The organism is Sphingobacterium sp. UBA1498, from assembly GCF_002325125.1.
Taxonomy (GTDB): domain Bacteria; phylum Bacteroidota; class Bacteroidia; order Sphingobacteriales; family Sphingobacteriaceae; genus Sphingobacterium.
In genome coordinates this window covers 346,029-403,699 of record NZ_DCRG01000005.1, presented here as the reverse complement: position 1 = coordinate 403,699, position 57,671 = coordinate 346,029, and the positions used below count along the sequence as shown (strand labels likewise).

Annotated in this window: 49 protein-coding genes and 1 tRNA gene (2 of these 50 cut by a window edge); 30 read left to right on the top strand and 20 right to left on the bottom strand. The window is 40.3% G+C overall.

Annotation, left to right across the window (positions count from 1 at the left end; genetic code table 11):
* Positions 1 to 260, bottom strand: the start of a protein-coding gene (locus B3139_RS06615) for a YfiT family bacillithiol transferase (RefSeq protein ID WP_293881030.1). Its footprint begins 271 nt before the window's first position; only the first 260 of its 531 coding nucleotides appear in the window; the start codon lies at positions 258 to 260; its stop codon lies beyond the left edge, outside the window.
* A gap of 196 nt (positions 261 to 456) precedes the next feature.
* Here B3139_RS06615 and B3139_RS06610 point away from each other — a divergent pair, with 196 nt between their 5' ends.
* Positions 457 to 1,122, top strand: a complete 666-nt coding sequence (locus tag B3139_RS06610) for a DUF2625 domain-containing protein (RefSeq protein WP_293881028.1) — start codon at positions 457 to 459, stop codon at positions 1,120 to 1,122.
* A 185-nt stretch (positions 1,123 to 1,307) separates the two neighbouring features.
* On the opposite strand, the gene B3139_RS06605 is transcribed toward B3139_RS06610, so the two are convergent.
* Both B3139_RS06605 and B3139_RS06600 read right to left on the bottom strand, forming a co-directional pair.
* Positions 1,308 to 2,618, bottom strand: coding sequence for an NYN domain-containing protein (locus B3139_RS06605; protein ID WP_293881026.1), 1,311 nt, complete (start codon positions 2,616 to 2,618; stop codon positions 1,308 to 1,310).
* Positions 2,619 to 3,010: 392 nt separating this feature from the next.
* Positions 3,011 to 4,870, bottom strand: a complete 1,860-nt coding sequence (locus B3139_RS06600) for a CocE/NonD family hydrolase (RefSeq protein ID WP_293881024.1) — start codon at positions 4,868 to 4,870, stop codon at positions 3,011 to 3,013.
* A gap of 507 nt (positions 4,871 to 5,377) precedes the next feature.
* Here B3139_RS06600 and B3139_RS06595 point away from each other — a divergent pair.
* From B3139_RS06595 to B3139_RS06570, 6 genes are all read left to right on the top strand, one after another.
* Positions 5,378 to 6,706 (top strand): inositol-3-phosphate synthase, encoded by a 1,329-nt coding sequence (locus B3139_RS06595; RefSeq protein ID WP_046675789.1) that lies wholly within the window; start codon positions 5,378 to 5,380, stop codon positions 6,704 to 6,706.
* A 167-nt stretch (positions 6,707 to 6,873) separates the two neighbouring features.
* Positions 6,874 to 7,599 carry a nucleotidyltransferase family protein gene (locus B3139_RS06590; protein WP_293881020.1) on the top strand — a complete coding sequence of 242 codons (726 nt, stop codon included), beginning with the start codon at positions 6,874 to 6,876 and terminating at the stop codon, positions 7,597 to 7,599.
* A gap of 4 nt (positions 7,600 to 7,603) precedes the next feature.
* Positions 7,604 to 8,497 (top strand): hypothetical protein, encoded by an 894-nt coding sequence (locus B3139_RS06585; protein WP_293881018.1) that lies wholly within the window; start codon positions 7,604 to 7,606, stop codon positions 8,495 to 8,497.
* Entirely contained in the window at positions 8,478 to 9,431 is a 954-nt protein-coding gene (locus tag B3139_RS06580) for a CDP-alcohol phosphatidyltransferase family protein (protein WP_293881016.1), read from the top strand. Before B3139_RS06585 ends, B3139_RS06580 begins: the two co-directional genes overlap by 20 nt.
* Entirely contained in the window at positions 9,421 to 10,410 is a 990-nt protein-coding gene (locus B3139_RS06575) for a lysylphosphatidylglycerol synthase transmembrane domain-containing protein (protein ID WP_209575729.1), read from the top strand. Before B3139_RS06580 ends, B3139_RS06575 begins: the two co-directional genes overlap by 11 nt.
* A gap of 1 nt (position 10,411) precedes the next feature.
* Positions 10,412 to 11,119, top strand: coding sequence for an HAD family hydrolase (locus B3139_RS06570; protein WP_293881012.1), 708 nt, complete (start codon positions 10,412 to 10,414; stop codon positions 11,117 to 11,119).
* Here the strand turns inward: B3139_RS06570 and B3139_RS06565 are convergent.
* The 7 genes from B3139_RS06565 to B3139_RS06535 all read right to left on the bottom strand — a co-directional run bounded on the left by B3139_RS06565 (position 11,102) and on the right by B3139_RS06535 (position 17,698).
* Entirely contained in the window at positions 11,102 to 11,992 is an 891-nt protein-coding gene (locus B3139_RS06565) for a helix-turn-helix domain-containing protein (protein WP_293881010.1), read from the bottom strand. The genes B3139_RS06570 and B3139_RS06565 overlap by 18 nt on opposite strands.
* A gap of 2 nt (positions 11,993 to 11,994) precedes the next feature.
* Positions 11,995 to 12,675: a M15 family metallopeptidase gene (locus B3139_RS06560; protein ID WP_293881008.1), complete on the bottom strand. Its 681-nt coding sequence runs from the start codon at positions 12,673 to 12,675 to the stop codon at positions 11,995 to 11,997.
* Between the two features lie 118 nt (positions 12,676 to 12,793).
* Entirely contained in the window at positions 12,794 to 14,863 is a 2,070-nt protein-coding gene (gene ppk1, locus B3139_RS06555; protein ID WP_293881006.1) for a polyphosphate kinase 1, read from the bottom strand.
* 150 nt (positions 14,864 to 15,013) lie between these two features.
* On the bottom strand, positions 15,014 to 15,391 hold the full coding sequence (locus tag B3139_RS06550; RefSeq protein ID WP_209575719.1) for a hypothetical protein: 378 nt from the start codon (positions 15,389 to 15,391) through the stop codon (positions 15,014 to 15,016).
* A gap of 10 nt (positions 15,392 to 15,401) precedes the next feature.
* Positions 15,402 to 15,980, bottom strand: a complete 579-nt coding sequence (locus B3139_RS06545) for a DJ-1/PfpI family protein (protein ID WP_293881002.1) — start codon at positions 15,978 to 15,980, stop codon at positions 15,402 to 15,404.
* A 77-nt stretch (positions 15,981 to 16,057) separates the two neighbouring features.
* The gene (locus B3139_RS06540; protein WP_209575714.1) at positions 16,058 to 16,621 is read right to left on the bottom strand and encodes an NADPH-dependent FMN reductase; all 564 of its coding nucleotides are present in this window, start codon (positions 16,619 to 16,621) and stop codon (positions 16,058 to 16,060) included.
* Between the two features lie 129 nt (positions 16,622 to 16,750).
* The gene (locus B3139_RS06535; protein ID WP_293880999.1) at positions 16,751 to 17,698 is read right to left on the bottom strand and encodes a 1-aminocyclopropane-1-carboxylate deaminase/D-cysteine desulfhydrase; all 948 of its coding nucleotides are present in this window, start codon (positions 17,696 to 17,698) and stop codon (positions 16,751 to 16,753) included.
* A gap of 18 nt (positions 17,699 to 17,716) precedes the next feature.
* Here B3139_RS06535 and B3139_RS06530 point away from each other — a divergent pair, with 18 nt between their 5' ends.
* Together B3139_RS06530 and B3139_RS06525 are read left to right on the top strand one after the other, a co-directional pair.
* Positions 17,717 to 18,763, top strand: a complete 1,047-nt coding sequence (locus B3139_RS06530) for an RluA family pseudouridine synthase (RefSeq protein ID WP_293880997.1) — start codon at positions 17,717 to 17,719, stop codon at positions 18,761 to 18,763.
* A 19-nt stretch (positions 18,764 to 18,782) separates the two neighbouring features.
* Positions 18,783 to 19,649, top strand: a complete 867-nt coding sequence (locus B3139_RS06525; RefSeq protein ID WP_293880995.1) for an aminotransferase class IV — start codon at positions 18,783 to 18,785, stop codon at positions 19,647 to 19,649.
* A gap of 51 nt (positions 19,650 to 19,700) precedes the next feature.
* Here the strand turns inward: B3139_RS06525 and B3139_RS06520 are convergent, their stop codons facing one another.
* A complete protein-coding gene (locus B3139_RS06520) occupies positions 19,701 to 20,276 on the bottom strand; it encodes an NADPH-dependent FMN reductase (RefSeq protein WP_293880993.1) in 576 nt (191 codons plus the stop codon).
* Between the two features lie 217 nt (positions 20,277 to 20,493).
* Between B3139_RS06520 and B3139_RS06515 the strand changes: the two genes are divergently transcribed.
* Together B3139_RS06515 and B3139_RS06510 are read left to right on the top strand one after the other, a co-directional pair.
* Positions 20,494 to 21,006, top strand: a complete 513-nt coding sequence (locus tag B3139_RS06515) for a hypothetical protein (RefSeq protein ID WP_293880991.1) — start codon at positions 20,494 to 20,496, stop codon at positions 21,004 to 21,006.
* A 211-nt stretch (positions 21,007 to 21,217) separates the two neighbouring features.
* On the top strand, positions 21,218 to 22,168 hold the full coding sequence (locus tag B3139_RS06510; protein WP_293880989.1) for a polysaccharide deacetylase family protein: 951 nt from the start codon (positions 21,218 to 21,220) through the stop codon (positions 22,166 to 22,168).
* Between the two features lie 101 nt (positions 22,169 to 22,269).
* Here B3139_RS06510 and B3139_RS06505 read toward each other — a convergent pair whose 3' ends face one another.
* A complete protein-coding gene (locus B3139_RS06505; RefSeq protein ID WP_293880987.1) occupies positions 22,270 to 22,851 on the bottom strand; it encodes a PhnA domain-containing protein in 582 nt (193 codons plus the stop codon).
* A gap of 280 nt (positions 22,852 to 23,131) precedes the next feature.
* Between B3139_RS06505 and B3139_RS06500 the strand changes: the two genes are divergently transcribed.
* Complete coding sequence (locus B3139_RS06500) at positions 23,132 to 24,001, top strand: KPN_02809 family neutral zinc metallopeptidase (RefSeq protein ID WP_293880985.1); 870 nt, start codon at positions 23,132 to 23,134, stop codon at positions 23,999 to 24,001.
* Between the two features lie 104 nt (positions 24,002 to 24,105).
* Here the strand turns inward: B3139_RS06500 and B3139_RS06495 are convergent, their stop codons facing one another.
* Both B3139_RS06495 and fabG read right to left on the bottom strand, forming a co-directional pair.
* The gene (locus B3139_RS06495; protein ID WP_293880983.1) at positions 24,106 to 25,086 is read right to left on the bottom strand and encodes an acyl transferase; all 981 of its coding nucleotides are present in this window, start codon (positions 25,084 to 25,086) and stop codon (positions 24,106 to 24,108) included.
* Positions 25,087 to 25,354: 268 nt separating this feature from the next.
* Complete coding sequence (gene fabG / locus B3139_RS06490) at positions 25,355 to 26,098, bottom strand: 3-oxoacyl-[acyl-carrier-protein] reductase (RefSeq protein WP_209575697.1); 744 nt, start codon at positions 26,096 to 26,098, stop codon at positions 25,355 to 25,357.
* A 467-nt stretch (positions 26,099 to 26,565) separates the two neighbouring features.
* On the opposite strand from fabG, the gene B3139_RS06485 reads away from it, so the two are divergent.
* The 3 genes from B3139_RS06485 to B3139_RS06475 all read left to right on the top strand — a co-directional run bounded on the left by B3139_RS06485 (position 26,566) and on the right by B3139_RS06475 (position 29,963).
* Positions 26,566 to 28,065, top strand: a complete 1,500-nt coding sequence (locus B3139_RS06485) for a malate:quinone oxidoreductase (RefSeq protein WP_293880981.1) — start codon at positions 26,566 to 26,568, stop codon at positions 28,063 to 28,065.
* Positions 28,066 to 28,279: 214 nt separating this feature from the next.
* Complete coding sequence (gene pnuC / locus B3139_RS06480; RefSeq protein WP_293880979.1) at positions 28,280 to 28,897, top strand: nicotinamide riboside transporter PnuC; 618 nt, start codon at positions 28,280 to 28,282, stop codon at positions 28,895 to 28,897.
* On the top strand, positions 28,884 to 29,963 hold the full coding sequence (locus B3139_RS06475; RefSeq protein WP_293880977.1) for an acyl-CoA dehydrogenase: 1,080 nt from the start codon (positions 28,884 to 28,886) through the stop codon (positions 29,961 to 29,963). The genes pnuC and B3139_RS06475 overlap by 14 nt, the downstream gene beginning before the upstream one ends.
* Positions 29,964 to 30,388: 425 nt before the next feature.
* On the opposite strand, the gene B3139_RS06470 is transcribed toward B3139_RS06475, so the two are convergent.
* Positions 30,389 to 30,460, bottom strand: a tRNA-Arg gene (locus B3139_RS06470).
* A gap of 203 nt (positions 30,461 to 30,663) precedes the next feature.
* The gene (gene xerD, locus B3139_RS06465) at positions 30,664 to 31,566 is read right to left on the bottom strand and encodes a site-specific tyrosine recombinase XerD (protein ID WP_293880975.1); all 903 of its coding nucleotides are present in this window, start codon (positions 31,564 to 31,566) and stop codon (positions 30,664 to 30,666) included.
* 240 nt (positions 31,567 to 31,806) lie between these two features.
* Between xerD and B3139_RS06460 the strand changes: the two genes are divergently transcribed.
* Positions 31,807 to 34,662, top strand: a complete 2,856-nt coding sequence (locus B3139_RS06460) for a M16 family metallopeptidase (protein WP_293880973.1) — start codon at positions 31,807 to 31,809, stop codon at positions 34,660 to 34,662.
* Between the two features lie 66 nt (positions 34,663 to 34,728).
* Here the strand turns inward: B3139_RS06460 and B3139_RS06455 are convergent, their stop codons facing one another.
* A complete protein-coding gene (locus tag B3139_RS06455; protein ID WP_209575686.1) occupies positions 34,729 to 35,589 on the bottom strand; it encodes a sigma-70 family RNA polymerase sigma factor in 861 nt (286 codons plus the stop codon).
* A gap of 389 nt (positions 35,590 to 35,978) precedes the next feature.
* Between B3139_RS06455 and B3139_RS06450 the strand changes: the two genes are divergently transcribed.
* Complete coding sequence (locus B3139_RS06450; RefSeq protein ID WP_209575684.1) at positions 35,979 to 36,191, top strand: helix-turn-helix domain-containing protein; 213 nt, start codon at positions 35,979 to 35,981, stop codon at positions 36,189 to 36,191.
* 5 nt (positions 36,192 to 36,196) lie between these two features.
* Here B3139_RS06450 and fmt read toward each other — a convergent pair whose 3' ends face one another.
* On the bottom strand, positions 36,197 to 37,114 hold the full coding sequence (gene fmt, locus B3139_RS06445) for a methionyl-tRNA formyltransferase (RefSeq protein ID WP_293881285.1): 918 nt from the start codon (positions 37,112 to 37,114) through the stop codon (positions 36,197 to 36,199).
* 143 nt (positions 37,115 to 37,257) lie between these two features.
* Here fmt and B3139_RS06440 point away from each other — a divergent pair, with 143 nt between their 5' ends.
* The 12 genes from B3139_RS06440 to B3139_RS06385 all read left to right on the top strand — a co-directional run bounded on the left by B3139_RS06440 (position 37,258) and on the right by B3139_RS06385 (position 52,282).
* A complete protein-coding gene (locus B3139_RS06440; protein ID WP_293880968.1) occupies positions 37,258 to 38,475 on the top strand; it encodes an ABC transporter permease in 1,218 nt (405 codons plus the stop codon).
* Positions 38,476 to 38,590: 115 nt separating this feature from the next.
* Positions 38,591 to 40,714: a cation:proton antiporter gene (locus tag B3139_RS06435; protein ID WP_293880966.1), complete on the top strand. Its 2,124-nt coding sequence runs from the start codon at positions 38,591 to 38,593 to the stop codon at positions 40,712 to 40,714.
* Positions 40,715 to 40,740: 26 nt separating this feature from the next.
* Entirely contained in the window at positions 40,741 to 42,003 is a 1,263-nt protein-coding gene (gene icd / locus B3139_RS06430; RefSeq protein WP_293880964.1) for an NADP-dependent isocitrate dehydrogenase, read from the top strand.
* Between the two features lie 55 nt (positions 42,004 to 42,058).
* On the top strand, positions 42,059 to 42,316 hold the full coding sequence (locus B3139_RS06425) for a hypothetical protein (protein ID WP_293880962.1): 258 nt from the start codon (positions 42,059 to 42,061) through the stop codon (positions 42,314 to 42,316).
* A gap of 187 nt (positions 42,317 to 42,503) precedes the next feature.
* The gene (gene serC / locus B3139_RS06420; RefSeq protein WP_293880960.1) at positions 42,504 to 43,574 is read left to right on the top strand and encodes a 3-phosphoserine/phosphohydroxythreonine transaminase; all 1,071 of its coding nucleotides are present in this window, start codon (positions 42,504 to 42,506) and stop codon (positions 43,572 to 43,574) included.
* Between the two features lie 141 nt (positions 43,575 to 43,715).
* Positions 43,716 to 44,663, top strand: a complete 948-nt coding sequence (locus B3139_RS06415) for a D-2-hydroxyacid dehydrogenase (RefSeq protein ID WP_293880958.1) — start codon at positions 43,716 to 43,718, stop codon at positions 44,661 to 44,663.
* 124 nt (positions 44,664 to 44,787) lie between these two features.
* Positions 44,788 to 46,101, top strand: coding sequence for an aspartate kinase (locus B3139_RS06410; protein ID WP_209575668.1), 1,314 nt, complete (start codon positions 44,788 to 44,790; stop codon positions 46,099 to 46,101).
* A gap of 13 nt (positions 46,102 to 46,114) precedes the next feature.
* The gene (gene lysA, locus B3139_RS06405; protein WP_293880955.1) at positions 46,115 to 47,275 is read left to right on the top strand and encodes a diaminopimelate decarboxylase; all 1,161 of its coding nucleotides are present in this window, start codon (positions 46,115 to 46,117) and stop codon (positions 47,273 to 47,275) included.
* A gap of 140 nt (positions 47,276 to 47,415) precedes the next feature.
* Positions 47,416 to 48,168 (top strand): prolipoprotein diacylglyceryl transferase, encoded by a 753-nt coding sequence (locus B3139_RS06400; RefSeq protein ID WP_293880953.1) that lies wholly within the window; start codon positions 47,416 to 47,418, stop codon positions 48,166 to 48,168.
* A 5-nt stretch (positions 48,169 to 48,173) separates the two neighbouring features.
* Positions 48,174 to 48,413, top strand: coding sequence for a hypothetical protein (locus B3139_RS06395; protein ID WP_293880951.1), 240 nt, complete (start codon positions 48,174 to 48,176; stop codon positions 48,411 to 48,413).
* 11 nt (positions 48,414 to 48,424) lie between these two features.
* A complete protein-coding gene (locus B3139_RS06390; RefSeq protein WP_293880949.1) occupies positions 48,425 to 49,828 on the top strand; it encodes a radical SAM protein in 1,404 nt (467 codons plus the stop codon).
* 120 nt (positions 49,829 to 49,948) lie between these two features.
* Entirely contained in the window at positions 49,949 to 52,282 is a 2,334-nt protein-coding gene (locus B3139_RS06385) for a mechanosensitive ion channel family protein (RefSeq protein ID WP_293880947.1), read from the top strand.
* Positions 52,283 to 52,336: 54 nt separating this feature from the next.
* Here B3139_RS06385 and B3139_RS06380 read toward each other — a convergent pair whose 3' ends face one another.
* Positions 52,337 to 53,170 carry an AraC family transcriptional regulator gene (locus tag B3139_RS06380; RefSeq protein ID WP_293880945.1) on the bottom strand — a complete coding sequence of 278 codons (834 nt, stop codon included), beginning with the start codon at positions 53,168 to 53,170 and terminating at the stop codon, positions 52,337 to 52,339.
* A 107-nt stretch (positions 53,171 to 53,277) separates the two neighbouring features.
* On the opposite strand from B3139_RS06380, the gene B3139_RS06375 reads away from it, so the two are divergent.
* A complete protein-coding gene (locus tag B3139_RS06375) occupies positions 53,278 to 54,192 on the top strand; it encodes an AEC family transporter (protein WP_293880943.1) in 915 nt (304 codons plus the stop codon).
* A 60-nt stretch (positions 54,193 to 54,252) separates the two neighbouring features.
* On the opposite strand, the gene purL is transcribed toward B3139_RS06375, so the two are convergent.
* A protein-coding gene (gene purL / locus B3139_RS06370; protein WP_293880941.1) for a phosphoribosylformylglycinamidine synthase crosses the window boundary here: on the bottom strand, positions 54,253 to 57,671 show its 3' portion. 313 nt of this gene lie beyond the right edge of the window; only the last 3,419 of its 3,732 coding nucleotides appear in the window; its start codon lies off the right edge, out of view; its stop codon occupies positions 54,253 to 54,255.

Here is a 57,671-nt window from a genome sequence, read left to right as displayed (position 1 = left end):
TCTGTCAAGGCCAATTTGAATCGAATAAAGCTGTTCATATGGCTGTCGGCACAGTGATGAACAACCTGACGAATGGTCCACCCTTCGGGCCGGTAGCGTTTCTCCAGCATATCGTCCGTTAGGTCCCCGACTTCGGACTTTAATCTAGCCGGAAAATCTGTAATTGTTTTAATCCAGTCATTCAATAGCGTATGGTCGATAACATCTGATATGGCGAAGCGACCGATAGGGTATCTGAGTTTTTCTAATTCATGTTGCATAGCCTAAAATTAATTAAAATAAACGCTAGATTCCTAATATTTATAGCTATGGCTTAGTAAATATTTTCTGGTATTTGCACTTATGCTCGTGTAATTTGGATGCGATAAAGAATTGTGGTAATTTCGGCAAAATTGATTAGGACATGGAAGTTCCATTCGGGTGGTGGGCGATTGACCATGCAATAAAAAGCAAAAAATGAAAAGTCTAAAAGAATTGATAGATACAGGTAATTCTGGATGGAAGCTCGTGCAGAGTTGGATGAACGAAGCGACAAATTCATATGAAGTGCTTACCCGCGATCCAAAGAGAGCTGATGAAGAACTTCTGCGGGCGCAGATCACCACGAAATCTCCCATGGGAGCCATTATCCACCAGACTGGTGGCATTTTAATCGATGGAGGCTGGCTACGAATTTTAGGTTCAGGTTCGCCAAAACTGAACCGCGGAATAATGGAATGGAATAAAGGGAAGAGCTTTGTTAAGGAAGGTGAAAAAGGTGGCTTTTTACTCATAGCTGACGACGTTTTGGGTGGTTACTTTGCGATCAACGCAGGGGCTCTAGGCGATAGTATTGGACAGGTTTACTATTTTGCGCAAGATACTTTACAATGGGAAAGCTTGGAGTGTGGCTATTCGGACTTTATCTTTTGGGCATTAAAAGGGGATGTCGCACAGTTCTATGAAACGTTCAAATGGAAAGACTGGAACGACGATGTGAAATCCCTCAATGGTAATCAGGTATTTTCGTTTTACCCGTTTTTATGGACGGATGAAGCGCGGGACTTTCGAAAAGTGGACCGTAAGCCTGTGGCTATTGACGAGAACTACCACTTTACCATGGAATTTGCGGGCGGACGTTAATCCGTTACGTTGTGAATAGCAGGGATTAAGCCGTTTAATGCCATTGCGCTATCAATTCGAAAGCAGTCGAAGATCGTATTCCAGAAGATCGTATTCCATTTGTTGGGGCCCACTACAATTTAATTAGTCGATAAAACAAACCGTATTGTCTTATCGACTAAAAAATCTGCTTGAGTAACACCAATCTATATAGATTTGTTTTGAAGGCTAAAGCTTACTTCGTTCAGCCTAACAATTTGTATTTGGATCCCCTCAGCGAGAGCAAGTTGGGTTGCAGCTTCCTTTCCTAATTTAAGGACGTGAAAGCCTCTGCCCCGATAGGTGAAATTACATTCATATTCACCAGCGTTGATCATAATCCTTAATTTTTGGGATTTGGTTGGAAACAAAGGTTTAAATTCCTTTGTGATCCGGATCTGTGTCTTTTTAACATCATCCGCCGTGATCTTATTGCCTTCCGAGGGGAATAGCATACTGCTGGACAAATCGCCCGATGTTGGAGTAGTGACTTCTTTTTTCTGTTCCGGCGCCGCAGGACTTTGCACAGTCTCTTTTGGCGTTATTTCAGCAGGTATTTTATCCTGCCGTTTCCCAGGCCTTCCTTTTTTTCTACCGTTTTGATTCGCTGGTTTGTCTGTATGTTCCGTTGTAGTCGTACTGTTCGAAACTATTTTAGGTTCACTATCCAGCGGCGGTGTAGGCGTCACAGCGGACAAAGGACGCTTAATGATGTTACGGATATAATAGTGTTTTATACGCGATTTGTCCGTGTTCCTTTCCTCAATTTCAAAATCTTCCTTATACGCTTTGAAAAGGTGGGACATCTTGTCGTAACCGTAATTGCGCGCATCAAAGTCAGGCTTTCTTTTATTAAAAAGACTTCCAATCTCTCCCAAGAATGCCCAGCCATTTTCATCCGCTGTATCATCCACAGTGTCTTTCAAAAGTTCTAGGGTTTCCTCATCCAGTACTGCTATGCTTGTTACATTTTCAACAGGATTTGGTTTAGGCTGATTTTGCTGCTTTTTCTTCGCTACCGTTTCTTTCTTTTGATTTTTTTCAAATATTTCGACGTAGATGAATTTGTCACAGGAGGCGATGAAAGGCTTAGGAGTCTTTTTTTCACCAATACCGATAACAAGTTTACCCGACTCCCGTAAACGTGTGGCTAAACGGGTGAAGTCACTATCGCTTGAAACGATACAAAATCCGTCCACTCTGTCCGAGTGCAGAATATCCATGGCGTCAATAATTAAAGCCGAATCGGTCGAATTTTTGCCTTGTGTATAACTGTATTGTTGGATTGGAGTAATAGCATGGGTAAGAAGTTTGTCCTTCCATTTTTCAACGTAAGGATTGGTCCAGTCTCCGTAGATGCGCTTGATGGTTGGAATTCCATACCTTTTAACTTCATTCAAAATCTCTTCGATCTTTCGATAAGATACATTGTCCGCATCGATTAGTATTGCGATTTGCAAATCCCCATGTTCTGCCATATATTTCGATTATATTTTCACTATTAAAATTTCTTATTTATACATCTGAGGGCTTTCATCCCAATATATCCGTTAAAAATACAGTATTGTTAAACAACTTCTCTAATTTTTTGAGAATTAATTTAAGCACTATTCTTTTAGAACAGGCGATCAGCAAATTTTGTTTTGTAATAAGCGTTGTTGAAAAAGGGTTGATAGAACATTAGAGTAATAAAAAAAAGGTTTTCAAACGGGGAGAATGAAAACCTTAAATAACCAATTATAAACCTAAATTATGATGATACAAAGATAGTGTAAATGTTACACCTCTGCAAATCTTATTTCATTTTTTTTTAATTACCCTTGATACTTGTAGCTAAAGAGCTACGGATAAGCAGTGTTATTCTGAGTCATTAATCCTTCAGCCTATCAAATTCAATGTATGTTGCATTATTCACATCATGAAAGATCCGTTGGGTAGCTTTCTGAAAATCAGCTTTGGTAGCGGTATATGGTGGTAAGAATACCTGTGGATTTCGTTCTGCTAGGGGAAACCAGGAGTTTTGTACCTGAACCATTATCCGATGCCCTTTTTTGAAGGTATGGGCCACATCTGGCATTTCAAAATTGACCTTTTCGACCATTCCTGGCGTTAGTGCCTCTGCTTTTTCAAAACCGTTGCGATATTTTCCCGCCATAATTTCTCCGCGAACCATCATTTGGTATCCGGCCATTGTTTTTCCTTGATAGCTCGGTGCATCATTCGGATAAACATCAATCAGTTTAACGACATAGTCTGCATCTGTGCTCGTTGAGGACACTTTAAGATGGTTTTTGATGGGACCTACAATTGTAATATCCTCAGTCAATGGATCTGTTTGATACACCATTACGTCCGGACGGCTGGCTGCAAAACGTTGGTCGTCAACCATATATTCCCGTGTTCGGTTTTGAATTAAGCCACCTTGATGTGGAACGGGTTTATTGGGGTCAGTTACATATTCATCCCACGAATCTGTACGTTGCACTTTGTCAAATGCAAGTTTTCCCTGAGGTTGGAAGTAGAGTTTTTTTGTCTCTACATTTTTCGGAGGCCATTGTTCAAAATGTTTCCATTCGTTGGTGCCCGATACAAAAATAGTAGCTTCGGAAGGAGTGAAACTCCCTTCATCTTTCAGGTAATATTTGAAAAATGGTTGCTCAAATTGTTCCTGATACGTAATGCTGGTTTTTTTATCAAATTGAATATCGCCCAGAAAGCTGCCGTCTGATCGTACCCAGCCGCCATGATACCAAGGGCCAGCCACCAAAATCGAATTGTTTTTTTTACTTTTATCTTCAATCGATTGATAGGTCTTAAATGTTCCATAGGCATCTTCAGCATCGAAGAAGCCCCCGACAACCATCACTGCTGGTTTCACCTCCTTTAAAGCGTTGGTAATTACACGCGATTTCCAAAAATCGTCGTAATCGGGATGTTTAAACAGGTCATTCCAGAATTGAACAGAATCGCCAAAATATTTTTCTTTGAGTTCTCGCGCTGTTCCAGCTTCTAAAAAGAAGTTGTATTTATCAGCTTCTTTGATCTGAATTTTGCTTTTAAACTGATCTGGGGTAATGGGCTTGGGCCGCGGGACGCCAAAGGTTGACATAAAGGTAAACGCATCCTGCAAAAACAGTACGCCGTTATGATGGAAGTCATCGCCGATGTACCAATCTGTTACCGGAGCCTGGGGCGAGACTGCTTTTAAGCTTGGATGTGTTTTGACAAGCCCTACAGTAGAATAGAAGCCCGGGTAGGAGATTCCGTAAAGCCCCGCGTTACCATTGTAGTTTTTAAGATTCTTCCGCAACCATTCCAGTGCATCGTAGGTGTCTGTACTTTCATCAATTGCTTTTTTATCTTTGCTGTATGTAGTTGGACGTATATCCTCAAAATCGCCTTCACTCATCCACTTACCGCGCACATCCTGATAGACGAAAATATAACCGTCACGCATCATTGCCGGAAAGTTTCCTAGACTTTTCTTATATTCATTTTGCCCATAGGGAGAAACAGTATAAGGCGTTCTGTTGAGCAAAACTGGATACTTCTTGGATTTATCTTTTGGACTATAGATCGCAGTAAACAATTTTTTTCCATCTCTCATTGGTATTGTTACTTCAGTTTTTTCATAAAAATCTCTAACGTAAGCAGAGTCGGCAGCTGTTTGAGCATGTAAATGGCTGGCACATAAAAACGTTAAGGTGAGGTACGAAATCGTATTTTTCATTCAGATAATTATTTGTTCGGTGCTTACTCGGTGTAACCGTATTTCACACTCCATTTGTTACTAATAATGTTGTGGAATTATTGCGGGTATTAGATTTTAAAACTAAAGGTAGTGCTAGTAACGCCATTTTCCAATTTTATTGTCATATTTGTGAGAAATAGAAAAGGAAAAATTGACCATTTTTTTAGAAATAAAAACTTTTTTTGTTTTGAATTTGGATTAGATTTCGAATGTTGATATATTGAGTAGGATTAGTGGAAGGTTATTTTTCGATTGACACGTATAGCTAAAATCATTAAATCTCAGCGAGATGGTGTGATTTAATACGAATAATAATTGTTTTTCAGGTTATTTATTTCGGTTTCAAATCGCATTATTATCGATACTTTTCACGATTTTTATAAATATAATGCCAAGTGGTATGAATTATGTTTTTTTAAGCTAATTTTAAGAATTATTTTATCATAATACATCAATTAAATAACAATTTAAGTATATAGAATTAATATGGGACAACAAGTGAAAGATGCCAATGGGAAATTGGGTATTCTTATTCCGGGATTAGGTGCTGTGGCTACAACATTGATCGCTGGTGTGGCATCTATAAACAAAGGTTTTTCAAAACCAATCGGATCTGTTTCTCAATTGAGCAGAATTCGTCTGGGTAAACGCACTGAGAACAGAAATCCATTAATTAAAGATTTCGTCCCTTTAGCAAAATTGGAAGATGTAGTTTTTGGCGGATGGGACGTATATGAAGATAACGTATACGAGGCTGCGTCAAAAGCACAGGTATTGGAGCAAGGTCAATTGGATGCTGTTAAAGCTGAATTGGAGGCTATCCAACCAATGAAGGCTGTGTTTGATCGTAATTTTGTTAAAAATTTAGATGGAACACACATCAAATCTGAAAAAACTCGTCGTGAATTGGCAGATGCCGTACAACGAGATATTCGTGAATTTAAAGAGAAAAATGGATTAGACCGCGTCGTATTGGTATGGTGTGGCTCTACAGAACGTTATATTGAAACGAACGAAGCTTTTTCAACATTAGCTAAATTGGAAGAGGCTTTGGATAATGACGATCAGCGCATTCCGCCAAGCATGATTTATTGTTATGCGGCTTTAAAAGAAGGTGCTCCTTATGTCAATGGTGCACCAAATTTAACGTGTGATGTTCCGGCAATCGTTGAGCTAGCTCACGAAAACGGGGTAGCTATTGCAGGTAAAGACTTTAAAACAGGTCAAACATTAATGAAAACAATCGTAGCACCAGGTCTTCAGGCAAGAGCTTTAGGTGTTGAAGGTTGGTTCTCGACCAACATCTTGGGCAACCGCGATGGATTGGTATTAGATGACCCTGAAAATTTCAAAACAAAAGAAGTCTCTAAATTATCGGTATTGGAAGAAATTTTAGATGCGAAAAAGAATCCGGAGTTGTACGGTGACCTTTATCACAAAGTGCGCATCAATTATTATCCTCCTCATGGTGATAATAAAGAGTCTTGGGACAACATTGATATCTTCGGTTGGTTGGGCTACAAGATGCAGATTAAGATCAATTTCTTGTGCCGTGATTCAATTTTAGCAGCTCCAGTTGCGTTGGATTTAGCACTTTTTATCGATTTGGCTCAACGTGCAGGTATGTCAGGTATTCAAGAGTGGTTGTCATTTTACTTGAAATCGCCTCAAACGGCTCCAGGTTTACCTCCAGAACATGATATCTTCAAACAATTGATGAAATTGCAAAATACCTTGCGTCACATTATGGGTGAAGATTTAATCACGCACTTGGGATTGGATTATTACCAAGAGCTCGTAGATAGCATTCAATAAGCGACCTTAATAAGATGGGGGAAACAATTGTTAAAGACAGTTTTTCCCCTTTTTCTTCAACACCATTGATGCGGTTGAAGACTTGATATAACCCTCTGTAGGCTTTTGTGTTTATCAACGCTGAGCGAGTGACGGGGGTTTTGCTTTTTTTAATAAATGATTTTATTTTGCAATTAGAAGAGATGGAATTTGCTATCATAGCAGCGGGAGAAGGTTCTCGATTGCGAAAGGAGGGATTCAATTTACCGAAACCCTTGCTACCATTACATGGAGTTCCATTAATTGAACGATTGATTCGCATATTTGCCAAAGAAGGAGCACAAAAGGTTCATGTCATCATCAATAAACAATCTCCGGAATTGAAATTGTTTTTGGAAAAAACGACTTTTGAGTTACCTATTGTGCTGCTAGAGGAAGATACTGAAAGTTCCTTGCACAGTTTTGCTTTGCTTGTTAAAAACAATCCTGATTGGTCTTCCTGTTGTCTTACGACAACCGATACGGTCTTTAAGCCACATGAATTTCATGCCTATTTAGATGATTTTCATCACCATAAAAATGCAGATGCTTTTATGGCTGTTACCCCTTTTATTGATGACGAGAGCCCTTTGTATGTCAATACCAACCAACAACTTGAGGTGGAAGCTTTCTTAGATAGAGCGACACCAGAAACGAGATATGTTTCTGGCGGAATTTATTGTTTTCGTAAAGCCGCCATGGATTGTGCATTAAGTTCCGTTGCTGCTGGAAATTCGAGAATGCGTAATTTTCAGCGTGCGTTACTGGAAAATAGTTTGAAAGTTGAAGCATTTGTGTTTGAAAAAGTCGTCGACATTGATCATCTAAAAGATCGAGAAGTCGCAGAACAATTTTTGAGTGAGGAAGTTAGTTAGAAAAATGAGCGAGATGATTTCTATTTTAGGCGTAACTCGAAAAAATCGCTTTTCACCCAATCATGTGGGGAATGACGCCGCTATATTCAATGAAGTAATTTTAAAACTGAACGAAAAAGGTGCTTCAGTCGAAATTTGTAATGAAGATGAATTTTTGTCTTTGGCAACCATAAAGCAAGATAATATCTTAACGATGGGGAGAACAAAGACTTTAGTCAAAAAGTTGCAATCGCTTCAAAGCAAAGGTACCTATGTTTTGAATTCGGGTTTTGGAATTGAAAATTGCTATCGTAAGAATATGACACTTAAACTTTTGGAAGGCGGAGTTCCTTATCCCAAAAGCATTGTGATATCTACTGTAGCAGACATTCAATCTATTTTTGAGAAATTGAAAGGGAAGGGGGTGTGGATTAAGCGTGGCGATTTTCATGCTATTCATAAAGAAGATGTTACGTTTGCCAGTAGCCTGAAAGAAGCTCAACATATCTTGAATGAATATGCGCTCCGTGGAATTAAAGAAGCTGTAATTTCTGAACATCTTGCCGGAGACTTATTGAAGTTTTATGCTGTACGCGGAACAGCGTTCTTTTATTATTTCTACCCCTATGAACACAATCATCATAAATATGATTTGTACGAGCAAATTAATGATGAGGTGGTACATTTTCCTTTTGACCTAGCAAATTTAAAAGAAGTCGCTAATCGTGCGGCTGAAGTCCTTGATGTATATATCTACGGCGGCGATGTGATTATTGATGCCAATGGAGATTTCCATATTATAGATTTAAATGACTGGCCAAGTTTTGCGCCATGCCGGGCCGAGGCCGCAGAGGCTATTGCCCAAATGGTTTACCATAAATTTACTGAAAAGAACCACAATGCAGAAAGAACAAGTTAATGTAACCGAAGAAGCAAATTTGAGTGCATTCGAACAATCTTTAAAATCTAATGATACAGAAGAGCGAATTGACATCTGGTTTTATCGACCTATTGGTTATCGTATCGCAAAAGTATGTGCTAAAATAGGCATTACACCTAATGCGGTGACGATTATTAGTATCTTCTTTGGTGTTGCTGCGGGTATTTTATTCTATTACCCAGCGCTGTGGATTAATGTAATTGGTATGCTTTTACTGGTTTTTGCCAATTCTTTAGACAGTGCCGATGGACAGCTGGCAAGAATGACAGACAACAAAAGTCGTTTTGGCCGTATCTTGGATGGTTTTGCCGGTGATTTTTGGTTTGCTTCGATTCATATAGCAATCTGTTTACGCAGTATCAATGAGGGATGGTCACAATGGTTATGGGTCTTTTGTGTGCTTGCAGGTGTATCGCATATGATTCAGTCAGCAATGGCCGATTATTACCGCAATGTTCACCTGTATTTTATAAAAGGTAAAGCCGGAAGTGAGCTGGACAATACCCGTGATTTGAAAGCGGACTATGAAGCCTTATCCTGGCGTAAGAATTTCTTTAGCAAATTTGTGCTGAATGGCTATATGGGCTATACGCGAAACCAAGAAAAGCTTTCTCCCAAATTGCAAAAACTATTGCATATTGTGAAGAGTCGCTATAAAGATGAACTGCCACAACAATTGATGGTAGATTTTAGAGCGCGGAACAAGCCATTGATGAAATATACCAATATTGTACAGTTCAACACCCGGGTGATTTTCCTATTTGTTTGGTTGTTTATCGGTCAGCCTTGGATTTATTTTTTCTTTGATATGTTTGTCTTAAATCCAATATTAATCTATATGTGTAACCGGCAGGAGAAAGTAAGTGGTTATTTTGTGGATAAATTAACAAATGATCCAACCTATGGGGAGTAAGATCTACAAAGTACTCTTTATGCTGATTGGTATAGGTACACTTGCCTATATGATTCAGGCAATGGGCATTGATGAGATTTGGAACAACCTCGAAAATATAGGATGGTGGTTTTTGCCTGTACTTGGCAGTTGGGCGGTACTCTATTGGATGAATGCAATGGCATTTAAGGCAATTATTGAAGAGCCCGAATTACCTCAGACGGACGTGCCTTTTTGGAAGGTGTTACAACTGACGATATCTGGTTATGCAATCAATTATATCACGCCATTTGTCGCCTTAGGGGGAGAACCCTATCGTATTATTGAACTCAAAAAATATGTGGGAGGCTCGAAGGCTGGTTCTTCGGTACTGTTGTATGGCGTCATGCACATCTTGTCCCATATTTTATTTTGGGTAGCTTCTGTTTTCCTCATCCTTTGGTTTGTACCGGCCAGTACGATGGTGAATGTGGCCTGTGCTGCGATTTTTGTAATGGCTATTATTTGTACTTGGCTATTTACAAAATTTTATAAGAAGGGAATTACAGTTTCGCTTTTGAAAGCATTGTCTAAATTACCTTTGGTCGGTAAAAAAGTCAATCATTTGTTGGAAACGAAGTATGAAACCTTAAATGATGTGGATCAGCAGGTGAAAAACCTTTTTCAAAATCGCCGCGACCGTTTCTACAAAGCTCTTTTCTGGGAGTTTGTAGCACGGGTAGTGGGGTGTTTTGAGATTTATTTCATTGGTTTAGCACTAGATATCAATATTGATTTTGTTGATGCCATGATCATTAGCTCAGGTTCTTCATTATTTGCCAATCTGGTGTTTTTCTTCCCCATGCAATTGGGGACTCGGGAGGGCGGATTAGCCATGGCTGTGATGAGTATAGGATTGCCCGCTAAAGTCGGTATTTTTATGGGCGTTGTCACGCGAATTAGAGAAATTGTATGGATTATGATCGGCTTGGGTTGGATGAGTTTAGTAAAAAAGAAATAAAATGAATAAGTTTAACGTTAAGGGAATTATTTTTGATTATGGTGGAACCTTGGATACGAATGGTGGTCATTGGGGAGCCGTTATCTGGTCGGGTTATGAGAAATACGAGGTTCCTGTAAATTTGAACGCTTTTCAGGAAGCCTATAGTTACGCAGAACGTCAAATGGCTTTACAGCCGATTATTAAGCCGGACTTTGATTTTTTAGCGGTACTGAAGGCAAAGCTTAATGTACAATTTGAATACCTTATTGCTGCGGGATACGAACTGGATAAAACATTAGCTGATAAAATTGCATTTGATGGCTACTCCCTCGCGAAGAATACAGTTAATCAGGTGAAGCCGCTTCTAATTTCACTGCGTGAAAAATATCCAATTGTCATGGTTTCCAACTTTTATGGCAATCTGAAATCTGTCCTCGCCGATTTTGGTATCTTACCTTATTTTCAGTCCGTTGTGGAATCTGCCGTTGTCGGTGTACGCAAACCTGATCCTGCAATCTATGCATTAGGTGTCGACAAATTAGGACTTCCTGCCCAAGAAATTGTTGTCGTAGGTGATTCGTATAGCAAAGATATGGTTCCGGCTAAAGCCGTTGGATGTCAAACCTTATGGTTGAGAGGACAGACTTGGGGCGAAGATAAACTGCAGGATACTTCTGCTGCAGATCAGCAGTTTACAAGTATCTTCGATTTAATCGACTTTGTTTAAATAGAGGTTCTGACGAAATTCTTTAGGCGAGATACCAACATTTCGCTTAAAGAATTTACCGAAAAAAGACTGATCCGAGAAGTGTAATTTCATTGCAATTTCGCGCATCGGAAGCCCTTGGCAAAGTAAAGACTTTGCTTCTTCCACCAAGACATTCTGAATAAGTTCTATTGCTGATTTTCCAGTAAGCTCCTTGGTAATTACCGAAAGATGCTTCGCCGTGATACCGAGTTCCACGGCATAAAACTGAACCATGTGTTCTTTGTGAAATGACTTTTTGAGCAGCAGGTAAAAATTTGCCAGTATTTCTCGTTTCCGCGAAGGAATAGCAGGAGTATTTCGAAGGTTTTGGCTTCCTAATCGAGCGATTTCACAAAATAGTATTTCTGTTAAAGACTTTACAATCTGATTTTTGAATAGGTAGGTAGATGCTTGCCGATCATAATGAATAAACTGCTTGAATAAGTTAGACAGGTTGATCGCATCTTGATTCGATAGCGACCAGATATAACTATCGTTGATGGCCAGCGATTTTTTCGTTACCTCAAAAAAATCCTCCTGAAAGTCCAATTTGAAGCTGAAATCCAATGTAAAGAAAAGCAAATACACTTCACAGTCCCAAGATTTGGCGACCGAAGAGCTATTGACTCTCGATGATGGACTGGTTAACAATAGGTGATTTTGGGCCACCTGTATGCGTTCATTATTAATGATAAAAGAAGTTTCACCCTTTTTTATTAAACAGAGCGAATAGAGTTCACCCTTTTTTAGGATGTGCTGCTGCTCAGAGCTGAACACAGGCTTTGATTTGTTGCCTTTAAAATGAAAAACATAAAAGCCCTTATTTTCGAATGGTATTTCCTTCACAGACATGTTTACTTCACGATAAAATCAAAATAAGTTTTACGATAAGGTTCATTTTGCAACGTATAATGCCACCATTCTTTATCGTAAGCTTTAAACCCAAATTTAGCCATAGCTTCTTTTAGAATTTTTCTATTTTTTTTCTGTTGTGCCGTTAGATTTGCATATTGATGGTGTGACACGGCTCCGAAAAAATCGAACGGCCCGCCCATATCAATCTCTTTTTTATCTTTCAGGCGAATGATCGTAAGATCTACTGTACTGCCACGGCTATGGCCTGATTTGGAGGCAATAAACCCGAGCTTAAACAAATTCTTCTTATCAAGATGTGGATAAAACTCTCTTTTTGCAATGGTGTCGTCAGTTTTTAATGACCATGACTTGAAGTTGTCAACAGCGCGCTGTGGACGGTAGGCATCAAATATTTTCAAGCCCAAACCTTTTTTATTTAAATGGTTTTCGACCTGCTGCAGTGCGAAGGCTGCCCGCTTAGTTAAAATCGCAACAGGCTTCTCATAACCCCGTATTGGTCTTCCTGTAAAGTTGTGACTGCCGAAATAACGCATTTCCAAGCTAACATTAGGAATAATGTCCTTGACGTATACAAAATCTAATGGTATGCTTTTTTCCTGTGCACAGATGAATGAACTGAAAAAGCTTAAACCAAGGGCAAGACACAAGTTGATTTTCATGGAATGAAGATACAACTTGTGCCTGAATTAATATAATAAAACATTGATTCTCGTCCGTATGGAAAGCATCCGCCAATTTCAGTGTATTGATCCGTTTGCTGTTAGATAGAAAGCCCGCTTAATGATCAGCTAATTTTTTATTCAGGTAATTGTATATTTCAATTTGTGACCGGCATGGCGCCTTGTTATTCTCGACATAATGATTACTCAGCGAATTGTTTAGTATCCGTGCTTTGACATTATCATTAAGCTGAATTTGAAGCATTTCTTTTAAATCCTCCTTTATTTTTTTGCTTGTTATTTTTACGGCTGCTTCAATACGATGATCCAGGTTTCTTGTCATCCAGTCTGCTGACGAAATAAATAGCTGCTCCCGGCCAGCGTTGTAAAAATACATCACACGTGCATGTTCTAGATATTCGTCTACTATTGAAATGGCATTCATCTGCAGTTTAAAATTCTTCTGGTTTGTTGCGCAGTAGATTCCCCTGATAATTAGGTCTATTTTAACACCAGCCGTTGCCGCATCGTAGAGCTTTTTAATCATTTCCTTGTCGCTCAATGAATTTACCTTCACAATGAGGTATGCTTTTCGGCCTGCTTTGGCTTCTGTAATTTCTTGGTCGATGTAATGGAGCAGCTCTTTGCGCATATCCGTTGGGCATACCAAAAGGCTTTTACAATTTTTGATAATTTCAGCGGGGTTTGATTTAGGACGTCGAAGGTAATTGAAAATCTTATTGATATCGGCAATCACATCTCTGTTACTTGTTAAGAGGCAATAGTCTCCATATAATTTTGCTGTTTTTTCATTGATATTTCCTGTACTGACAAAACCATATTGGATTGTTTTCATGCCAGCACGTTTTTTTATCACACATAGTTTTGCATGTACTTTTTTATTTGGGATACCAGTCAATACTTTAATGCCCTCCAATTCGAGTTTTTCCTTCCAGTCCAAGTTATTTTCCTCATCAAATCTTGCACGGAGTTCGAGCATCACGGTGACTTCTTTTCCATTGCGGGCGGCATTGATCAAGGCATTTGCAATTTTTGAATTTGAAGCTAAGCGGTATGCTGTAATCTGGATGGTCTTCACATCCGGATCCATTGCTGCCTCACGAAGAAGGTCAATAATCGGTCTAAACTCATGATATGGAAAGGAGAGAAGCACATCCTTTTTTAATACAGTATCCGTTACCCGCTCGTAATTTTGAAAATTAGGATGCGGAAACGACGTTCTTTCCAGTGGTTGATTGTAGGATTTAAATACATTTGGAAAGTCCATAAAGTGTTTAAAGTTGTGTATTTTCTGCCCTGGAATGATGCTGTCTTTTTTGGATAGGTTAAGTTTTTTGATCAAGAATTCCACCAACTTGGTGTTCATTTCCTGGTCGAATATAAAGCGTGTGGGTTTACCTTTTCGCCTATTTTTTACCCCTTTGCTAATTTTTTCAACAAGGCTTGTATTGATGTCGTTGTCAATGTCAAATTCGGCGTCTTTCGTCACTTTAAAGACATGAGCATGGAATACATCGAAACCAAAATAGGAAAATATTAATGGGAGATTAAACTTGATCACATCCTCCAAAAGTATAATGTGCTTTTCATCCTTTGGCGACGGTAACTGTACGAAGCGCCCATTTGAACTTGTAGGAATCTCAATGAGAGCAAATTTCGTTTCATATTGCCATTCCTTTTTGCCCATCGCAATACCTAAATAAAGACTCTTGTCGCGAATATAGGGCATTGGTCGTACGTCATCTAATATTAAGGGGATAACGTTCGATTCGACATCATCCTGGTAATAGTCACTGACAAATTTTTGCTGTTCGACATTCAGTTCTTCGCTAGTTTTAATATAGACATGCTGTTTGGCCATATCTTTTTGAATACGATTCCAGGTACTGTCAAATTTCTTTTGCTGTTTGATTACCCTGATATTGAGTTCTTCGAGGATGAGCTGTGGGTCTTCATAAAATGACTGGTTGGCACTTTTGTCTTTCAGGTCGATAGCTCGCTTTAGTCCAGCGACACGTACACGGAAAAATTCATCAAGGTTATTTGAAAAAATACCTAAAAATTTGATTCTTAAGGGTAAAGGAACCGTCTCGTCCGCAGCTTCTTGGAGCACTCTTCCATTAAAGCTCAACCAACTAACATCTCTAGGAATAAATTTCTTCGCCATAACTAAATATACGTAAATTTAAAAAGCAAAACTATAGCTCTAGCGCGGATAATCGAACTTTTTTGTGTTAACGAATTATTAAGTTATTCCAAAAAAAATCCCCAAAGTTTTATACAAACTTTGGGGATGTGTCTTTCCGTTTGGCAAGGTCTAGTCCTTTTTTCCGTATTTCTTTGAGATTTGAATTGCTTTGAATTTTGTGGTGTCGAAATGCGGTGTATCGATCGATAGACTTGTTGGATAAGGAGCCGTTCGATCGAAGAAGTACACGGTTGTGATACTTCCATAATCATTAACAGGCATGAGCTCAAGACAACCTGTATAGTCTGCATTTAAAACGTCACCCACGGTCACGGCATAGATACGGATAATACCACCTTTATTTTGTTCATTTCTGACAAACGCAACTTCCTTAAAACCTCCCGGTAAGTCTTCAATACTTTTTTGATTGAAGCTATCTTTTAAAATAAATCCCAACAGCACCAAAATTGGTATGACCAAAAGCCATAACCTTTTATTCTTCTTCATTAAAATACCCTTAAATTGTAATTGTTATGCCTAATAATTTGTAAAACTCTTTCAAAATTGCCTGATGTCCTGGCCAGGCGGGAGAAGTGACCAAATTTCCATCCACGACTGCCTGATCCGCAGGAATATTTTTCCATGTGCCGCCAGCCAATTCGATATCCGGACCTACAGCAACATAGGCGGTAAGCGTACGTCCTTCAAGAACCTTTGCTGCCGTTAACACTTGAATGCCATGACATATTGCCGCGACAGGTTTATTGTGCTCAAAGAAGTGTCTTGTAATCTCCAAAACACGTTTGTTGAGTCGGATATATTCTGCCGATCGGCCACCAGCAATATATAGACCATCATAATCTTCAACATTTACCTCATCAAAATCCTTATTGATAGCGAAATTATGTCCGCGCAATTCTTTGTAGGTCTGGTCACCCGTAAAATCATGGACCGCTGTTGGCACCACATCACCGCTTTTTCGGTCTGGTGCAATTGCATCTACAGTTATTCCTATGGAACCCATTGCCTGAAATGGAACCATCGCTTCGTAATCTTCTACAAAGTCTCCTACCAGTAATAATATTTTTTTTGCCATATCAAAAACCTCTTTTAATAGGTTATCAATTTACATATTAAAAGAGGTTTTCACAATGATTATTTGTTAATCTTTTGTCAACCTTGTATCGCTAATTTTTCCGCAAGGATACGTTTTGTCTTTCTTACTTTAGCCTCTAATTGACTTCTTAAGGTTGGATCTATAATCCCTTTACCTTCTTCAAAATTTTTGTGAAATTCAGGAAGAGAGAAAGAATCTAAGATATCCGCACCATCCCAGGTAATTCGGTTGACAGCAGTGTTCAATACCGTTGCACCACCCATTGGACCAGGGGCCGTAGCCAACAAGAAAACAGGTTTGCCGTTGAATAATTTACGATTAGGAATACGCGAAACCCAGTCAACGATATTTTTGTAGGCTGAAGTATACGACCCATTGTGTTCTGCCAAAGAAATCAAAAGAAAATCTGCCGCATCCATTTTAGCAGCAAAGTCATAGGCCAATTGCGGAATGCCTAGCTCGGCTTCTTTATCGTAAGAATAGATAGGCATTTCAAAATGGTTTAGGTCCAGCAGCTCGATGGTGTCTTCTGCTTCTTTGTAGTATTTGGACGTACTTGTAACGAACATTTTGTTGATAGAATTTTTATTGCTTGTGCCTGCAAATGCTAATATTTTCATCGTTATATCATTAATTTAATCTTTATTCCTTTTATTTTCGATCTCTCTTATTTTAAAAGATGGTCAAACTTACAATATAATCGCTAAAAAAAAGTCAATCAAATGTCCTTGTGCGCTATGGAAGTGTATTTATTGATGTAGATCAATAAAATTGAACCGTTCATACATCCCAAGAATCCCTGTTAATCCGCCGGTATGAACCACAAGTATTTTGTCTGCTGGAGTGAAGTAATCATTTTTAATCAGATCATCTAGGGCATAGAGCAATTTGCCGGTATATGTAGGTTCGATCATTATCCCGGTATTTGTTACAAAATTTTGAACAAAAGATAGTAAGTCGGCAGTTGTTTTTGCATATCCTCCAAAATGATAATTGAGATGTAAAATAGGGGGAGCTATGTTGGGGTAAAGTTGATCAACTTCCTCTTGAATAAAGCCACCATTCTTTAAAACAGGTATACCATGCACACGTGTAAGAGCATCTCGTTTATCTATGGCGTTGGCTATTCCGGCCAATGTTGTTCCGGTGCCACAAGCAGTAAAGATATGCTGGTATTCTTGTCGGAGTTCATCGACCAGTTCGGCGCATCCCTTAGCGCCTAAAATACCATAGCCCCCTTCATGAATATAGAAAGTGGTTGGATCCTGACCGAAATATGTTTTGTACAGATTCTCTTTATTTCGGTAAGATTCGCGTTCGACATAAATCAGCTGCATGCCAAAGAGTCGACACATGGCTAAAACAGGGTTGTTGACTCCTTCTTCCCCTCTGACAAAAGCGGTTGTTCTAAACTTAAAGGTCGCTCCGGCGCAGGCTGTAGCTAAAAGATGATTGCTCCAGGCACCACCAAATGTAACAAGATGACTCTTCTGAAGCCGTATTGCTTCCGCTAGATTGTATTTTAATTTGCGCCATTTATTGCCTGAAATAAAAGGATGTATGAGGTCATCCCGCTTAAGCGTTACTTTTACATGCTTCTTCTCCCAAGCGGGGAGATACAATTCAGTTTCGGGACTGTGGATTTTGAACGGCAACATAACATTAAATGAAAACAAATTTAACGAAAATTGTTTCATTTGGTTTATTTTTGTAGCATGACAGAACAAATTGGATTGCAAGATCAGGAAGAACAAGAATTATTTGAACATCTACGGATAGAGGTGGACAAGGGGCAGGCCTTACTCCGCATTGATAAATATCTGATGAACAGAGTCGAAAATGCGACACGGAGTAAAATTCAGCATGCGATAGAAGCAGGTTCTGTCATGGTCAACGGTAAGGAAATCAAGGCGAGCTATAAAGTTAGACCCGATGATGTGATTACATTGGTGTTGCCTGATCCCCCGCGTGATAACGAAGTCTATCCAGAAAATATTCCTTTGGATATCAAATATGAAGATGATGACGTTCTGATTGTGAACAAAGAAGCTGGAATGGTTGTACACCCAGGATATAATAATTATACAGGAACTTTGGTGAATGCGCTCACTTATCATATTCAGCAGTTGCCACAGCTACCAGGAAATTCTGATCGTCCGGGATTAGTACACCGAATTGATAAAGATACTTCTGGGCTATTGGTTATCGCCAAAAATGAAAAGTCCATGGCCTTTTTGGCGAAACAGTTTTTCGACCACAGTATTACACGCAAGTATATCGCCATGGTATGGGGTGATTTAAAAGAAGATGGAACGATAACAGGTTATATTGGACGTCACCTAAAAGACAGACGCATCATGGCGATGTATGATAGTGAAGACAAGGGGCGTTGGTCGGTAACACACTATAAGGTTTTGGAACGCTTAGGTTATGTAACTTTAATCGAATGCCAGCTAGAAACGGGAAGAACACATCAGATCCGTACGCATATGCAGTCTATCGGGCATCCGCTGTTTAACGATGCAATGTATGGTGGAGACAAGATTTTAAAAGGTACCGTGTTTTCAAAGTATAAGCAGTTTGTCGATAACTGTTTTTCTTTGCTGCCTCGTCAAGCCCTTCATGCGCAAGTACTGGGATTTATTCATCCTGCTACAAAAGAAAATATGTACTTTGAAGTACCATACCCTGAAGATTTTCGTTTAGCTTTAGAAAAATGGCGTGGATACGCAGCAAATTCAATGGCTGTAGAAAATGGTTAAAATTTAGAACAGAATTAAGATGCCAACAAACTATATTAATTTCAATGGCAATGTAGTGCCGGAAAATCAGGAAATATTTAGCATTGAGAATAGAGGTTTTCGTTACGGGGATGGATTGTTCGAAACCATGCTCTATAAGGATGGTGATATCCGTTTTCTAAATTTTCATGTCGAACGCTTACAGAAAGGCATGGAATTGATTCATCTGGACGATGCAAATCTTTTCGACGAATTTTTTATTCGTTCGCGGTCCGAAGAATTAATCCGTAAAAATAATATGTTGGGGCAACAGGTCCGTATCCGATTGATCGTATTTAGATCAGGGGGCGGGCTGTATAGTCCGACAAGTAATAAGCCCGGCTTTGTTTTGCAGGTACAACGTCTAGAACCCAATCTGCGTGATAAGAAGGTGGGGCTGATCGTAGGCTTGTACAATGAATTTAAAAAACCGTATAGCGATCTGTCAAAAATTAAGTCTTTAAATGCGCAGATTTATGTTTTGGCCGGTATTTATAAAAAGAAAATGGCCTTTGACGATGTATTGATCCTAAATCAGGAGGGCTACTTATGTGAATCACTGACATCCAATATTTTTGTCTTTTATGAGAAAGTACTTTACACCCCTGCGCTGTCCGAAGGATGTATCGAGGGAGTTATGCGTAGGGTAGTGATGGACATGGCACAAGATGAGGGTATCGAGGTCGTTGAAGCCCAAATAAGCCCCGAAATTATGAAGCGGGCCGACGAGATTTTCTGTACCAATGCTGTACAGGGTGTGCAATGGGTGATGGGATATAAGCAAAAGCGTTATTTCAATAAAATATCCCGTATTCTGCAGGAAAAACTGCTAAACTGGAACTATGATATCAGTGATGAACAAGACTAGTACGATAGCGTCGTGGTGCCAAGAGCAGCGAGAATTAACAAAGGGCGGGAATTAATCCTGCCCTTTGTTAGTTATAAACTGCTCAGCCCATTGCTCAAATGCTTGTTTAAAGCTGTGTAGAAAATCCTTGGTTTCTCCGGATTCAATTTTGCCGTCAGATCCGATACTTGACTCAATATCACCAATATATGCTTCGGGTTGTTGCATTGTCAAGAGATTGACGAATACAAGGGATTGCCGGAGATGGTGATTGGCACCAAAACCGCCTAACGCCCCAATTGAAGAAGATATTACTGCAGCAGGTTTGCCATCCCAACTGTTCTTACCATAAGGTCTTGATCCTACATCAATTGCATTTTTCAACACAGCAGGAACTGAACGGTTATATTCTGCCGTGATAAAGAGCACTGCGTCCAATGCATTAATCTCCTCACGAAATCTTGTATAGCTAGCCGGCGGAGTGCCTTCATCATCGAAATCCTGATTATACAAAGGGAGATCGCCAATATCGATCAGGCTATAGCGAAATTTAGATTCCTCCTGATCAACGATATACTCTGCAATCTTTTTGTTAAACGAGTTTTTTCTTAAGCTACCAACCAATATACCTACGTTATATATGCTCATCGTATTTATTATTAAAGTTTCTATTATCTATTTATTTGAACAACATAGTATCCAATAATGTTTTTACTTTATTGCGAATAATACAGGTGTTCAACCTGTTAATAATGAGTTTTTTATCGATTGGTTAACAAAAATTAACATTTCGATATTAATCTTTTGCATACAGTTTGTTGTCGTATTGTAAAGAAGAAATTACAAACTAAGGGAGGAGTTACTTATGAAAAAATTGCTTTATGCAGCTGCTATCATTGCAGGCCTTTTTACGGCAAATGCTGCCCAGGCGCAAGTCAGTATTCGCGTCAACATCGGAAGTCAGCCTAATTGGGGCCCAGTAGGCTATGATTATGCCCGCTATTATTATATTCCAGAATATAATATGTATTACGATGTGCCCGCGAGATGTTATGTTTATTACGACAATGGCGGCTGGGTAAGGAGAGCTAACCTTCCTAGAAGATATAGACACTATGATTTTTATCGAGTACACAAGGTAGTTATCAACGACCGTACACCGTGGCATCATCACGACCGATATAGAAGTCGTTACGGGGGCTACCGCGGAAGACAGGTAGCCATTCGCGACAGCCATCATGGCGGTGGGTATTCATTTGCGAGCGAGCGCCGCAAAGTGAGCCGCGGACATTCATGGAATGAAGGCCATCGACACGATAGAGGACCTGGTCATCATGGACGCGGTAAGGGGCATGGACCTGGAAAGCACAGGCACTAATTTGTTACATTGAAATACAATCGTTCAATTAAATAAAAGGTCAATTGAAGTACAAAGAAGAATCTATAAGGCCATAGATTCTTCTTTTTTTACGCCCAAATAAATTAAGAAACATAATACCTGGATTCATAAAAATTATCTTAATTTTGCGCTACAATAAACCTACATGAGGCGCATGTAGTCTTCACGATAGGTTTTTGAAACAATAGTAATGCGTAAGTTAATTTTTGTAATGAGAAAAGGGATTCGTTTAGGTGCTGTATGGATAGGTTTGGGGATAGTTAGTTTAGGATTATATGCCTGTGATCAAGGAGGGAAGAGCAAGGTTCAAAATGGTGATACTACGGATGATTCCATCCCGGCCGTAAAAGATAGTTTAGTTACAGTGCAGGACTCGATCAGTAACGTGGATTCCTTACAAAAAGATACCATTGCTAAAACGGAAGAAGATAAGCCCTTTAAAAGCGCTAAAGATACAACCGTATTATTGACCGATACTGTTTCTCCGCGCTATATATATCTTACTTTTGACGATGGCCCTCTGAATGGAAGTCAGTATCTTGATTCCATTGCAACTGCAAAGGGTATTAAAATCAATACTTTTCTGATTGGACATCATGATAAAATGAGTAAAAAGATGCACAGCTATACCGAACGTTACAAGAATAATCCTTTAGTTGATTGTTATAACCATAGTTTTTGGCATGCGCATGACAAGTATACTGTATTTTATTCCAATCCGCAGGCTGCTTTTGAGGATTTTGAACATGCTGAGCAATCCTTGGGGCTCGAGCATAAAATCGTGCGATTGCCGGGAAGAAATATTTGGTATATCGGAGACCGTAAGAAAGTTGATTTGAAAACAGGGGGATCAACGGCCGAGTTACTGCATCAAAATGGTTATAAGGTCATTGGTTGGGATTGTGAATGGAAAATTAATGGTGTGACGGGAAAACCAGACTTGTCGGTAAATCAGTTATATACCCAAATGAAGAATCTACTTCGTAAAGGAACGTCGTATACGAAAAACAATGTGGTACTGTTGACACATGATAATATGTACCAGACTAAAAAAGGACAGCGACTTTTATCAGATTTAATCGATAGCCTAAAACAACATCCAAACTATCACTTTGAGTTTGTGCGGAATTATCCCAGATAGTGAGAATAGTTAAAACAAATAAAAAGGTATACAAGCGAAAGGCTTAAAAAGAGTGGGGTGACCGTCTCTTTTTAAGCCTTTCGCTTTTAAAGAGGCAATACTTAGTTTTGTTTACGGAGATATTTGGTTAAAATAACGATCGTCTGACCTTCAATCTTTCCTTCAATCTGCTCAATGTTGTTAGCTACCAATCTGATATTCTTTACAACTGTACCTAACGTGGCTTTAAGAGAAGAGCCTTTTACGTCGAGTGTTTTCGTTAATACAACTGTGTCACCTTCAAAGAGTCTTTGACCAATGCTATCTTCATGAAAAGAAACATAGCCATCATTTTCGTGGTCGCCGGTTTTTTTAGCTTCAGCCAACGTTTCATCGTCCAAATATAAAATATCCAATGCTTCCGATGCCCAGCCTTCATTTTTTAATCGGCTTAACATCCGCCAGCATACAATTTCTACAGCCGGATTTTCAGACCACATCGCATTTGGAAGAAACTTCCAGTCTTCGGGATTTAATTGTTCTGTCTTATTAAGCTGGTTGACTAATTTTTCTGAAATCAGTAAGGTATTGTCCAAATTTGCCGTTATTTCTGGAGGTAGTGTATAGGCAACTAAAGTCAATTCATTGCCCGTTAATTCACATTTTCCGCCAGCTCTCGCCTGTAATTGTTCTTCTAACTTCATATCTTTTTTTTGAAAGTCCAAACTTAACCAAATTTGTTTTGACACGCAATGACCAATATCACGACTTTACTAATTTAGCCGCTTCTATTGCTATTTTAATGCACTGCTTTGGATGATGAACATCTTTCAATACCCGTGAATTTATGGCGTTAAAAAATGTTGGACTGCAAATGCGCTACAATTTTTTTCTTAAAATAAAGCCTTTGTATGTAGAACATTGGTATTGATTTTGTATTAGTCCAGCTTTGGAAACGATTATTAACTATAATTTAGCGATACTATGAAATGGCAAGGAGGAAAACAAAGTGGTAATTTTGAAGACCGCAGGGGGATGTCGGGTGGTGGAAAAATAGCATTAGGTGGAATAGGGGGGATTATTGTTTTAGTCATAGGATTTCTGATGGGAGGAGATCCTACGCAACTTTTACAACAAGCCCAGAATATGGGGGCGCAGACCGAACAGTCGGGGCAGCCACGTGATCTAAATCCTGAAGAGAAAAGATTAACAGAGTTTTCATTGACTGTGCTCCAAAGCACCGAAGACGTCTGGGCAAAACTATTTAAAGAACAGATGCAGAAAAACTATACACCAACAACACTTGTGTTTTACGATGGTGGAACGCAAACGGACGGTTGCGGTATGGGACAGGCGTCTTATGGCCCTTTCTATTGTCCTGGTGATCAAAAAATTTATCTCGATTTGAGCTTTAGTAAAGAATTGTCAGATAAATTTGGAGCAAAAGGAGAATTTGCGATGGCTTATGTGATAGCGCATGAGGTTGGACATCATATCCAGCAACTGGTTGGACTGTTACCACAAACCAATGCAGCACGAGGAAAGCTCAGTGAACGAGAAAATAATAAAATCTCTGTCATGACCGAACTACAGGCGGATTTTTATGCAGGCGTATGGGCACATTATCTCAACGAGTATACCGATATAAAAATTGATTATAACGATATTATGGATGGTATGAAAGCTGCTGAAGCGGTCGGCGATGATAAGCTGCAAACAGAAGCACAGGGTTATGCTGTGCCAGAATCATTCACCCATGGGACATCTGCACAGCGTATGGCCTGGTTTAAAAAAGGATATGATTCTGGGGATATGCGATCGGGTAATACCTTTGAGGATCCTAGCCTGAAATAATCGTTGATTTCAATGAGAACACTTGATCACACCATGGTCAAGTGTTTTTTTAGTTCAGTACCGGTAATGCGCAACAATGCTACCATATACGCTTTTTCAAATCCCTATTGAACCAGCAAGTTGCAACCCCGTATATCACTTTGATCAAACCGACCCAATATTTCAAACGATCCATCCGCATGTACTTTCCCTAAATCTTGTGTTGCGATAAACGAACAGGAATAGCGATTCGCTAGATCGATAACATTAATTCCACCAGATTTATTCGAAGGAATCAAACTCAATGGATCATTGGTATCCCGGATCAGTATTTTCATCCATTTGGGTAGCTGAAAAATTCCTTGACCAGAGGAATAACCCTGAGATAGTAGTTCCGTCATCCCATATTCAGAATGAATTCCTACCACACCGAAAGCTTTTTCAAGAAGCTGATGGATTTCTTGTTTGACCATTTCCTTGCGCTTTCCTTTCATTCCTCCTGTTTCCATAATGATTAATTCTGGAAAATCGAAGGCATAGTGTTCGATAAAATCGAGAAGGGCATACGTCACTCCGAAGAGTATCGTCTTCGTTCCTTTATTTTTGAGCCGGACAAGTGTTTCGTATAGCTCTTGATGGTTATACAGAAAGTAATTGCTTTCAGGTTGATCACTTTGTTTCATAAGATCGTCAACCATATATATCAAAGAAGATCCACTTCTCTCGAGGTAAGAAGGGAGAAGTGCGAGTACGGCAATATTGCTCAAAGGGCCATAAAAATCTTCGAAGATCCGACGAAAGGTATGTTCATAAATATTCAGGTCGGCCACAAAATGTTTCGAGGTCAGCATTCCCGTCGTTCCGGAACTGGAAAAGACCATTTCAGCCTCCATTCCTTCGGTGATAACCTGTTGGGTTTTGAAAAATTCAATAGGTAGGAAAGGAATCTCGGTATAGTGTTCAATAAGGGCTTTATCCTTTCCCAAGATGCGGATATAGTCCCGATAAATTTTGCAATGCTGGCTTTGGAATTGGTAGGTCTCTAAACACTGCTGATTAAAATCATACTCGGTTTTAATCTCAAAAAAATCCTTCCAATTCGTCATAGCATTTAAAAATTTGATAGACAAAATTAACTAAAATTTGGAAACATTAACAGGTCTTATTGTTTCAGTTTTATCGGATGCGTAGTGAAGTTGAACGATAGCATAGCCGATAAGCAGGTGCAGGCAAGAATTCTTGGGGCTAAGCTGCAGCGCGCGTGTTCACTTGTGTACGATAGGTATGTACTGGAGCTGCTAGGAAAGCGCATGCCATACATATCGTGTAACAAGCTCAGATCCAATGTAAAAAAGCATCTGAGCTTGTTTATGTTTATAGCATACCGCCGTCAACAGGAAGAACCTGGCCGGTTACGTACGCCGATAAGTCGGATGCTAAATAAAGACAGGCATGAGCAACATCTTCCGGCTGTCCCGCGCGTTTCAACGGAATTCCTGCTTCCCATCCGGCAACAACTTTCGGATCCAATACATCCGTCATTTCCGTCCGTATAAAACCTGGAGCAACAACGTTAGCACGGATATTACGCGAACCTAATTCTTTTGCGACAGATTTTGTGAACCCGATAATACCTGCTTTTGAGGCAGCGTAATTCGCCTGACCAGCATTGCCCTGAACACCCACTACCGAAGACATATTAATAAATGAACCCTTGCGGTTTTTCATCATAATTTTTGAAGCTGCCTTGGTGACGTTAAACACCGACTTGAGGTTGACATTTAAGACATCGTCCCAATTTTCTTCAGTCATACGCATCAATAAGCCGTCTTTTGTGATACCCGCATTGTTTACAACAATATCCAGTCCACCGAAATCGGCAACAATGGAATTGATTAGTTGTTCCGCTTCTTCAAATTTTGAAGCATCAGAACGATAGCCGATTACTTTCGTACCGAAAGCCTGAAGCTCCTGCTCTAACGCCTGTCCTTTTTCGACAGAAGAAAGATATGTGAAAGCGACGTTAGCACCATGTTGTGCAAAAACTTCTGCAATTTTCCTTCCGATTCCTTTCGATGCTCCTGTTATTAAAGCAATTTTTCCTTCGAGTATTTTCATCTGTATAAGTTATTTATCTTTAATTATTTACGATACGACATAGATCCATCGTTCCGACTTCCTCCCGCGTTGCTCTTCCTACACATTATGGAGATCAATACGACACGGGCGCTTTCCTTCGGTCGCTATCCAGCTATGCCACAGCGATTCTTTTTTTTTATTTTTTATCCCTGTCGCTTCTAGACATTTTGCAAAAATGTTAAAACTATATTATAACACAAAATCTTTCGATAAATAACGGTCTAAATTAGCAGAACATTATGCCTTCAGCTGATGTTTACAAAAGCGTTGCTTGCTATTCTTTTAGCGAACGGATTTAGTGGTTAACAGTAAGCGTTTACTCACTTTATATAATTTTAATAAATCCATGGTATTTTTGAATAAGTGCTTCTAAAAAGTACAGTTTTTTGACAAAAGACTTGGACGTTTATCAAAAACTATATTAAATTTGCATCAATCACAAAAACATGAGCAAAAAATCAAATAAAGAAGTTGACGTTGTTCTAATCGGCGCCGGTATTATGAGTGCTACTTTGGGTACTCTAATCAATGAATTAAGCCCAGACGTTAATATTGAAATTCTTGAGCGTTTGGATGTTGTGGCTGCTGAAAGTTCAGACGCTTGGAATAATGCTGGCACGGGTCACTCTGCCTTATGCGAGTTAAATTATACGCCCGAACAGAAAGATGGTTCTGTAAAGATTGATAAAGCAGTGAAAATTGCTGAGCAATTTGAGGTATCTAAGCAGTTTTGGTCCTACCTTGTTGATAAAGGCATCATTACCCAGCCTGAAAATTTTATCCGTAGTATTCCACACCTGAGTGCGGTTTTTGGTGAAAAAGATGCTAAATTTCTAAAAACAAGATGGGAAACGTTAACCACCCAAAACTTGTTTAAGGGGATGGAGTATACCGAAGATGCTGAATTGCTGAAATCATGGATTCCATTGATGATGGAGGGGCGTGCTAAAAACGAAAAGATTGCTGCAACGAAAATGGATCTTGGTACAGATGTCAATTTTGGCTCATTGACACGTGATTTGATCGCTAATCTTGCAAATAAAGAAAATATATCCATTTCGCTAAACCATGAAGTCATTGACATCGAACGTGAAGATGATGGCCGTTGGGAAGTGGAGGTCAAAGATTTAAAAACAGGAGTAAAGAGAGAAATCAAAGCGAAATTTGTATTTATTGGTGCTGGTGGACACTCCTTGCTGTTGTTGGAAAAATCTGGAATACCCGAAGCAAAGGGGTATGGTGGCTTTCCGGTAGGAGGCCAATGGCTGCGTTGCGTGAATGAGGAGATTATTAATGCCCACCACGCCAAAGTGTACGGCAAAGCCTCTGTAGGTGCTCCACCAATGTCTGTGCCGCACTTAGATACGCGTTATATCGATGGCAAACAAGCTTTGTTATTTGGGCCTTATGCGGGTTTTTCAACAAAATTCCTCAAACAGGGGTCTTATTTCGATCTACCGGCTTCTATCAAGTTGTCGAATATCCGACCGATGCTATCTGCCGGACTTGATAATTTGCCCTTGACCAAGTATTTGATCACAGAAGTCATGAAATCTCCGAAAGATAAACTGGAATCATTGAAACAATTTATGCCCACAGCAAAATTGGAGGACTGGGTGATTGAGAAGGCGGGACAACGGGTTCAGGTGATCAAGAAAGATGAGAAGAGAGGTGGAATTTTGGAATTTGGAACAGAGGTCGTTTCTAGTTCAGATGGCTCTATTGCCGCATTATTGGGCGCTTCTCCTGGCGCTTCTACCTCTGTTGCTATCATGATCAGTTTGCTGAAGAAATGTTTCCCTGAGCGTGCTAAATCAGATGAATACCGCAAGAAGTTACGTGAGATGATACCATCACACGGTAAATCATTGAACGATGATGCACAGCTTTGTAAAGAAACACGTATACGCACACATAAGGCGCTGAAATTAATCGATATCGATTAATCAGTTCGACCGCCAATATACTTGAGGGGTGCTTCGAACGGCTTTGGCCGTTCTGGGCTGAGATTATACCCAATAAAAGCGATTGTTCCTCTTTGTACAATCGCTTTTATATACCTGATCCAGGTAATGCTGGCGTAGGGATTTAATTTCAATAAAAACAGCTTTTTTCCCCGAAGGTTTATTATAAGATCACAAGCAATAATAAACAATTCGAATGACTCCCGAATCCATTATCGACGCTTTTATAAAACAGATGCAGCAGGCCACAGTAGCGGAATGGCTAGGGGTTTCTTTCGGCATTCTGCAAGTCTGGTTTTCACGGCAAAATAAATCAATCCATTATATTTTTGGAATTATAGGCATACTGATATCCGTATATGTATTATTTCATGCAAAACTGTATGCTGAAATATTGTTGCACCTGTATTATTTAGTCATGAGCATCTACGGCTGGATGTATTGGAAATATAGCAGTGACGTCGCTACGCCGATAACGCATTGTGAAAAGAAAGATTGGTGGATAGTAAGCTTTATCTGCACCGCTGGTTTTCTGTTGTTCTATTTTGGATTGGTGCACTTAACAGACTCGGATGTTCCACTATGGGATTCTGCCGTTTCTTGTACCGCTTGGGCAGGAATGTGGTTGTTGGCAAAACGTAAAATAGAAAATTGGATACTGTTGAACATTAGCAATCTAATGGCTATTCCGTTATTGATCCATAAAGGATTGTTCCTTTATTCCGGACTGACTTTGTTTTTATTTGTGATGGCATTTAGTGGATATTTAAATTGGAGGAAAATCATACGTGAAGAGAGATATGCAACTCAATAGTGCGGATATTGCAATTCTGAAAGACAGTCAGGCAAAAGGTATTCAGCAGAAATCCTTGTCGTATGAACAGTTGGAGCTAATCTATCGCAGAAAATGGTTCAAAATCTGGATTCCCGTTGAATTGGGGGGATTAGGTTTAACGGTGCCCGAAGGTCTCAATGTATTGGCTGATTTAGCGTATTGGGACGGCGGGCTGGCCTGGACAGTTACATTATGTTCGGGAGCAAATCTTTTTGTGGGTTTTATTGACCCCGTTTTAGGTGATCAAATTTTTAAAACGGAACGCGTTTGTTTCGGTGGTAGCGGTCAGGCATCTGGCACAGCAACGCGCGATGGTGAACATTATCGACTCACAGGATTTTGGAAATACGCCACTGGAGCTCCCCATTTAACCCATTTTACGTTGAATGCAACGATTCAGGAAGAGGGCAAACCCGTATTGGATGACAAGGGAGATCCCCTTGTAAAATCATTTTTTGTCGATAGGGAACATGCGCTGGTTCATTATGACTGGGATACATTCGGATTAGAAGTGACAGCCTCGCACTCTTTTTCGCTGCAGGACGTTCCTGTTGATGGTAAACGGTGTTTCGAAATCAATGCGGCAAAAAGCACACGCAGTGATCTACGCTATCAATATCCCTTTATGCCTTTTGCTGAGTTGACCCTGCTGGCCAATTTTATCGGGATGTATAAGCGATTTCTGGATTTGATTGAAAAACTGTTTGTGTTAAAAAGTAAAGCGTCCAAATGGGAGCATGCAGCGAGTAAAGCTGCTTTCGGCATGCTCGATGAACTTCAACAAGATTTCATAATACAAAAGGATGCTATCCTGAATTTGGCTGATCATTCTTGGGATAACCTCAGTAATGGAATCGATAATGCCTTAATTTATGCGCAAATAGCGACGCAAAGCCGTGATTTTGTGTCTTCCATCTTAATGAATACCGCTAAACTCTATCCTCATGCAGGGATTTTGGGGGCGGCCGTTGACCAAGAGATCAATATCATCTTCCGAAATATTTTTACTGCTTCACAGCATAAGTTGTTGCAAAAAAGTATATAAATAAAAGCTTAGTTTAAAGAATTTTTTGTTACAAATACTGGGTTATCTACAGATTTTCCGCTGCTAATTTTTGATGTGCCAAAAGAAGACCAACTTGTAACCAACTCGACCCTTTTTGCAGTGCTTGCTCAGTGCTCGTTCAGTGCTTACTCAGTGGTGATTCAGTGACGAGTGAACAAGCACTGAATCACCACTGGTTAATAATTGTTCTAAAGCTGTGCTTAGGGGTAAATTGGTGTTAGGATATCTTCTTTCTAATTGGTATCTTAGCTATTTTTTGCCATGACATAGCCAACCGATTCGCACGCATTGCGGAATTTTTGCCGTTAAGGAATGCTGAGGAATATTAAAATGGCGAAGTCAACATGGCGCTGGATTAGGTATATTAAAAAAAGGAGACAATTTCTTTGAAATGTCTCCTTTTGTGTTCCCGGCGGGGGTCGAACCCACATCGTCAGAACCGGAATCTGAAATTCTATCCATTGAACTACGGGAACGTCCCGCAAAGATATACTATTTTCTAGATCTAACAAATATCTTTACGATAAAATTGAAACTTTTAGCAGGCAATTTTTAGCGATAATTAGCGCCGTTTTTTTGCTTCTAGATTTCAGCAGTTCCTCATTTTTTTAAGTCGGTGCTAATGATTTGTTTAGGCATACTTCGGATCGGAAAAAGGTGACAGTTGACAGCAGGTTGGTTATGACCGTGGGTGGTATTGCGTGATTACGGAATGCAGGTAATCCTTGTCAATATGCGTATATATTTCGGTAGTTGTGATACTTTCGTGTCCGAGCATATCCTGTACAGCGCGCAAATCGGCACCACCTTCCACCAAATGAGAGGCAAAACTATGGCGAAAGGTATGTGGGCTAATGTTTTTCTGTAAGCCTATTTTTAGGGCAAGTTCTTTGATGATCAAAAATATCATGACCCGGGATAATGCAGCTCCTCGTCTGTTGAGAAATACAATATCTTCATTTCCCGGTTTAATCTTGATGTGAGGCCTGATGGTTTCCAGGTAGATGCGGAGGTGTTTAATGGCGTGTTGACCAATTGGTATGAGGCGTTCTTTGCTTCCCTTGCCTTCAACTTTGATAAATTCTACATCTAAAAATAGATTGGATAGTTTGAGTGTGGTAAGTTCCGAAACACGGAGGCCACATCCATATAAGATTTCGATGATAGTTTTATTTCGTTGGCCCTCGGATGAAGAGAGATCGATTGCAGAAATCAATTGATCGACCTCCTGTATACTTAAAACACTGGGCAGCTTGCGCGCCAAGCGCGGTGCCTGAATAAGGTCTGTAGGATTGTTGCTGAATGCATGCTCAATGATCAAAAAGCTAAAAAAGGTTTTAAGTCCAGATATCAATCTCGACTGCGTGAACGGTGAAATATTGTATTGCTGCAGCCAAACCAAAAATTCCTGGATATTTTTTCTCGCTATGTTGTTTAAAACCAGATGATTGTCCTCACAATAAATCTGAAATTTGGATACGTCATTTAAGTAAGCGTCAATAGAATTTGCACTTAAGCCTCTTTCGAACTTTAAGAATTGTTCGAATTCTTTTTTGATGACGTTCCAGTTTTTAAAATCCATTTGCAGCAAAATTACAATTAACTGTCGTTCTTTTTGAAAGATATTCAGTATTTTTAGAATGATTTCTACCGGTCCGAACCAAATGCAGTAAAAGCAGCAGCAGTATGCTGTTCGATAAGGTGTTGGAGAATAATCGTAGTGATCTGTATTTTATGATTTATCGGAACATTCATCTCCAGTTCCGTTTACCCTAATAGCAAACAATTGATAAAAATAACTGAAAAAAAAGAAATTTTTTCTATGAAATTCATTAAACCATTAGCATTAGCTTTTCTGTTACCAGCTACCTTTTATGTAGCGGAAGCAACAATGCCAACCACGTTAACTGCGGAAGCGCGAGCGATTCTATCACAAGATAGTGTGGCTCTGAATCAGAAATTACCCTTCGACAATGAAGTGGTTACAGGTAAACTCAAAAATGGATTTACATACTTTATTCGTAAAAATAGCGAGCCGAAAGGTCGTGTTACGATGTATTTGGGTATGAAAGCAGGCTCTATTCTGGAAAATGAAAAGCAACTGGGCTTAGCCCATTTTTTGGAGCACATGAATTTCAATGGTCTGAAGCATTTTCCGAAAAACGAATTGGTCAATTATCTGCAAAAGGCCGGGGTTCGCTTCGGTTCGGATCTGAATGCCTACACCAGCTTTGACCAGACCGTTTACCAATTGCCAATTCCTTCTGATGACCCTGAACTTTTAAAGAATGGTTTGCAAGTCATGCGCGACTGGGCCCAAGATGCACTATTGGATGCTGAGGAGATCGATAAAGAACGCGGAGTTATCTTAGAAGAGAAGCGCGGCGGGAGAGGAGTGCAACAACGTCTCCAAGATCAATATTTTCCAATGTTGCTGAATGGTTCGCTTTATTCCAAACGCTTACCAATCGGTACGGAGGAGATACTTAAAACGTTTCCTTATTCGGAAATACGCCAGTTTCACCAAGACTGGTATCGGCCCGATTTGCAAGCTTTAATTATCGTAGGAGACATTGATCCTAAGGAAATGGAAGAACGGGTGAAGGTGTTGTTTGCCGATATGAAAATGCCCAAGAAAGCATTGGAGCGTAAAAAATACCGGGTAGACCTGCTAAACAAAAACCAGTTCTTAGCAATTTCAGATCCAGAGCTACCTTATACGGTGGCTCAGATTCTCATCAAAAGCGAAAAGGATAAAGTGGAAACCGTAGGAGATTACAGAAACGAACTTTTGAAAAGTGTTTTCAACAAGATGATCGCTGGTCGTTTTTCTGAATTGATGCAACAGCCGAATCCTCCTTTTATGCAAGCCGGTGGAAGTATTAGCGATTTTGTGGCCAACCTCAATACCTTTTCATTGTTGGTTGTGCCTAAGCCCGGGGAGCTCGAGTCGGGATTTAAAGCTATGTTAACCGAATTTGAGCGCATCCAAAAGTATGGTTTCACGCAAACGGAGCTGAACCGTGCTATTGCAGATATGAAAAAAGGTAATGAGATGTCTTTTATCGAACGCGATAAAAAGAAATCGGATAGCTATGTCAATCGTTATCTCAATTATTTTATCGATGGCGAACCTGCTTTAAGCAATGAAGATGCCTACCGTCTGACTAAGCAGCTGCTACCGACTTTAAAACTAACTGAGGTCAACGGCTTGGTAAAAAAATATTATACCGATCTGAACCGCGATGTATTGGTGATGGCGCCCGAGAAAGATAAAGCAACCTTGCCGACTGAATCTGCGGTAATGGGCTGGGTAAAAGCAGTTGAAGAGAGCCCCGTCACTGCTTATGATGATAAAGTTTCTGATCTTCCGCTACTCTCAAAAGAACCCGTGAAAGGCAAGATTGTATCGTCTAAAAATATTGATGCCGTTCAAGCAAAAGAATTGACACTAAGTAACGGCGTAAAAGTGATCCTTAAGCCTACGGATTTTAAAAACGATGAGATCCAGATCATGGCGTATAGCCCGGGGGGAACCTCGCTCTATAACGACGCAGATTACTTTTCGGCCGCCAATGCATCTTCTTTAATTGATGCCAGTGGTGTAGGACAAATGAGCAACATTGAGCTCACAAAGTACCTTTCAGGAAAGGATGTTTCCATCTCTCCATACATCTCCGAACGTTATGAGGGTATTTCAGGTCGTACAGATAAAGAAGGTTTAAAGAACGCTTTTGAATTGATTTATGGTTATTTTACTGAACCTCGTTTAGATCAGGATATTTTCCAGAGTACAATGACCAGAGCGAAAGGATCTTTGGAAAATAGATTAAGCAACCCCAATAATGTGTTTTCCGACAAAGTGAAAGAAGTATTGTACGGTAATAATGTCCGCCGTCAAAATCCGACGGTCGAAATGATCAGCAAAATCGATAGGGACCGTGCGTTGGCAATTTATAAAGAACGCTTTGCGGATGCCTCTGATTTTGTGTTTACCATCGTAGGGTCGTTTGACGAGAATCAGATTAAGCCTTATTTAGAAACGTATCTCGCTTCGCTACCGATTCAAAAAAGAGGCGAAAGTTATAGAGATCTAAATATTGTGGAGCCAAGCAAAGGCGAACGCGTAGTTGTTCACAAAGGCAAGGAAGAAAAGGCGAGCACACAATTGGCGTATTATGGAGACTATAGCTTTGGAGAGGCTGAAAATGTCAATATGGAAGCTTTAGAAAGTGTGTTGACGATCAAATTACTTGAACGACTTCGTGAAAAAGAAGGTGGTGTCTATGGTGTAGGGGCTCAGGCAAATTTCAATAAACTACCAAGACCCCGCTATGCTTTTTCTATTGGCTTTGGTTCAGCAGTTGATAAGACTGATGCCTTAATCGCTTCGGCATTGGATGAGGTAAAAAAGATTCAGGAACAAGGACCCGACAAAGTGGATCTGGAGAAATTTCTGGCAGAGCAACAGCGACAAAACGAGTTAAATCTTCGTGAAAATAGCTATTGGTTGAACTACATATCCAGTTCTTATCAGAATGATCTCGATCTTATGCGCTATACACGCAGGTTGGATAATTTGAAAAAGGTGACACCAAAGTCCGTACAGGATGTTGCAGGAAAATATTTGAAAAAGGATCGACTTTTTGAATTTATTTTGATGCCGGATTCAAAATAAGAGGTACATAAAAAATCCCAATCATTTCTGATTGGGATTGCCAAAATTTTTAATAAGTATCTCTTATTAACCCAAGTAGGATTTTAAGATTTTGCTTCTTGAAGTGTGTCTCAAACGTTGAAGAGCTTTGTCTTTGATCTGACGAACGCGCTCACGTGTCAAACTGAATTTCTCTCCGATTTCCTCTAACGACAGTTGGTGGTTGGAACCTAATCCAAAGAAAAGTACGATAATTTCACGTTCTCTTTCTGTTAATGTTGCCAATGATCGTTTGATTTCTTCGGATAGTGATTCATCGATCAAAGAACTGTCTGTGTCTGGATCATGGTTTTCCAGTACGTCCAAAAGTGTGTTTTCTTCACCTTGAACAAAGGGAGCATCCATAGATACGTGACGCCCAGAGTTACTTAGGGTATCCGAAACTTTGTCTACCGTAGTTTCAAGAATATCCGCTAATTCTTCTGGAGACGGCTCTCGTTCGTATTCTTGTTCTAGTTTTGAGAAAGCCTTACTGATTTTGCTCAATGAACCAACTTGATTCAATGGCAAACGTACGATACGTGATTGTTCAGCAATTGCTTGAAGAATAGATTGGCGAATCCACCAAACCGCATAAGAAATAAATTTAAAACCCTTTGTTTCGTCAAAACGTTTAGCTGCTTTAATTAAGCCCAAGTTACCTTCGTTGATTAAATCACCTAAGGTTAAACCTTGATTTTGATATTGTTTTGCTACTGATACGACGAAACGAAGGTTGGTTTTAGTCAATTTTTCCAAGGCAACTTGGTCACCTTCACGGATGCGCTGTGCTAATTCAACTTCTTCTTCTGCTGTAATTAAGTCTACTTTACCAATTTCGTGTAAGTATTTGTCCAAAGACTGTGACTCACGATTGGTAATAGATTGTGTAATTTTGAGCTGTCTCATTAATTTTTATTAATTCTCCTCTCTAAGAAATGTTTGCGAAAATACGAAAAATTTTTGAATTATTAATGGAAAATTGATTAACTAACCACTCATATCTAATGAGTTAGGTTTTTTTGACATGGAATTTAAAGCTATCAAAAACTATTCCATTTTAATGTTTTTTTTCTTATATTTACCACTAATCGTATTCAACTATTTGACTGCTAAAGCGCTAAAGGGTTTAATTTTTTTTCTTATTATTCGCAATCTAACGGTCTGATAGTTGATTCATGTTCCAATTCACATTTTCGAAATTTATTTTAAAATGATAATTTTATGATAAAACAAAACTGTGTGTGTTTTTGTTTTACTAATGACATTAATAAATTTTAAAGAATAAAAATTATATTATGCCAATCTTAATTCACTTGGATAGAATAATGAAAGAGAAAAAGATGTCACTCAATCAATTGAGTGACAAAGTCGGAATTACCTTGTCTAATCTTTCAATCATTAAGAACCAAAAAGCAAAGGCATTGCGATTAGACACCCTTGAAGCGATATGCAAAGCATTAGACTGTCAGCCTGGTGATCTGCTGCAATACGATGATGGTGGGGACTAGAAAGGCTAAAATCGATAGCCTTTTAGAAATTCCACTACATTCATTCTTTTTTTGCCTTCCAGCTGAAGGTCAGAGATAATAAGGTAGCCGTCCTGAGTCGCAATTTTTAAGAAACTTTTTTTATCGGTGGCAATTGTGCCCGGCATTGTACCAGTATGGACAGTTTCTTTTTTCGCATCATAGATTTTTAATACCTTTTCATTTAGCAGCGTAAATGCAGCAGGATAAGGGCTTAAGCCTCGGATAAAGTTGTAGACAGTTTCTGTTGGTTGATCCCAATTTATTTTACAGTCTTCTTTAAAAATTTTTGGCGCATGTTTTAAAGGCCCTTCTGTTACAACGACCTGTTGCGGCTGAGGCTGTAAAGTTCCTGCTTTTAATTGGTGGATCGTTTGAAGAAGCGTTTCTGCCCCCGCAACCATAAGCTTGTCATGAAGATCGCCCGCATTATCGGTATCTTTGATCGTCACTTTTTTTGACAATAATATATTGCCGGTATCGATTTCGTGTTGTAGCAAGAAGGTAGTTACTCCGGATTCTTTCTCCCCATTTATAATTGCATGGTTAATGGGCGCAGCTCCTCTATACTGGGGTAGCAGAGAGGCGTGAACATTGATTGTTCCAAATTTAGGCATATTCCACACAACCTCAGGAAGCATGCGAAAAGCAACTACAACCTGTAGGTCAGCTTGGTAGCTCCTCAGTTCGTTTAAAAAAGATTCCTCGCGCAGCTTGACCGGCTGGAGAACTGGAATGTGATGTTGTTTAGCAAATATTTTTACGGCCGACTCGTGTATTTTTTGTCCACGTCCAGCAGGTTTGTCCGGAACCGTTACTACAGCTACGACTTGTTCGCCAGATTGAATAAGTGCCTCAAGTGAAGCGACAGCAAAATCGGGAGTACCCATGAAAATAATACGCATCATATTTTTTTTTAAACTCTTTAAACAGGTGTCGTAATGGATCGTGGAATGACCTGCTACAAAACACCTAATTATTTGTCATTTCAGTTTTGAGACTAACAAATTTTTATAACTTTGCGAAGTTACATAAATATATTTAAAGCTTGAATTTTCCTTATTTTTTAGCAAATCGGATTGCATTTTCTGGCAAAAGAACGTTTTCAAAATTGATCGTTCGGGTAACTATTGGTGCTATTGCTCTTGCCATTGCAGCGATAATTATCTCCATTGCAGTATTGCGCGGATTCAAAGACGAAATTATAAGTAAGCAAAGAAGCTTTTTTGCAGATGTATTGGTCCTACGTTACGACCTCAATAAATCGTACGAGAATGCCGCGATTTCGCTTACGCCAAAGCTTCAAAAGTCAATACTGGCTATTCCTGAAGTAAGTTCGATCAGTTCTTTTGCAACCAAGGCAGGGATTATTAATGTAAACAATGAGGTTGAAGGCGTAGTGCTTAAAGGTATCGATTCATTGTATAATCAACAGCCCTTTCAGCGTATGTTGATTGAAGGGAATATGATAGACTTTAAATCGGACGATGCTGACAATCAGATTTTGGTATCCAAGTATCTTGCAGATCGATTATTGTTGAACGTTGGTGATGATTTTATCATGTATTTCGTCCAAGACCCAATCCGTAAACGTAAATTTGTCATAAAAGGAATTTTTAATACGGGTTCTGAAGAGTTAGATAAGGTTTATGTGATCGGATCGCTCCATGTTATTCGCAAACTAAGTAACCTCGACGATCATGAAGTGGGCGGTTATGAGATTAGAATTAAAGATTTTAGTCAGCTTGCTCAGACAACCAGTAAGGTGGAAGATCTATTGCCTATCGATATGCAGGCGATCAATATTAAGGATCAGGTGCCGGATATTTTTCAGTGGCTGGAATTGTTGGATATGAATACCAAGATCATTTTTATATTGATGACTGTGGTCGCTATCATTAATATGATCTCTGCACTGTTGATCACAATCCTTGAGCGCACATCGATGATCGGTATTTTAAAAGCACTGGGCTATCACAATGCTGGAATTCGTCGGGTCTTCATGTATAGTGCACTTTACCTGATCGGTCTTGGATTATTAATTGGTAATCTGATCGGTTTGGGCTTTTACTTTTTCCAGGACTTTACCCACTTTTTTAAATTGGACGAGAAAACCTATTACATCTCCTATGTCGCTGTTAAGCTGCAGTGGTCTGATGTGATTTTAGTCAATTTTGCCGTTGTATTTATTGGGATGATTTCATTGTTCATTCCTTCGATGTTAATTACCAAGATTAATCCAATTAAGGCAATTTCTTTTAAGTAGCACTGTTTTTAGACATCGCATTCTAAAAAAAATCGTATTTTTAGTGCTGTTAACTATTTTTCGAGCTGTATAGAAAAATAAGTAGTTATGTTTTACGGTTAGTATACAAGCACTTATGAATAAAACTTTTGAGCATATTTCCCACGCTTTCGAAGCGCCTTTACAAAATCCTGTACTTATATTTTCTCTGGTACTTTTTATTATACTTTTATCACCTATTGTACTACGTCCAATTAAGGTTCCGGGTATTATAGGATTGATTATATCGGGTGTGATTATTGGTCCGCATGGGTTAAATTGGCTGGAGAAAAATTCGGCTATTACACTATTTTCAACAATAGGTCTTCTCTATATCATGTTTATCGCCGGCCTCGAGTTAGATATGAATGAATTTAAAAAGACCAAGAACAAAAGTCTGCTTTTTGGCTTCCTGACATTCATTGTTCCGATCAGCATTGGCTATCCGGTTTGTCACTTATTACTCGGATATGGTGTATTGCCAAGCTTATTGATTTCGAGTATGTTCGCTACCCACACATTGGTTTCCTATCCCATTGTAAACAGTTATGGTATTTCGAAAATGGAAGCTGTTGCCATTACGATCGGTGGAACAATCCTGACGGATACGGCTGTGTTAATTATACTTGCTGTTATTACGGGAGTGTCTCAGGGCAATATTGGAAATGAGTTTTGGATAACGCTGGCAATTTCTTTCGCCATCTTCCTTTTTATCATGTTTGGTGTTATTCCGCGAATTGCAAAATGGTTTTTTGAACGTCTGGGGAGTGAAAAGACCTCCAATTATATTTTTGTTCTTTCTGTGGTGTTTTTTGCTGCTTTTTTAGCTGAAATTGCTGGTTTAGAGCCTATTATTGGAGCATTCGTGGCAGGTTTGGCCCTGAACAAACTGATTCCTCATTCCTCCGCTTTGATGAATCGGATTGAGTTTATTGGGAATGCAATTTTCATTCCGTTTTTCTTGATATCGGTAGGGATGATTGTCGATGTGAGTGTGATTCTGAAAGGTCCACAAGCGCTTATAATCGCGGGGACGCTCACCGTTGTGGCGATCGTCGGAAAATATGTGGCGGCCTGGTTGACACAGATTGTTTTCAAGTATAGCCGTGGTCAGCGCAATCTAATATTTGGGTTGAGTAGTGCGCATGCTGCGGCAACACTGGCTGTAATCATGGTTGGCCATAAGAATGGAATTATCGATGAAAACGTACTTAATGGAACGATCTTGTTGATTTTGGTTACCTGCATTGTCGCAACTGTGGTTACGGGGAATGCTTCACGTAAAGTGGTGATGGACGGAGAACAGGATGAAGAACATACGGATGTAGTGAAGGAAAAAGACGAAAACATTCTCATATCAATCGCTAATATGGATAATATGGAACCTATTCTTGATTTTTCAACCTACATTAAGAGTAAGAAGTGTTCGTATCCCGTCAGTATTGTTTCTGTTGTGAAAGATAACGAACAGGCACAATTGAACATGTCAAAGGCACGGAAAAATCTGGATAACATGGTGCGTTATGCCTCTGGCAGTGAGACAAGTGTTAATATCAGTGCAACAATAGACTTGAATATTGCCAGCGGAGTGGCGAGGTCTGCAAAAGAAGTTTCTGCCAATTGTATTGTTTTGGGCTGGCCGAGTGTAGCCAATTTTATGGATAAGTTTGTGGGGGAGAAAACGGAAAGTATTTTAAATCGAACGTCAGCGAATGTGATGTTATGTCATTTTAAAAAACCCTTTATCTCCAACAAGTCCATTATCGTTTTTGCTCCGCCCATGTGTGAGGCCGAATTTGGTTTTGAGTACTGGCTGGAAAAGGTTGTCAAGCTTGCTCAGGAGTTATCCATTCCGATCACGTTTGTTGTCGATGAGCGCTCTGCTGCCGCGATTGAAGAATATCTTGTTGAGTTGAAAAATTCTGTCCCCGTTACTTTTAAACATTATAATGCCTGGGACAATTTGCAGGGGCTTAAAGCGTTTAAAGAAGAAGGGGCGATGTTCATTTTCGTTTCTGCCAGAAATGGTGAAGTTTCCTATCGCGATTCATTGGATGGTGTAGCAAAGAAATTAGATCGGATTTATGCAAACGAAAATCTTGTTTTAGTGTTCCCTAGTAGGATTGAAAATGCACACATCGATGAGTATGAAGATGTAGAAGCTGCTCCAATCTTTAGAAAGATTAGCAAAGAAATCGGAAATATGTTTAATAAGGGATAGTAATTTGTCCGTTAAAATTGAAGGTTATGTCAAATAAGATTACAATGTCAAGCGAAGGCGTCTTACAGGTGCCAGATTTCCCAACAATTCCTTTTATTATCGGTGACGGAATAGGTCCTGACCTTTGGCATGCGGCCGTTCGTGTGTTTGATAAGGCGGTAGAAAAAGGGTATGGTGGACAGCGTAAAATAACATGGAAAGAGGTGTTGGCAGGCGAGAAGGCCTTCAAAGAAACGGGTGAATGGTTGCCAAGAGAAACGTTGAATATATTGAAAGAATATCTGGTTGGCATCAAAGGGCCGCTAACAACACCTGTTGGGGGAGGTATTCGTTCGTTAAATGTTGCATTGCGTAAGGATCTGGATCTGTATGTTTGTCAGCGTCCTACCAAATGGTTTAAAGGAGTTCCTTCGCCTGTTAAACATCCGGAATATGTGGATATGGTTATCTTTCGGGAAAATACGGAGGATATTTATGCGGGAATAGAATTTCAGGCGGGTACAGCTGAAGCCAATAAACTTCAAGATTTTTTGCACGATGAGCTTGATATCGACTATGGCTTTTCGGCGACTACAGGAGTCGGCGTTAAATTAGTCTCTGAGGAAGGTTCTAAGCGATTGGTTCGCGCTGCTATAGCACACGCTATTGATCACAGTTTACCTTCCGTGACGATCGTTCACAAAGGAAACATCATGAAATTTACCGAAGGGGCGTTTAAGTTATGGGGCTATGAGGTTGCTGAGAAGGAATTTGCCGATCATACGTATACCTGGGGGCAATGGGAGCGCACAAAAGCTGATAAGGGTGAGGAGGCTGCCAATCAAGAGCAGAAAGATGCGCTGGGATCGGGGAAAATTTTAATTAAAGATATCATCGCAGATAATTTTTTACAGCAAATTCTGCTCAATCCACGTGATTTTTCGGTGGTCGCTACATTAAATCTGAATGGTGATTATATTTCAGATGCTTTGGCGGCAATGGTTGGGGGGATAGGTATAGCACCCGGGGCGAATATTAATTTTAAAACTGGGCATGCCGTTTTTGAAGCAACCCATGGTACTGCGCCAAGATTTGCCAATACCGATACCATGAACCCCTCTTCTGTGATTTTGAGCGGTGTCATGTTATTTCAATACCTGGGCTGGAACGAGGCAGCGGACGCAATTGTAAAGGCTTTGGGTGAGACAATAATAGCCAAGACGGTGACGATAGATTTTTATAATTTGATGGACGATGCTACGTTAGTCAAAACAAGTGAATTTGCGGATCGGATGATTGAAAAAATGTAAGCATTTTATTTTTCGAGATATTAAGCAGAAATTAGAATAAAATTTCTGCTTTTTTATGGATTATAATCAACTGCCGGTTTTTGTAAGGGAATCGAATATTTTTACTGAAAGTGATAAAATTAAGTTAGCTCAGATCGAAAGTTTACCGACGCCTCAGGAGGTAGATGAGATTACGAGCCTCCCCGAAATTTACGAATTGTTAAATGCCTTTATTGGCGATCAATCCGCCCGTAATACTCATCTGCAGTTAAAAGCAAAGGAGTATTTGCAAGAGAATCAGTTAGATATGGCCTGGCGTGTACTGCTTATCTGATGTTTTTCGCATTAAATTTGGTATTTTTTGTGCGATCTTTTTATTGAAATCATTTGTAATTTTTTAAATTTTCAATAAAAAAACAGATTAGTTGAAAAATATATAATTTTATTTTAACTTTGGTTTTTAAAACAACAGATTGCTTAGCTAGGGTTAAACAAAAGCAATCAAACAAACTATAACATCAATGAAACATAATTTTGGAGCAGGTCCATGTATTCTGCCAAAGGAAGTATTTCAACAAGCCTCAGAAGCTGTAATTGATTTTAACAACACCGGTTTGTCAATTTTAGAGATCTCTCACCGTTCCAAAGAGTTTGAAGCAGTGATAGATGAAGCGACACAATTAGTAAGAGAGTTATTGGCAGTACCGCAGGGATATTCGATTCTTTTCCTTCAAGGCGGAGCTAGTTTGCAATTTGCGATGGCACCTTTGAATCTTTTACCTGAAGGAGGTAAAGCCGCATATTTGGATACTGGTGTGTGGGCGACAAAAGCATTAAAAGAAGCCAAAAAATTTGGTACAGTAGATGTTGTCGCTTCGTCCATCGATAAAAATTATTCCTACATTCCTAAAGGATATGTTATTCCTTCGGATGCAGCATATTTCCACTATACGGCCAATAATACTATTTATGGGACGGAAGTCTTTGAAAAGCCCGCCACGACTTTACCCGTGGTTGTGGATATGTCTTCAGATATTTTCTCACGGGAAATCAACGTTGCAGACTACGATTTGATCTATGCAGGAGCGCAAAAAAATATGGGGCCTGCTGGCGTTACGCTTGTTATTGTCAAAGATGATATGCTAGGTAAGTCAGGACGCGTTCTTCCATCGATGTTGGATTATCAATTGCATATAGCTGGTGGTTCAATGTATAATACACCGCCTGTATACTCCATCTTTGTTTCGATGTTGAACCTACGCTGGTTAAAAGCAAAAGGTGGTGTTCCTGTATTGGAACAAGAAAATATTATAAAGGCACGTGCTTTATACGATGAAATTGATCGTAATCCATTATTTAAAGGCACTGCTGCTGTAGAAGACCGCTCTCGTATGAATGTGACGTTTGTAATGGATACACCAGAGCTGGAAGCTGAATTTTTGGCTTTGGCAAAAGAACGCAATTTGATTGGAATCAAAGGTCACCGTTCGGTCGGTGGATTTAGAGCTTCCATCTACAATGCGTTACCACTAAGTAGTGTAAACGCACTGATTGATGCGATGAAGGAATTTGAAGACACCCATACTGCCTAAAGCTGTATGCATGTTGCTGAAGTTTAAATAGTGGCAAATAAACCATTAGTTTAGATGAAGAATTAACGAGGTCAAATCTTTTCACATGATAGGTCTTCGGATAAGTTGAATGTTACTGATACTTTTAAAAACGATATAAAGATGAAAATATTAGCAAATGACGGTATCGATCCACTAGGAAAAAAAATGTTGGAGGATGCTGGTCATACGGTAGATACCAATCATATCCCACAGGAGGAGCTTGCAGCAAGGCTACCTGCCTATGATGCAATCACGGTGCGTAGCGCAACCAAAGTTCGCAAAGCCCTGATTGATGGCTGCCCCAATTTGAAAGTGATTGGTCGTGGTGGGGTAGGTATGGATAATATTGATGTAGACTATGCCCGTTCAAAAGGGATTGCGGTTGTCAATACACCGGCGGCATCTTCATTATCGGTTGCTGAGCTGGTTTTTGCCCACTTATTGAATGGTGTACGTTTTTTATACGATGCCAACAGGAAAATGCCTGTTGAAGGCAATACAAAATTTGGTGCACTCAAAAAGGCGTACGGTGCTGGAACGGAGCTACGTGGCAAGACGATCGGTATTGTTGGTTTTGGCCGTATCGGTCGCGAAGTGGCTAAAATCGCTATTGGTTTGGGTATGGATGTTGTTTACACGGATTTATTCGAGGGACCAAAAGCGTTGACGGTAACACTTTCAGGTGGTATACACGTGGAGGTTCCGATTAAACAGGTTGACATGGAAAGCCTGTTGAAAGTTTCTGACTTCATCTCTTTGCATGTTCCATTCTTGGATAAACCGGCTATCGGAGCTGCTGAGTTCCCATTGTTGAAAGATGGTGTTGGGTTGGTCAATGCCTCAAGAGGTGGTGTTATTGATGAGCTGGAATTGGTCAAAGCATTGGATTCGGGTAAAGTTGCCTTTGCAGGTTTAGACGTGTTCGACAATGAGCCGACTCCACGCGAGGAAATCTTAACGCACCCAAAAATTTCATTGACGCCACATATCGGGGCGGCAACCAACGAAGCGCAAGAACGGATCGGCGAAGAATTGGCTGGCCTGTTGATCGAAAACTTGAAGAAGTAATTCTTCCGCATAACACAAAGATATGCGGCACAAAACTTTCATGATTTTGTGCCGCATTTTTTTTAATATAAATTCATGAATTGCCTATATTGGCACACAGAAATTTAATAATTGTAACTTCAGTATGAAAGTTTTAAAATTTGGTGGTACTTCCGTGGGGAGTGCAGCACGTATCAAAGGGTTGTTGGATATTGTAAACCCTGCTGAACGTCAGATCGTCGTGTTGTCCGCAGTTGCTGGAACGACAAATGCTTTGGTTGAAATAAGTCAAGCTTACACAGCAGGTAAGAAGGACGAAGCTAAAGATTTGGTCAAGAAGCATAAGGACAAGTACGAAGACCTTATTAAAGAACTTTTCAGCACTGAACAAGGATATAAAAATGGTAAAGAATTGATCGATTACCATTTTAATCTGATTTCTACCCTAGCCAATGAATTATTTACATCAATCGAAGAGAAAGTGATCTTGGCTCAAGGCGAGTTGATGTCTACTGCCTTATGGCATTTCTACCTCAATGAAATCGGTATTAAATCCGTGTTGCTGCCGGCCTTGGATTTTATGAAAATCGACGAGGACAATGAGCCTATGGTCGAGTATATTGGTGAAAAGCTGAGCCACATCCTGGCGCAAAGCCCAGCGAATACGTTATTTATCACACAGGGTTTTATTTGTAGAAACTCGTTCGGCGAAATCGATAATTTGCGCCGTGGTGGGTCGGATTATACCGCATCTTTGATCGGCGCTGCAATCCGTGCTGATGAGGTTCAGATCTGGACAGATATCGATGGTATGCACAACAATGATCCACGTGTCGTGAAAGGTACAACACCGATTGCACACCTGAGCTTTGATGAAGCTGCCGAGCTGGCTTATTTCGGTGCTAAGATTTTACACCCCCAATCGGTATTTCCTGCACAGAAATATAATGTTCCTGTCCGGTTGTTGAATACCATGGAACCGAATGCTAAGGGTACATTGATCAGTAAAGACGGTGCTCAAAAAGGGTGTATCCGTGCCATTGCCGCGAAGGATGGTATCACGGCAATCCATATCCATTCCTCGAGAATGCTCCTTGCTTATGGCTTTTTACGTCGCGTATTTGAAATATTCGAGCGTTACAAAACGCCAATCGATATGATTACGACTTCGGAAGTAGCCGTATCGTTGACCATAGACGATACCACAAACTTGACTGATATTATTAAAGAGGTGGAAGATTTTGGCTCTGTCACCGTGGATGGCGATCAGACCATTGTTTGTGTTGTCGGAGATTTTGGATTGAATAGCCACGGATATGCTGCTCGTGTACTGGATGCTGTTAAACACCTGCCTGTCCGTATGATTTCCTATGGGGGTTCAGACTTTAACGTGTCGATTCTATTGAATTCAGATCATAAAACTGAAGCATTACGTTCACTGCACAATCGTTTATTTTAAGTTTAGGTTTTATATGATAAATACAGATATCGCGGCGAAATTTGCGGAGAACGAAACGCCGTTTTATTATTATGATCTGAATGTGTTGAACAAGACTTTGGATGCTGCACATGTTGCATCCCACAAACGGGGATTTCACGTTCACTATGCATTAAAAGCCAATTTTAATGATCAGTTATTGAAAGCCATCCAATCGGTCGGCTTTGGAGCGGATTGTGTGAGTGGCAACGAGGTAAAGAAAGCCATTGAATGTGGCTTTGATTCTAAAAAAATTACCTTTGCCGGCGTTGGTAAATCCGATAAGGAAATCAATTATGCACTCGATCAAAATATCTTTGCATTTAATGTGGAATCTATCCAGGAGCTTGAAGTAATCAATGAACTTGCCTCCAACAAAGGTGTGAAGGCCAATGTTGCGTTGCGGATTAATCCTAACGTGGATGCGCACACCCATCATTATATTACCACGGGGCTTGATGAAAACAAATTTGGCGTACCCAATGCGGATTTGGAAAAATGTGCCGCAGTGCTTAAAAGATGCGAATTCATTGAATTGGTAGGCCTGCATTTCCATGTAGGTTCGCAGATTACGGATATGACGGTATTCAAAAGTCTATGTGTGAAGGTCAATGAATGGAAAAACTGGTTTGAGGAACGTGGTACACAAATTCGTGTGTTGAATGTTGGCGGTGGACTGGGGATTGATTATAAAAATCCTGACGGAAATGCAATTCCTGATTTTGAAGCTTATTTTGATATTTTCGATCGCTTCCTGGAGCGTACGCCACAGCAGGAAGTGCATTTTGAGTTGGGGAGAGCTTTGGTCGCGCAGTGTGGAAGCCTCGTTAGCCGCGTGCTATATGTCAAAAACGGTGTAAAGAAAAACTTTTTGGTATTGGATGCGGGAATGACGGAATTAATGCGTCCGGCTTTGTATCAGGCTTATCATAAAATAGAGAATATCAGTGCCGCAAATACGGCTGAGCCTGTGAACTATGACGTTGTTGGACCGATCTGTGAATCGTCCGATTGCTTTGGTAAGGAAGTTCCACTTCCTATTTCAAAACGTGGTGACTTGATCGCCATTCGATCGGCTGGAGCGTATGGAGAGGTGATGGCTTCGCGGTATAACTTACGGGAAGAAATTCGTTTTGTATATAACACGCAGTTATAAACTGCGGTAACAGAAAATTCATTTTAAAGCCAGTCCAAAATAAGGACTGGCTTTTTGGTGTCCATACTGTCGTGTGTGTGTGCAGCGTGCTATTTTGTTCATCATTTTATTGATTGTCTTTTGTATACTTGTTTATGCTAATGACCATCGAATTTCCAGTAACGATTGATCTGTTTGGAAAAACATTTCTCCTACATCCTTTTATGGAAGGGCTGGGCATGTTTATTGGCATGCGCTATTATCAGTTGCTCAAATGGAAGGATCAAGAAAGCCTGGGGCATAGCAATTCACTTCTTATTGTCATCGCAGCAGGAGTAGGGGCGCTCATCGGATCACATCTTATCGGCTCCCTGGAGCGTCCGGACGAATTGCTTAGCGCGAGCAATATATGGGCCTATATCTGGGTAAATAATACCATTATAGGGGGCTTAGCTGGCGGTTTGATTGCGGTTGAAGGGATGAAAAAGCTCATGGGGAAAAAAGAGAGCACGGGCGATCTGATGGTTTTCCCCCTGATTTTGGCCATCGCCATTGGTCGAGTTGGTTGCTTTTATACAGGAGTCTTCGAACAAACCTATGGTCTGCCTACCGAATGCCCATTTGGGATGTATCTCGGTGACGCTTATAAACGTCATCCGGTGGCGCTGTATGAAATTGCATTTCTCCTTCTTTTATTTACAGCGCTCCAATGCTTTAAAACACGCTACAATTATCATAAAGGGGTATTATTTCAGCTTTTTATGCTCAGTTATTTTAGCTTTCGTTTTGTGTTGGATTTTATAAAACCGCGGGCGATTATTCTTTTTGGCCTCAGTACCATACAAATTACGTGCATCGTGGTGATAATTTATTATATTTATTTATTAAATAGTGAACGTTTCATCAAAAAATAGGAACTATGTATTTGCTTGAAGGATCATTTGGGTCGGAAAGTACCGCAATGTTGGGACTGTTTCTACTTACCATAGGGGCTATTGTGATCGGTATTGCGCTCTTGGTGATTATTATCGGTTCGATTATCAAAGCAGGCAATAAGGAGTCAAAATTCAATGTTAACCCCTGGCTGAAAGTACTTTTGTGTGGAATTGGTGCGATGTTGGCAGGAGGACTTGCCTGTGGTCTGACTTTTATGAACTAGAAATTGTCTTTATGCCCGTTAGAAACTACACCTATTACGACTATACCATCAGTCTCTGTCCAACATGTCTTTCGCGTGTTGGCGCAAAAATCATTATTGAAAATGAGCAGGTGTTCATGACAAAAACCTGTCCCGAGCACGGATTTTTCAAAACGCTGATTGCTACCGATGTGGACTATTATAAAAACATTCGAAATTATAATAAGGCTTCGGAGACTCCTTTAAAATTCGATCATCAGGTTCACTATGGTTGTCCCTATGATTGTGGTCTATGCATCGATCATGAACAGCACAGTTGTCTCTCGATCATCGAGGTGACCGACCGGTGTAATTTGACCTGTCCAACCTGTTATGCAATGTCTTCGCCCCACTATGGGCGGCATCGGTCACTGCAAGAGATTGAGCTGATGTTGGATAAAATCGTCGAAAGTGAAGGTGAACCCGATGTCGTTCAGATCAGCGGCGGCGAACCAACCATTCACCCTGATTTTTTTAAGATTTTAGATATCGCAAAAACGAAACCCATCAAGCATCTGATGCTCAATACGAATGGGATCCGGATTGCCAATGATCCCGGTTTTGCGGAGCAACTCGCCACTTATGCGCCCGAATTTGAAATCTATCTCCAGTTTGATTCTTTTCGCCCATCGGTGCTCGAAAAGTTTCGGGGCAAGGATTTGACAGCTATTCGAAAAAAGGCTATTGACAAATTAAATGCTTTGAATTTGAGTACAACACTGGTGGTGGTGCTGGAGAGAGGGGCTAATGACGATGAAATTGGCGATATATTGGACTTTGCATTGAAGCAGCAATGCGTTAGGGGGGTAACTTTCCAGCCGGTGGAAATTGCGGGTAGAAATGCGACCGATGCGCACCATCATAAAATGACGCTTACTGAAGTACGCCAAGAAATACTGAATCAGTGTTCATTGTTGGATCCTCATGATATTATCCCTGTACCCTGTAATCCAGATGCGTTGGCTATGGGCTATATCTTGAAGATAGGAGATGAACGGATACCGTTAACCCGACATATTGATCCCGCTTTGCTGTTGAATAATCAATCCCGCAACACCATTGTCTATGAGCAGGACAAGGGGGTACAGATGCAGTTGCTGGATATTTTCAGTACGGGAATTTCCGTAGACCGCGTCAAACCAAAAGTTAATCAGCTGCTTTGCTGTCTGCCGGAGGTTTGTGCTCCCGACCTCGACTACGACAACCTTTTTCGCATCATCATCATGAATTTTATGGATGCTTACGACTTTGACGTTCGCGCTGTCAAAAAGTCCTGTGTGCATATTGTCAATAAAGATTTGAAGATAATTCCATTTGAAACAATGAATTTATTTTATCGTGATGATAAATTGAAGCGTCTGGAAGAACTTAAATTATCGGACGCTATTCGATTTTAGTGTTATATAAGCTATTTTTGTCGAAAAAAGGAACGCCGGTCCTTTTCTGGATTTTTTAGCTGGTTGGGGGGCTCTCGGCTTGTAGATCGGAGCGGAAAAAAGGGTAATAAAATAAGCAGTATGAAATTGGGGATTTTTAAGCATTTAGTTTTTGTTTTCAGCCTTTTGGCTTGCCAGTTGCAGGTCTCTGCGCAAGATTCAGTTCAAGTAAGGAGAATTTTGAGCATTGATCGGACGTCGCATGCCAACCTGAATAGACGGGCCAGTTCCGATTCAACCCGTGTCGGAAACGATTCTTTGCGGAATGACCTGAAGAAGGTTAATCTGACTTTTTTATCCAACATCCGCACATCGTCGCTAGCCGAATTTGTTGCGCAATTGAATGAAAAGTCCAACGCTTATTTGGGCACGAATGCGGGATCAGCGAAAGATAGTATTGCTGCAATAAAAAATAGTATTCAGGAAGAGAACCGACAGCTTAAGTCCATTAAAGGGAGTATCAGTAATTATTCAAACAGCCTCAACGCTACGCAAGATCAAATCAGAAACCTGATCAGCCAATACGATATCAATGCCAACAACCATAGCCGTGCATACCAGTACCTCGATAACGCGCAGGTTAAACTTGAGGCTAAGATGGACTCCCTAGAGCTGATCAATCGGACCATCGATGAACTGATCGTCAAGAATCAGCGGCATTTGGTTCGGTTAGACGACGTACATGCGTTAAAAAGCGATAGTAAGAAGGTAGATACCGTAGCAGGTAAGCGTTCAATCTGGAAAGCCAATACGACAGCAATTTCAAAGGATGTGCTACTGAATAATATCCGTACAAATTACAGTAACAATAAATCGATCGACAAATACGTCAATCGGACGGACTGGGCAAGCCGTATCCTGCTCATTATACTGGGCTTGGGATATTGCTATTGGATAGCACGGGTGTCCTATATTCTAAGACAACATGATCCTGAACATCAACTTGCTATTGACGCTATTGTCGGGAAGACAATCATTTTTCTACTGACTTTATTGCCTTTTGTAAACTTCTTTACGCCGAGTTTTATTTTGCAGGCTTCCCAGTTGATCATCATGTTGATCTTTATGTTTTTACTAAGACATCGTATGACGGGGGTGCAGCGTAAAATAGCCATTATTCTCATTGTATTCTATGTACTTGATATTTTTGTCAATATAATCGTAAGTGACGATCTCTTCCCGAGGATCATTTGCATTGTTTTTAATCTGATTGCCCTTGGGCTCGTCAGTTATACAAAACGACGCATAAAAAATGCGCAAAGTCCGGGATACATCAGCAATTTTATCTATGTCATTTTCGCTATTTTAAATATTACGGCAATAACATTGAATGTCATTGGTCATGTCGAGCACTCTCGGAGTTTCAGTATAGCGTGTGCCGTCGGTTTGGTGCAGTCGTTTACATTGCAATACTTCGCAGACATGATTAAGGCTGATGTGCGTAATCAGTTTAAAAAAGATCGCCTCACGTTGGGGTTCTGGATGCGGTTCAATGAGCAGCGCACATTGGGGATCATCACCCAGTTTCTTCGGGTCGTTTGTATACTTTTAGCAATCATCGTGCTGGCCAATAATCTGCAGTTTATTGAAACATTACTGGCCGTTAGTGAAGTCTTTTTTGGTAAAGTGCGCAGTATTGGTAGCATATCGTTCACACTGGGTAATCTTGTTGTGGCTATCTTACTGCTTTTGGTGGCGCAGTGGTTCCAAAAAAATATCAGTTTAATCGTACTTGGAGGCGAAGACGGCCAACTTAGCCAGGCCTATAATCAGAAGATGACGCTATTTCCGCTATTTCGGTTGGCAATTATTCTGATTGGTTTTTTTATGGCGGTTTCTGCATTGGGCATGAGTTTGGATAAACTGACCGTTGTGATTGGAGCGCTGAGTGTTGGTATCGGTCTGGGGTTGCAGAATATCATCAATAATTTTGTGTCAGGTATTATTTTGGTTTTCGACAAGCCGTTTCGGGTGGGGGATCAAATTGAGCTTGCCGATAAAAAAGGACGTGTTAAAGAAATCGGTATACGTGCCAGCGTTTTAAAAACGGGCGATGGGGCTGATGTTATTATTCCAAATGGTGATTTGCTTTCAGGAAGGGTTGTCAACTGGACGTTATCCCAAGAATACAGCAAGACAAGTTTTGTCCTCCACATCGATCGGAAAGCAGATTTGGATCAAGCTAAACAGTGGATTAAGGACGCGATGGAAAGTAGCGCCCATTTTATCAAAGATAGAGATAGCGGCATCAGTATACAGGATATCAGTGAAGAGATGATTTATCTGAGCGTGTCCGGCTGGGTAAACTTTGCGGCCAATACCTCAGCCTTTAAAAATGATGTATTACTTATATTATACAAAAAGTTTGAAGCAGAGGGTTTGAAGTTCTACAGTGTCATGCCGCCCAAAAGCTAATCCAATCCATTGATTTTCTATTGACGGATGTATTTAATCGTGTGCTGTATAGGCTTACAATTTAATCAGCTGCGTTCGGTAGTATAACGGACTGAATCCTTTGGCACGTTTGTAGAAATGTGAAAGATGGCTCTCGTCTGTAAATCCGAGTTCTGCAGCAATTTGCTTCAGTGTGTAAGCCTTGGATTTCAGTCGATTTTCGATGAGTTCGATCCGGTAGGTATTGATATATGACCTTAAGCTCGTGCCAAAGTTTTTCTTAAAATAGATACCAAAATAGGATGGAGCGATATTGAATTTCTGAGCCAGGATACTGACTTTGAGTTTTTCGGGTGAAAAGATATAGCGATGGATGTAGGCCGAAATTGATCGATCAATATATAATTCAGGCTGCTGGGGCAAACGCTGTGCCTCCGATATCTCTTTATAAAGCCCAAATATGGCAACGAGTTGGTCAAATAGCCAGTCAGCATGCTGATTGATGGCCATATCAGCATATAGTCGGACAGCTTCCAGCACATGGGAAAAAATCAGACGATAATTTTCGCCAATATTCAATTTGCGCTCCTTGAGGCCTTTATCGTTCATCAGCTCCATGATCCAGGAATAGAGCTTTTGGTTCCGTTTGTTCTGCAGGAAATAACCGTCTGTAAACAAAATAAATAAGAAATGTGTCTTTTTCTCAATTTTAAAATAATGCATGTCTGCTGGACTAATCAAGAAGATATCGCCACGTTCATAATTCAGTTCAAATTTGTTAATCACATGCGTTCCTCTACCCGAACGAATATAAACGAGCTCATAATAATTCTGCTGATGCGGTGGCAGGTGAAAGCTATCCTCAACAAATTCACTGATCCGTAGCGGTTCAAACTGTTTTTTACGCATTACTTTTCGGTTTGTACATCCCTAAATATACATAAAAATAATGTATTTATACATGTTTTTGCCTGTTGTACTATTGCACCTTTGTGTCGGATAAAACGGTATAAAACATGGTCAATTTTATAATGATTGCATTTTGCATCGCGGCCGGCATGTTGTTGCGGAGAACAAATTTAATTCATTCCGAAGCACATAAGGGCATCAATACCTGGATTCTTTATTTTGCACTGCCAGCAGTATCTTTTAAATATATTCCAAAGATCGTATGGTCTTCACAATTGCTGTTTCCTGTATTTTCGGCCATACTCGTTTGGGCAGGTAGCTGGTTATTTATGGAGGTATACTGTAAACGTAAAAATTATAAGCAACGTTCGCGCAGCAGTTTGGAATTGGCGGCGGGATATAGTAACACTTCTTTTATCGGTTTCCCGCTGATTATTGCTTATTTTGGTGAGGCACACTTACCCATAGCGATTATTTGCGACCAAACGACCTTTATTCTGCTCTCCACAGCAGGAATTATCAATGCGCTGAAAGCGAATGTACATGAGGGCGAGACAATTGATGTGAAATTTATGCTGCGAAAGCTGCTTAGCTTTCCACCTTTAATCGGTTGCACTGCCGCCTTACTGCTATCTCAATTTGTTGATCTGTCCGTTGCCGAGCCTTTTTTCGATAAGCTCGTTGCCACAGTGGGACCTTTGGCACTATTCTCTATTGGGTTGCAGCTTAAGTTTGATGGCTGGAAGCAGCAGGCCTCGCAAATTAGCACAGCAATGATCTATAAACTGATTTTAGCACCCCTGCTTGTCTGTATATTTGCTTTATTGTTGGGTGTAAAGGGTTCCATTGCAAGGATCAGCATTTTTGAAGCAGCCATGCCAACTTTGGTAACTTCAGGTATTATTGCCGAGCAATATCATTTAAATACGAAACTGGTCAACCTGGTCATTGGCTTTAGTATCGTCGCCGGATTGCTGACCACCTTATGCTGGGATTTTGCCATTCGGATATTGTTTCCCTAATTGACAAGGTGAATAAAAAGAAAAAACTCCTTCATGTATGGAAGGAGTTTTTTCTTTTTACTATTTGCTATGTGTGTCAATCCATTGGCGCGCATTGACAAATGCTTCAATCCAAGGAGAAACTTCATCTTGGCGTCCTTTGGGGTAATTTGCCCAATGCCATTGGAAAATCGAGCGTTCGATATGTGGCATAGTAGCCAAGTGGCGACCGGTTTTATCACAGATCATTGCGGTATTATAATCTGAACCATTTGGGTTGTGCGGATAGTGTTCATATCCATATTTTGCGACAATATTGTATTGGTCTTCAGCATATGGAAGGTTGAATTTTCCCTCACCATGTGAGATCCAGACACCCAAAGTACTTCCGGCTAACGTCGATAACATCACAGAATTGTTCTCTTGCACTTTTACGGAAACGAAGTTTGACTCATGTTTTCCTGAGGTGTTGTGCAGCATTTTTCCATGTACTTCGTGCTCAGGATTGATCATTTCGAGTTCCATAAATAATTGGCAACCGTTGCATATACCAACAGAGAGCGTGTCTGGGCGAGCAAAGAAATCTGTTAGCGCTTTTTTCGCTTTCTCATTGTAGAGGAAGGCTCCGGCCCAGCCTTTTGCTGATCCAAGTACATCGGAGTTAGAGAAACCACCTACTGCACCGATAAACTGTATATCCTCCAATGTCTCCCGTCCAGTTATCAAATCTGTCATGTGGACATCCTTCACGTCAAAGCCGGCCAAAAACATGGCATTAGCCATTTCACGTTCTGAATTCGAACCTTTTTCACGAAGAATGGCAGCTTTTGGACGTACCTTAGTACTGTCGATCACTGGTTTCTTACCATTGAATTGGCTTGGAAAAGAAAAAGTTAAAGGCTGGTTTTTATAGTTGTCAAAGCGTTGTTGTGCCGTTCCATTTTTAGATTGCTTTGAATCCAAAAGGAATGATGTCGTAAACCATACATCACGGGTCGCTGCGACATCAAAGCTAAAAGAAGCCTCTTGATTTTTAACTGTTACCGTATTTCCTTCGATCACCTGGCCAATTTTTACAGCATCAACACCTGCATCCTGCATACTGGCTTCGAAGGCCGCATCGTCTTTCGCTTGCAATACCAGTGCGATATTTTCATTAAAAAACGCTTTTACGGTATCCGATTCATTTAACGCCGAAAGGTCATAGTTGGCAGCAAGGTTGGTGTCAGCAAAGGTCATTTCCAATAAGGTGGTAATCAAGCCACCCGATCCGACGTCGTGACCAGCTTCGATCTGTCCTTCTTGAATTAATTGCTGTACAGTATTAAAAGCTGTTTTAAAATAAGCAGGATCCTGAATTGTCGGTACTTCAGTACCTAATTTATTGATGATTTGCGCAAATGACGAACCGCCTAATTTGAACTGATCTTTTGATAAGTTGATGTAATAGATTGACCCAGCCGTTTTGTTCAGTACAGGTTCAACCACTTTGGTGATATCCGTACAATTTCCGGCGGCAGAAATGATCAATGTGCCTGGAGCGATGACGTTTTCGCCGTTTGGATATTTTTGCTTCATGGACAAGGAATCTTTTCCCGTCGGGATATTAATTCCCAATGCGATGGCAAATTCCGAGCAGGCTTTAACAGCTTGGTATAAGCGGGCGTCTTCACCTTCATTATTGGCTGCCCACATCCAGTTGGCCGATAGGGAGATTCCTGCGAGGCCATTTTTGATCGGAGCAAATACGATGTTGGAAAGCGATTCGGCAATAGCCGTTCGGCTTGCCGCAGCGGGATCCACTAAGGCAGCAATAGGGGAGTGACCTATTGTTGTCGCAATACCTTCTTTACCTTTATAGTCAAGTGCCATCACTCCGACGTTGTTCAACGGCAATTGCAATGGACCAGCACATTGTTGTTTGGCAACACGGCCTCCAACACAACGGTCTACTTTATTGGTTAACCAATCTTTGGAAGCAACAGCTTCCAATTGCAAGACTTGGTTTAAGTAGCTTGGAATGTTGGCTGCATCATAAGCAAGGTCAGCGTAGTTACGAACTACGGTTTTATCGCGCATAAAAGTTTTTGGCGATGAGCCAAAGAAATCTTCGAGCGCATAATCCATTGGTTTTTCACCCGTACTTTTTGATTCGAAAGTAAAGCGGTGGTCGCCAGTAACATCACCTACGGTGTACATTGGTGCACGTTCGCGATCGGCAACACGTTTTAAGGTGTCAATATCATCTTTAGCGATCACAAGCCCCATACGTTCTTGCGATTCATTACCGATAATTTCTTTTGCGGATAGTGTCGGGTCGCCTACAGGAAGTGCATCCAGATCAATTAAACCGCCGGTCTCTTCAACAAGTTCAGAAAGACAGTTTAAGTGGCCACCTGCACCATGATCGTGGATAGAGACAATGGGGTTATGATCAGACTCCACTAATCCACGAACAGCATTCGCTGCACGTTTTTGCATTTCGGGATTGGAACGCTGAATGGCATTAAGCTCAATTCCAGAACCAAATGCCCCTGTGTCTGCAGAAGATACAGCAGCTCCACCCATTCCGATGCGGTAATTTTCACCACCCAGGATAACGACTTTATCACCGGTTTTCGGTGTATGTTTTTTCGCTTGATCCAGTTTTCCATAGCCAACTCCGCCGGCCTGCATAATGACTTTGTCGTAACCAAGTTTACGGCCATCCTCTTCATGCTCGAAGGTCAATACAGAACCCGTAATTAGGGGCTGACCAAACTTATTACCGAAGTCAGAAGCACCATTGGATGCTTTGATCAGGATGTCAACTGGGGTTTGGTACAACCATTGACGCTCTTGCATCGCATTTTCCCATGGACGCGTCTTGTTGAGTTCTTCTGCTGGCGCAGTTAAAGTTCCTGCCTGAAGATCCAATTTATTTTGTTCCAATCGCGAATAAGCAGTCATGTATACGGCTGTACCCGCCAATGGAATTGCACCTTGGCCGCCCGCCATACGATCCCGTATTTCGCCACCCGATCCTGTTGCTGCACCAGAAAATGGCTCTACTGTAGTTGGGAAATTATGCGTTTCAGCTTTAACAGATAAAACCGAATCAAAAGGTTTTTCTTCGTAAAAATCAGGTTTGTCGGCAGATTTAGGGGCAAATTGTGTCACACGTGGACCTTTAACAAAAGCAACGTTATCTTTATACGCCGAAACAATCTCGTTGGGATTGGTCTCAGACGTCTTTTTGATCATTTTAAACAGGGAATTCGGTTGTTCTTCGCCATCAATGATAAAGGTGCCATTGAAAATCTTATGTCTACAGTGTTCTGAATTGGCTTGTGAAAAGGCGAATACTTCAGAATCTGTGAGCAAGCGACCTAACTTGGCCGAAAGTTGATTAAGGTAATCAACCTCTTCTGCATTGAGCGCTAGTCCTTCAGCTTTATTGTAGGCATCGATGTCTTCGATTTCCACTATCGGTTCTGGCGTGATGTTAACAGTATATATAT

Excerpts from the sequence above, each read along its gene's own strand:
- pnuC (WP_293880979.1), top strand. The coding sequence starts at position 28,280 with ATGACTCCCGAATCCATTATCGACGCTTTTATAAAACAGATGCAGCAG.
- B3139_RS06505 (WP_293880987.1), bottom strand. The coding sequence starts at position 22,851 with ATGAAGTTAGAAGAACAATTACAGGCGAGAGCTGGCGGAAAATGTGAA.
- B3139_RS06510 (WP_293880989.1), top strand. The coding sequence starts at position 21,218 with ATGCGTAAGTTAATTTTTGTAATGAGAAAAGGGATTCGTTTAGGTGCT.
- B3139_RS06580 (WP_293881016.1), top strand. The coding sequence starts at position 8,478 with ATGCAGAAAGAACAAGTTAATGTAACCGAAGAAGCAAATTTGAGTGCA.
- B3139_RS06570 (WP_293881012.1), top strand. The coding sequence starts at position 10,412 with ATGAATAAGTTTAACGTTAAGGGAATTATTTTTGATTATGGTGGAACC.
- B3139_RS06605 (WP_293881026.1), bottom strand. The coding sequence starts at position 2,618 with ATGGCAGAACATGGGGATTTGCAAATCGCAATACTAATCGATGCGGAC.
- B3139_RS06515 (WP_293880991.1), top strand. The coding sequence starts at position 20,494 with ATGAAAAAATTGCTTTATGCAGCTGCTATCATTGCAGGCCTTTTTACG.
- B3139_RS06400 (WP_293880953.1), top strand. The coding sequence starts at position 47,416 with ATGACCATCGAATTTCCAGTAACGATTGATCTGTTTGGAAAAACATTT.
- B3139_RS06610 (WP_293881028.1), top strand. The coding sequence starts at position 457 with ATGAAAAGTCTAAAAGAATTGATAGATACAGGTAATTCTGGATGGAAG.
- B3139_RS06460 (WP_293880973.1), top strand. The coding sequence starts at position 31,807 with ATGAAATTCATTAAACCATTAGCATTAGCTTTTCTGTTACCAGCTACC.
- B3139_RS06540 (WP_209575714.1), bottom strand. The coding sequence starts at position 16,621 with ATGAAAATATTAGCATTTGCAGGCACAAGCAATAAAAATTCTATCAAC.
- icd (WP_293880964.1), top strand. The coding sequence starts at position 40,741 with ATGTCAAATAAGATTACAATGTCAAGCGAAGGCGTCTTACAGGTGCCA.
- B3139_RS06485 (WP_293880981.1), top strand. The coding sequence starts at position 26,566 with ATGAGCAAAAAATCAAATAAAGAAGTTGACGTTGTTCTAATCGGCGCC.
- B3139_RS06595 (WP_046675789.1), top strand. The coding sequence starts at position 5,378 with ATGGGACAACAAGTGAAAGATGCCAATGGGAAATTGGGTATTCTTATT.
- B3139_RS06550 (WP_209575719.1), bottom strand. The coding sequence starts at position 15,391 with ATGAAGAAGAATAAAAGGTTATGGCTTTTGGTCATACCAATTTTGGTG.
- fmt (WP_293881285.1), bottom strand. The coding sequence starts at position 37,114 with ATGCGTATTATTTTCATGGGTACTCCCGATTTTGCTGTCGCTTCACTT.
- B3139_RS06450 (WP_209575684.1), top strand. The coding sequence starts at position 35,979 with ATGCCAATCTTAATTCACTTGGATAGAATAATGAAAGAGAAAAAGATG.
- B3139_RS06545 (WP_293881002.1), bottom strand. The coding sequence starts at position 15,980 with ATGGCAAAAAAAATATTATTACTGGTAGGAGACTTTGTAGAAGATTAC.
- lysA (WP_293880955.1), top strand. The coding sequence starts at position 46,115 with ATGATAAATACAGATATCGCGGCGAAATTTGCGGAGAACGAAACGCCG.
- ppk1 (WP_293881006.1), bottom strand. The coding sequence starts at position 14,863 with ATGGCGAAGAAATTTATTCCTAGAGATGTTAGTTGGTTGAGCTTTAAT.
- B3139_RS06385 (WP_293880947.1), top strand. The coding sequence starts at position 49,949 with ATGAAATTGGGGATTTTTAAGCATTTAGTTTTTGTTTTCAGCCTTTTG.
- B3139_RS06520 (WP_293880993.1), bottom strand. The coding sequence starts at position 20,276 with ATGAGCATATATAACGTAGGTATATTGGTTGGTAGCTTAAGAAAAAAC.
- B3139_RS06475 (WP_293880977.1), top strand. The coding sequence starts at position 28,884 with ATGCAACTCAATAGTGCGGATATTGCAATTCTGAAAGACAGTCAGGCA.
- B3139_RS06415 (WP_293880958.1), top strand. The coding sequence starts at position 43,716 with ATGAAAATATTAGCAAATGACGGTATCGATCCACTAGGAAAAAAAATG.
- B3139_RS06395 (WP_293880951.1), top strand. The coding sequence starts at position 48,174 with ATGTATTTGCTTGAAGGATCATTTGGGTCGGAAAGTACCGCAATGTTG.
- B3139_RS06535 (WP_293880999.1), bottom strand. The coding sequence starts at position 17,698 with ATGAAACAATTTTCGTTAAATTTGTTTTCATTTAATGTTATGTTGCCG.
- B3139_RS06435 (WP_293880966.1), top strand. The coding sequence starts at position 38,591 with ATGAATAAAACTTTTGAGCATATTTCCCACGCTTTCGAAGCGCCTTTA.
- B3139_RS06375 (WP_293880943.1), top strand. The coding sequence starts at position 53,278 with ATGGTCAATTTTATAATGATTGCATTTTGCATCGCGGCCGGCATGTTG.
- B3139_RS06390 (WP_293880949.1), top strand. The coding sequence starts at position 48,425 with ATGCCCGTTAGAAACTACACCTATTACGACTATACCATCAGTCTCTGT.
- B3139_RS06565 (WP_293881010.1), bottom strand. The coding sequence starts at position 11,992 with ATGTCTGTGAAGGAAATACCATTCGAAAATAAGGGCTTTTATGTTTTT.
- B3139_RS06410 (WP_209575668.1), top strand. The coding sequence starts at position 44,788 with ATGAAAGTTTTAAAATTTGGTGGTACTTCCGTGGGGAGTGCAGCACGT.
- fabG (WP_209575697.1), bottom strand. The coding sequence starts at position 26,098 with ATGAAAATACTCGAAGGAAAAATTGCTTTAATAACAGGAGCATCGAAA.
- B3139_RS06425 (WP_293880962.1), top strand. The coding sequence starts at position 42,059 with ATGGATTATAATCAACTGCCGGTTTTTGTAAGGGAATCGAATATTTTT.
- B3139_RS06500 (WP_293880985.1), top strand. The coding sequence starts at position 23,132 with ATGAAATGGCAAGGAGGAAAACAAAGTGGTAATTTTGAAGACCGCAGG.
- B3139_RS06455 (WP_209575686.1), bottom strand. The coding sequence starts at position 35,589 with ATGAGACAGCTCAAAATTACACAATCTATTACCAATCGTGAGTCACAG.
- B3139_RS06380 (WP_293880945.1), bottom strand. The coding sequence starts at position 53,170 with ATGCGTAAAAAACAGTTTGAACCGCTACGGATCAGTGAATTTGTTGAG.
- B3139_RS06575 (WP_209575729.1), top strand. The coding sequence starts at position 9,421 with ATGGGGAGTAAGATCTACAAAGTACTCTTTATGCTGATTGGTATAGGT.
- B3139_RS06560 (WP_293881008.1), bottom strand. The coding sequence starts at position 12,675 with ATGAAAATCAACTTGTGTCTTGCCCTTGGTTTAAGCTTTTTCAGTTCA.
- B3139_RS06525 (WP_293880995.1), top strand. The coding sequence starts at position 18,783 with ATGCCAACAAACTATATTAATTTCAATGGCAATGTAGTGCCGGAAAAT.
- serC (WP_293880960.1), top strand. The coding sequence starts at position 42,504 with ATGAAACATAATTTTGGAGCAGGTCCATGTATTCTGCCAAAGGAAGTA.
- xerD (WP_293880975.1), bottom strand. The coding sequence starts at position 31,566 with ATGGATTTTAAAAACTGGAACGTCATCAAAAAAGAATTCGAACAATTC.
- B3139_RS06600 (WP_293881024.1), bottom strand. The coding sequence starts at position 4,870 with ATGAAAAATACGATTTCGTACCTCACCTTAACGTTTTTATGTGCCAGC.
- B3139_RS06585 (WP_293881018.1), top strand. The coding sequence starts at position 7,604 with ATGAGCGAGATGATTTCTATTTTAGGCGTAACTCGAAAAAATCGCTTT.
- B3139_RS06530 (WP_293880997.1), top strand. The coding sequence starts at position 17,717 with ATGACAGAACAAATTGGATTGCAAGATCAGGAAGAACAAGAATTATTT.
- B3139_RS06495 (WP_293880983.1), bottom strand. The coding sequence starts at position 25,086 with ATGACGAATTGGAAGGATTTTTTTGAGATTAAAACCGAGTATGATTTT.